Genomic DNA, 46,697 nt, shown 5'->3' with positions numbered 1-46,697 from the left:
CCCGAGAGCTGACCCCTCCCCGCGCCCCCTCGTCATCCGCCACTCATCACCACACGAAGGAACAGACAATGTCGTCCACCACCGCAACGCCCACCGCTGCCGCAGCCGAGATCGGCCGCGCCGAGAAGAGCGGGATGTCGACCCCTCAGCTGGCTCGACTCCGCTCGACGATCGAGCAGGACATCGAGGCCGGGGAGTACCACGGCGCGACCGTGATCGTCGCACGCCACGGAGACGTGGTCCTCGAGGCTGCGATCGGGTCGACGGATGCGTCCACGCAACGAAGCGCCGCCCTGGACGACGTCTTCCGCGTGCTGTCGGTCACCAAAGCCCTCACGAACACCGCCGTCTACCGCGCGATCGATGCCGGGCTCCTCACTCTGAACACCCGGGTGGTGGATGTCATCCCCGAGTACATCGGATCAGATCGATTCCTCGCACGGGGCAAGGAGACCGTCACGGTGGCGCACCTCCTGAGCCACCGGTCGGGGATGAACGGCACTCCCGAGCCCCTCCCCTACGCGCAGCTGGGCGACCTCTCGGCCGTGATCGAGAAGATCTGCGAGATGCCCCTCGCGGGCGAGCCCGGTACGACCGTGGACTACTCCCCGACCCTGAACCATGCCCTGCTCGGCGAAATGGTGCGCCGCGTGCACGGGGACACCTCCTTCTCGCAGATGATGGCGCGCGAAGTGCTGGATCCGATCGGCATGGTCGACACGGCTTTCGGTCTCCCCGAGCGTCTCGCAGAACGTGTCGTTCCGATCAGGGCGATGTTCGGCAATGAGGGGTGGCTCACGGCTCACGATCTCGAGGTTCTGAACGACGTGATCTCCGGGGACGCGGAGATGCCGTGGGTCGGGTCCGTCACGACGGCGCGGGACATCTTCCGACTGGCGGAGGTCTACCGCCGGCGCGGCAAGACGGAGAGCGGCGAACAACTGGTGTCCCCCGCCATCATCGACGTGGCGACCCGCGTGCAGACCGGCGACGACCCCAACAACCTCTATCTGGGGATGGCGAAGAAGCGCGGATGGCCGTGGGCTCCGGCGAACCTCGGATACGGGTTCCAGCTGTCGGGCCTCGGCGCAGCACCCTCCATGCTCGGCACGCTGACATCGGCGCGGACGTTCGGCAACCACGGTGCCGGATCCACGGTGTTCTGGGTCGATCCTGAGCGCGATGTGACCTTCGTGCTGCTCACCGCAGGGTCGATGGAGGAGAGCGACAACTACCTGCGCTGCCAGCGGCTGTCGGACCTCGCGATCTGCGCGGCGCTCTGATGGCGCACACCGACATCGAGGCCCGCGCGGACCACTCGACGGCCATCGTGACGGGCGGCGCATCGGGCATTGGAGCCGCGGTCGCCCATCGCCTGGCGGAGTCGGGCGTCCGCGTGTGCCTGGTCGACGTGTCCGCGGATGCTCTCGCGACCGTAGCGAGAGAGATCGGGCCCCTCGCCGTCACGTGCGTCGCGGACGTGACCGACGAAGACAGTTGCGCGCAGGCCGTGCAGACGGCGGAGGAGTTCGGTGGCGGTGCCGCTGACATCCTGATCAACACCGCGGGAGTCAGCCTCGTTCGCGCCACCACCGAGATGACCCTCGGAGAGTGGAACCGCGTCTTCGCCGTCAACGTGACGGGCCCCTTCCTCATGGCCCGTCACGCGCTTCGCGGCATGGTCCGACGGGGTCGCGGTTCCATCGTGAATGTGGCGTCGCTGGCCGCACACCGGTCACTCCCCGAGACCGCCGCCTACAGCGCCTCGAAAGCCGCGCTGGTCGCGTTCACCCGGCAGCTCGCGGCAGACTATGGCCGCCACGGCATCCGCGCCAACAGCGTCAGCCCCGGCCCCACCGCGACGCCGATGCTCCTGGGTGAGGCCCGCGAGGGCGCCGCGCGCGCGGGAATGGACCTCGATCAGTTCCTCGACCTCGTCTCCGCGGAGCTACCTCTGCGTCGCATCGGGCGAGGTCGCGACGTCGCCGAGGTCTGCGCGTTCCTCGCGAGCGACGCGGCCGCCTCGGTGACCGGGGTCGACATCCTCGTCGACTCCGGAACCGCCGGCCTGGACGCCTTCGCTCTCGCCATGACGCGCGCCGCGGGGGCGTGAGGCCCGATATGAGAAGAGGACACCCCGCCGGCATCCCGCCGCGTGGGTGTCCTCTTTCGGCCGACTCTCGCGTCAGGCTTCGGCCGAGCCCGGCGCCGTCATCGACGGCCAAGGGTCACCGGCCCGTAACGGCCTGTCCGCAAAGCGCCCCTCGTGCGCGAGGACGGGCCGACGATCCGGCGCGAGTTCAGGATGACGCTCTTCGAGCCTCTCGCGCCGCACCGCGGCGTCTCGCCACCCGCGCACCACATCCCTGTCGCCACCGCGAGTGGCCTGCCAACTGCGCGGCATCTGGCTGCGAGCGGGACCTGCGGCAGCAGCGCCACCGATTCGCACGCCGCTGACGAGCTTGACCAGGGTGTCGCTCCCGCAGGAGGGGCACAGCGGGGTCGCGGAGTTCATCGAGGGGACGCGCAACTCGAAACGTTCCCCGCAGGGAGGGCAGCGATAGTCGTAGAGCATTAGCTGTAATAGCCGTTCGGCGCCGTGCGAAGAGAGGGAAGCTGGTGGTCGTCATGACCGAAGATCAACTCGGCGCCGGTCCGATCCGCGATCGATCTGATCTTCTCCACCGACTCGAGCCACTTGACGTTGTCCCATACGATTGCCGCCCCCACGGCCGGCGGGCCGTAGCTTTCGGAGAGGTACAGCGCGTCAGAGGTGAAGATCTTCGTACCGTCGTTGGGCAGGTCGATCTGCAAGGACATCGTTCCCCACGTGTGCCCGGGGGTGTTGATGAGATGGACGCCCGGCACCAGTTCTTCGTCGCCCGGTGTGCCGTGGATGGGGAGGCCCTCGAACTCGCTCATCAGATGAGCGCCGTTCACGATCCCGCTCAGTGTCTTCACGCCGGCGATCTCATCGTTGTTCGCGATGATGCGCGTCTTGCCGTTGTCGAACATCCTGGCGTTGCCGACGTGGTCGTAGTGAAGGTGCGACAGGACCAGTACATCGATGTCCTCGGGCGTGAGCTCCAGCGACGCCAGGCCGGAGTCCAACCAGCCCTCGGGGGCGTCGACATCCTCGGCGACCGGGAAGTAGTCCTGGAAACCGGCGGGCTCCCACTGCGTCTCCCAGTTGCGGGGCACACCCGTGTCCCACAGGATCCGCCCCTCGGGATGCTCGATGAGGACGGCATGAGTAGGCATGTTCGCCCACACACGGGGCTCGTGGCGATGGTTCTTGTCCATCAAGGTGGTGCCCGACTTCAGCAGCAGCCAGGCCAACTCGCCCTGCAGGGTTCCGGTGCGGAGAATGTGGACTTTCATCTCATCGGTCACGTCACTGTGCCTTTCTCAAGTCGTATACGACAAACATATTGTAGGACAAAGATGAGGGCAAGCACTGGCCTCTCCCGAACGCGACGAAAGGGCGCCCGCGGACCGCGCAGCGCGCCCCGCTGGTCGATGCGGGGTCTCGAGACGTCAGCTCGCGGCGTCGCCGAGGTCGTAGTTCGCCAGCGCGAGCGCCGCCGCTCGATCGACGTGGTCCGAGAGGAGTTTCGCGATCAGGTCGCCGTCGCGGCGACGCGCCGCGTCGACGATCTCTTCGAGTTCCTGCGTCGTCTGCACCAGCCTCCCCGGCTGGGACAACGACACCCGGCGGAGCATCGTGACGCGATTGTTCAACTGCTTGAGCAGCTGAGCGATGGTCGCGTTCCCCCCGCCGGCGAGCAGTGCTGCGTAGAACTCGTTCTTCACGACCAGTTGGCGATGGGGGTCGTCCTGGACACCCGGATCCCGCAGCGCATCGACCGCCGCGGCGAGCGCATCGACATCATCGTCCGTGGCGTTCTCGACGAAGTCGCGTCCGGCACGGCTCTCCAACAACGCGCGAACAGCGTAAATCTCCCGCGCCTCGTGCTCAGTGATGACAGCGACCGACGGGCCACGGTGCAGCACGTTGACGATGAGGCCTTCGGCCTGCAATTGCTGCAAAGCCTCTCGCAAGAGAGAACGACTCACGCCGAACGCCTCGGTCAGGTCGCGCTCGACCAGCTTCTGCCCGGGCGTGAGATCGCCGTCCAGAATGAGGTCGCGCAAGCGGTTGACCAGGAGAGAACGTAACGACGTCTCCTCGCGGGCAAGTCTCAGATCAGTGGGCCTGGACACCGGAGCTCAGTCCTCTCATAGAGCGATCTTATGTGCGGCACCGTCCGAAAGGAAGGCGCCGACGGATTGACGGACAATCCGTCATTCGCTAACGTAGCGCTGTCACCATCACTATCAAGGGAGATAGCCCGTGGAAGCGCGAGCAGACACACCCGTCACCGGCCGCTTGGCCTATATGAGCGAACCCCGCGTACTCGCTTATGCCGAATACCCCCTCCCCGAGCTCGAGCCCGACGGCATCCTCGTGGAGGTCCTGCGCGCGAACGTGTGCGGCTCTGAGTTGCACATCTGGAACGGAAAGCACCCCGTGAAGAAGCGGGGCGGACTGGGCCACGAGATGGTTCTGCGCGTCCTGGCATTCGGTGATCGCCGAACCACCGACAACCGAGGCGTCCCGCTGGCCGTCGGCGACCGCATCGTCTGCACCTATTTCCAGACCTGCCAGCGGTGCCCCCAGTGCGTGGGCGGTCAATACAACCTCTGCGACAACGCGTACGAGTTCTTCGGACGCCAGCCTGAGGAAGCTCCCCACTTCCACGCCGCATTCGCGACGCACTACTACATCCACCCCCTGCAGAACGTGTACAAGGTTCCGGACGAGATCCCCGACGCCGTCGCGGCGGGGGCCAACTGCGCACTGAGTCAGGTCTTCTACGGGATCGACCAGATCGCGCTGCAGCAGGACGAGACCGTTCTCATCCAGGGCGCGGGGGGTCTGGGTCTCTATGCGATCGCCGTCGCGAAGGAACGAGGAGCGCGCGTGCTGGTCGTCGACGGGGTGGCTGCCCGTCTCGCACAGGCCCGCGCATTCGGCGCCGACCACGTCATCGACATCAACGAACTGCCCGAACTCGAAGATCGGGAGAGAGCCGTCTTGGAGCTCACCAACGGTCGCGGAGCCGACGTGGGTGTGGAGGTGGCCGGGGTTCCCGCAGCGTTCGCCGAAGGACTTCGACTCGTGCGACGAGGCGGCCGCTACCTCGTCATGGGGAACCTCTCCCCCGGGGCCACGGTGCCGTTCGACCCCGGCTACGTCACACGGAAGGCTCTCACCATCCGGCACGTCGACCGCTACGAGGCCCGCTATCTCTGGAAGGCGCTGACGTTCCTGGCCGAACACGGGACAAGTACCCCCTGGAAGAACTCGTCGACGCCGAGTTCTCGTTCGCCGACATCCAGGTGGCGCTGGAGAAGTCCCTCAACCGCGAGGTCACTCGCGCCGTCATCACCATCACCGACTGAGGGGAATCGATATGAACACGGCTACACCCGAACCTCTCGACCACTGGATCGACGGGGCGCCCCACCGGCCGCAGTCCGATGAATACACCGTGGGCACGAATCCTGCGACCGGTGGCTCCACCGTACGGATCGCCGCCGGCACCGCCGCAGACGTCGACTCCGCCGCGAAAGCGGCTACCCGCGCCTACCCCGGCTGGCGGTACTTTTCGGCGCCCGAACGGGGCCGAATCCTTCGCCGCATCGCAGATGCGATCCGCGCCCACGCCGACGAATTCGCCGATCTCGAGATCCAAGACACCGGCAAGCCGCGCGCAACAGCCCTCGCCGAAGTCGAGAACTCCGCGGCCTATTTCGAGTTCTACTCCGGGCTGGTGAACATCCCCGTCGGCGACGTCCTCGACGTCGAACCGGGACAGCACATCTATACCCGACGGGAGCCCTACGGCGTCGTCGGCATCATCACCCCGTGGAACGTGCCGCTGAATCAGGCGGCTCGCGCCGTCGCCCCGGCTCTCGTGACCGGCAACGTCGTGATCCTGAAGCCCGCCGAGACGTCATCGCAGACGACGATTCTGCTATGCCGCCTCGCCACCGAGATCGGGCTCCCCGATGGCGTGCTGAACGTGGTGCTGGGTTCCGGGTCGGTCGTCGGAACCGCGATCGTCAGCCACCCCGCCGTTCGCAAGGTCGCTTTCACCGGTTCTGTGCAGACCGGACGCACAATCGGTCGTATCGCGGCCGAACGCGTCATCCCCCTCACTCTGGAGCTGGGCGGCAAGTCCGCCAACATCGTCTTCGCCGACGCCGATCTGCCGAAAGCGGCCCGGGAGGCTGTCCGCGCCTTCGCCGCCAACGCGGGCCAGGTGTGCTCCGCGGGAACGCGGCTGCTCGTCGAGCGATCCATCCACGACGAGTTCGTCGCACAGGTGGCCGCGATCGCCGGCGAACTGCGCGAGGGCGACGACATCGGCCCCCTCATCACGCGCGGGCAGTTCGCACAGGTCCAGGAGTACTTCCACATCGCTCAGGACGAGGGCATCGCCGCGGTCATCGGCGGATCCGTGAGCGGCGATCCGGCTCTGGGCGGAGGGTTCTACGTGAAGCCCACCATCTACGCCGACGTCGACACCGACTCGCGGATCGCCCGAGAAGAGATCTTCGGGCCGGTGCTGGTGACGATCCCCTTCGACGACGAAGCGGATGCCATCCGCATCGCCAACGATTCGGAGTTCGGCCTGATCGCTGGGGTGTTCACGCGTGACATCGGGCGCGCACTCCGCGTGGCCGACAGCATCGAAGCCGGTCAGGTCTTCATCAACACGTGGTCCACGGGCGCGGTGCAGACGCCGTTCGGCGGGCACAAGAACAGCGGGTACGGGCGAGAGAAGGGGATCGAAGCGATGCTCCACTATTCGCACCTGAAGACGGTCGTGGCGGTGTACTGATGACGGACGTCACCTTCATCGGCCTGGGAACGATGGGCGCACCGATGGTCGCCCGCCTCGTTTCGGCCGGCCACCGCGTGAGCGTCTCCGATGCCTCACGGGAGGTCGCCGACCGGGTCGCCGCCGACACGGGCGCACGGGTGGCCGACGACGCGGAGATCGCCGCGAGCCGGATCACCATCCTCATGCTGCCGAACAGCACCGTCGTCGCATCCGTGCTCGGCACACGACGCGAGGCGGGATCCCTCGCCTCGCGTCTGAGTCCGGGCGCCCTGGTCATCGACATGGGTTCGTCCCAACCGGATGCGACGCGCGCTCATGCCGATGATCTGGCGGCCGGCGGCATCCGATTCATCGATGCCCCCGTGTCGGGAGGACCGAGGCGCGCAGCGACCGGGGAACTCGCGATCATGGTCGGCGCCCCCGACGACGAGGTGTGGAATCAGGCGCAACCGCTCCTCGCCGCCCTGGGGGCGAGCGTCACGAGGACGGGGCCCGTAGGCTCCGCTCACGCGCTGAAGGCACTCAACAACCTCCTGTCGGTCATCGGGATCATCGGGGCCGTCGAGGTCCTCAGCGTCGGCGCGAAGTTCGGCCTGGATCCGCGAGTCATGCTGGACGTCATCAATCACTCGACGGGTCGCAACCACGCGACCGAGGTCAAGATCGGGCCGCACGTCCTCGATCGCCAGTGGAACGTCGGCTTCTCGCTCGAGTTCACGGTGAAAGACATCATCACCGCCCAGCAATTGGCCGAAAGCGTCGGGATCTCGACACCCCTCTCCGACAGCGCGGTGCGCGTGGCCCGCGCGGCGCTCGCATCTTTCGACGGTGCACCCGCCGACCAATCGCACATTGCGCACTATCTCGAAGCCGTCAACGGCGTCGCCCTCGGCTCGACCGACAAGAAGGACCCCTCATGAACCACCAGCTCTTCGAAGAGGGCCTCGCCATCCGCCGGGCAGTCCTGGGCGACGACTACGTCGATGCGGCACTGGCGAAAGCCGATGACTTCTCGCAGGACATGCAGGAACTCGTCACTCAGTACTGCTGGGGAGACGTCTGGAGCCGGCCCGGACTCGCGCGCCCGCACCGTAGCCTGATCAACCTCGCGATGCTCACCGCTCTGAACCGCTCGCATGAGCTCGCCACCCACGTGCGGGGCGCGATCAACAACGGCGTGACTCGGGAAGAGATCAAGGAAGTGTTCCTGCAAGCCGCGATCTATTGCGGAGTGCCAGCCGCGTTGGAGAGCTTCCGAGTCGCAAGGGAAGTCTTCGCCCAGATGGATCTCGAACGGTCCGTTGAGGCGTAGGCGGCTGGACGGCCGGACGGGCTACCACAGGACTTTCTCCGTCATATGGGAACACCGGCGGCTGCATCGGCGTTCGATGGGACGGGTCAACGACGCCCCGGCTTCGTTCTCATCCTGAGGAGTACCCATGTCCCACGTTCTCGACCGCACCGCTCAGACCGACGTCCCGATCCTCGACGTTCTGGCCGAGCGTTGGAGCACCCGCGTCTTCGACGCCGAGACCCCCATCGACGAGGAAGCGCTGCGCGCTGCGTTCGAAGCCGCCCGCTGGTCGCCGTCGGCGAACAACACGCAGCCGTGGCGTTTCCTGCTCGCTCGCCGCGGCACCGACGCGCACGCCCGCGTCGTCGAGTCCCTCGTCGGCTTCAACCAGGGCTGGGCCCCGGCGGCCGGCGCGCTCGTCGTCGTGCTGGCGGAGACGGCCGACGCCGATGGGAACCCCCGGCCGTGGGCGACCTACGACGCCGGTCAGGCCGCCGCGTTCTTCACCGTCGAGGCCCACGCCCGCGGTCTCGCCACCCACACGATGGGTGGCTTCTCGGGTGACGGCCTGCGCGCGTCGTTCGACCTCGACGCCCGCTTCACGCCCGTGACCGTGATCGCCGTGGGCGCCTTCGGCGACCCGGATGCCGCAGACGAGGCCGTCCGCGCCCGCGAGAACGCCCCGCGCACGCGCCGTCCGCTCGCCGAGACGCTGCTGCTCGACGCCTGAGTCGCGCCGGCTCCCGGCATCCGTCCGCCCCTGCATCCGCGATCGCGGTGCGGGGGCGGGCACGTTTCCGCCCCGGCATCACCGTCCGATGCCGGTTCTGCGCGGCCCGGACCGCGCGGCATCCCGCTGCTTCTTCCGCCAGATCACGCGAAGTGGCCGAGATCACCCGTTCTGGCGCGCACTGTCGGGTGATCTCGGCGAGATCACGTGATCTGGCGCCCGGGCAGCACCCCACCGCTCCAGCGCGACGATCGTCTCGCGCAAGGCCTCGCCGCGCGGGGTCAGGGCGTAGGCGCGGGTGTTGTGTTTCAGCGGGAGCCGGACGAGCACGCCGGCTTCTTCGAGCTCGCGCAGACGCACGGCCAGGATCGCCGTGCCGACGCCGAGGTCGCGCTGCAGATCGCCGTATCGCTGCGGGCCGTCGAGCAAGCGCTCGACGATGAGCAGCGCCCAGCGCGCACCGACGACATCGAGGGCGGCTTCGAGGCCGCTCACTCGGGCGCTTCGGCGTCCGGCTTCATCCAGAACGGCGAGTAGTGGTATCCGTCCGGGTCGTCGAACTGACGCTGGTACATGAACGGATAGTCGTCGGTGTCGCCGATGCGCCCGCCGGCTGCGCCCGCACGCTCGACCAGCCCGTCGACCGCCTCGCGGCTGCCGAGGTCGAAGGACACCGTGATCTTGGAGGGCGTGTCGGGTCCGCCGATGAGATCGTCGGTACCGCCGACGGCGGCGTACATCTCCCGGCTGCCGAGCATGACGTACTGCTCCGGAGCGATGGCGAAGCACGAGACGTTGTGGTCCGACATCTCGGCGTTGAGGGTCCAGCCGAGGGCGGTGTAGAAGGCGGTCGAGCGCGCGACGGACTCGACCGGACAGGTGAGGAAGAGGCTCATGGCCGTGATACTTCCAAAAGTGAAGTGCTCCGTCAAGACCCGATCAGCGCTCGACCAGCACCCCGTCGGCATCGGCCCACACGTGCCGGCCCGGGGCGAAGACGACACCGCCGATCGTGACCGGCACGTCGACCTCGCCCACACCGTCCTTCGCGCTCTTGCGCGGGTTCGACCCCAGCGCCTTGACCCCGAGCGGGAGGGATGCCAGAGCCTCGCGGTCGCGGATCACCCCGTGCACGATGATCCCGGCCCATCCGTTCTGCACCGCAGATCCCGCGATGAGGTCGCCGACGAGCGCGGACTCGAGGGATCCACCTCCGTCGACGACCAGGACCGCACCGTCGCCCGGAGTGGCGAGCACGCGCTTCACCAGCGCGTTGTCGCGGTGACAGCGCACGGTGCGCACGAGCCCGTCGAACGCGACCCGACCGCCGAGGTCGAGCAGCTGCAGCGAGAGTGAGTCGAGGTCGTCGCCGCGCTCGTCGTAGAGGTCGGCCGTTGCGATCGTCATGGCGCCAGGGTAGCGAGGCGCTCCGCGAGGACACCGACGAGGGGATGCCACGCACCCGGCGCGGCATCCCTCGGCATGCGACTACTCGACGATCTCGGCCTCGATCACGTCGTCGTCGCCGGGATCTTCGGCCTCGGCGGACGGCCCCGCGCTCGTGAGCACGAGGGACTCGCCGTCGCTCGCGACGTCGACCTTCACGACGTCGCCGTCGTGCACTCCCCCCGCGAGGATCGCCATCGCGAGGCGGTTCTGCACCTCGGACTGGATCAGGCGGCGGAGGGGCCGCGCGCCGTACACCGGGTCGTAGCCGCGCTCGGCGAGCCAGGACCGCGCATCGGGCGTGACCGCCAGCGTGAGCCGGCGCTCCCGCAGTCGCTTGTGCAGCGCGTCCACCGCGAGTTCGACGATCTGGGCGAGGTCGTCCTCGCTGAGCGCCTGGAAGATCACGATGTCGTCGAGACGGTTCACGAACTCCGGCTTGAACGCCTGCCGGACGAGCGCCTGCACCTGCTCGCGCTTGACCTCGATCGGCAGCGTCGGGTCGATGAGGATCGACGAACCGAGGTTGGACGTCAGGATCAGGACGACGTTGGTGAAGTCGACCGTGCGACCCTGACCATCGGTCAGCCGACCGTCGTCCATGACCTGCAGCAGGATGTCGAACACCTCGGGGTGGGCCTTCTCGACCTCGTCGAGGAGCACCACACTGTACGGTCGGCGACGCACGGCCTCGGTGAGCTGACCGCCCTGCTCGTAGCCGATGTATCCCGGAGGTGCACCGACGAGGCGGGCGACGGAGTGCTTCTCGCCGTACTCCGACATGTCGATGCGCACCATGGCGTGCTCGTCGTCGAAGAGGAAGTCGGCGAGCGCCTTGGCGAGCTCGGTCTTGCCGACGCCCGTGGGGCCGAGGAAGAGGAACGAGCCGACCGGGCGGTTCGGGTCGCTGATTCCCGCGCGCGAGCGGCGCACCGCGTCGGACACCGCCTTCACGGCATCCTTCTGGCCGATCAGGCGCTTGCCGAGCTCGCGCTCGAGGTGCAGGAGTTTCTCGGTCTCGCCCTGCAGCAGGCGACCCACCGGGATGCCGGTCCACGCGGCGATCACGGCGGCGATGTCCTCGTCGGTGACCTGGTCGTTGACCATGCGGTCGCCCGCGGGCTCCTCGCGCTCGGCCGTCATGAGCTCCCGCTCGAGGGCCGGGATGTCGGCGTACAGCAGGCGCGATGCGCGCTCGAGGTTGCCCTCGCGCTGGGCGCGCTCGGCGTCCCCCCGGGCCGCGTCGAGTCGGGTCTTCAGGTCTCCGACGCGGTTGAGCGAGGCGCGCTCCTGCTCCCACCGCGCTTGCAGCTCGTCGAGCTTGGACTGCTCGGCGGCGAGGGTCTCGCGCAGCGTCGCCAGGCGCTCCTTCGAGGCGGCATCCTTCTCTTTCTTCAGCGCGAGCTCTTCGAGCTTGAGCCGGTCGACGTGCCGGCGCAGCTCGTCGATCTCGAGCGGAGCCGAGTCGATCTCCATGCGCAGGCGCGACGCGGCTTCGTCGATGAGGTCGATCGCCTTGTCGGGCAGCTGGCGCGACGGGATGTAGCGGTTGGACAGGGATGCCGCCGCCACGAGCGCCGCGTCGGCGATCGCGACCTTGTGGTGCGCCTCGTACCGCTCCTTGAGACCGCGGAGGATCGCGATCGTGTCTTCGACCGTCGGTTCGCCGACGTAGACCTGCTGGAAACGGCGTTCGAGCGCGGCATCCTTCTCGATGAACTCGCGGTACTCGTCGAGCGTCGTCGCGCCGATGAGGCGCAGCTCGCCGCGGGCGAGCATGGGCTTGAGCATGTTCGATGCCGCGACCGAACCCTCGCCGCCGCCCGCGCCCATCAGCACGTGCAGTTCGTCGATGAACGTGATGATGCGTCCGTCGGACTCGGTGATCTCTTTCAGGACGATCTTGAGGCGTTCCTCGAACTGGCCGCGGTACATCGCCCCGGCCACGAGTGCGGAGATGTCGAGGGCGACGAGCTCTTTGTTCTTGAGGCTTTCGGCGACATCGCCCGCGACGATGCGCTGAGCGAGGCCCTCGACGACGGCGGTCTTGCCGACGCCGGGCTCGCCGATGAGGACCGGGTTGTTCTTGGTGCGGCGTGTGAGGACCTGACTGACCCGCCGGATCTCGCTGTCGCGACCGATGACGGGATCGAGCTTGCCCTGGCGGGCGCGGTCGGTGAGGTTGATGCCGAACTGCTCGAGGGCGCTGCGCGCGTCCTCCTGCCCCGGCTGCTGAGTGGCGTTCATGGTGTCTCCTGGAAATCTGTCACGCTTCAAAGTTGAGTTGCGTTGACTCAAGTTTAGCAGTCGGGTGCATTCGAGGCAATGGAGGGTGCGCGACCGGCAGGACCCTTCCCGACGACGCGAGCACCCCCGGGTCTAGGGTGAGCGCGTGAGCACGCCGCCTGCCGCCGCACCCCGCCCGGACATCCCGTGGAACCCGCCGCCCTCGGCCTCCGAACGCCGCGCGCGCGGACGAGAGGCGCGGCAGCGCGTGCCGCGACGCGACCTCGGGCGCCTCACCGTCGAAGGACGTGACCCGCTCGGCATCCTCGAAGCCCAGAACGCCACCCGCATCCCCGAACTGGTTCCGCTGCGGATCGAGCGGATGTCGGCAACCCCGTTCGCCTTCTACCGCGGCGCGGCGGCCGTCATGGCGGCCGACCTCGCCCGCGATCCCTCGACGCCCATCCACGTCGCATCGTGCGGAGACGCCCACGTCGCGAACTTCGGTTTCTACGCCTCACCGCAGCGCACGCTCGTCTTCGACCTCAACGACTTCGACGAAGCAGCGTGGGCGCCGTGGGAATGGGACCTGAAGCGACTGCTCACGAGCGTCGTCCTCGCCGGAGGCGAGACCGATCGCGACCCCGCGATCGTCCGCGACGCCGTCGCCTCGACGGTGCGGGCCTATGTCCGGGCGATCGCGGGACTCGTCGAACGGGACCCCATCGACCGCCACTTCGAGCACTTCAACGCGCACGAGGCGATCGGCTCCTACGACCGCGCGTCGCGCGAAGTCCTGACGCGCGCGATCGCCGACGCCGAGCGCCGGACCGGGGCACGGGCAGTGCGTCGACTGACCGCCGACGCGGGCTCCGGCCGCCTCACCTTCACGCATCAGCCGCCGACGATGACCCCCGTCGACGCGGAGGTCGCCGCCCGGGTCCTCGCCGTCGACGGGGCATACCGCACCTCGGCGAACGTCGATGTGCGGATGACGCTCGAACAGTACGACCTCAGCGACGTCGCCCGCCGCGTCGTCGGGGTCGGCAGCGTCGGGACGCGGTGCTACCTCTTGCTGCTGCAGGACGGCGACGGGCACGCCTTCGTCCTCCAGGGAAAGCAGGCCGGAGCGAGCGTGCTGCAGCAGTTCGGCGGCATCCGCCAGCCCGAGGCGCTGACCTCGCTCGTCGCCGCCGACGGCGAGGGCGCGCGCGTGGTGGCGCTGCAGCGTGTCCTGCAGGGCGTCTCCGACCCGTTCCTCGGCCACGTGCGCGGCGTCGACGCCGACTTCTACGTGCGGCAGTTCCACGACATGAAGGGTGGGATCGAGATGGTCGAGCTCGCGGACAAGCCCTTCCGCCGCTACGCCCAGGCGTGCGCGATCACGCTCGCCCGCGCCCACGCGCAGTCCCCGCAGGCCCCCGACATCGCCGGCTACGCCGGCGCCGGGCACGCGTTGACCGAGGCTCTCGTGCCGTGGGCGTTCGCGTACGCCGACGTCGCCCGCGAGGATCACGCCGCGTTCGTCGCCGCACACGTCTGACGCGCGCGACCGCGGCGTCACGGGCGGGCGGTGGCCATCCAGTCGGACATCTCCGCCACGCGGGACCGGATGCCGCGGTGCCACGCGCGCAGAGCCTGGTAGGTCTCGGCCGTGTCGGAGGGGAGCACGGGCTCCCCGGTGCCCGCCATCGCGGCGACCGCGCTGTCCCAGTCGCGATGCATGCCCGAACCGACCGCGGCGCAGATCGCGGCACCGATGCCGGCCGCGTCGTCGACCAGGGCACGGCGAACCGGGCGCCCCACGACGTCGGCGACGATCTGGACGAGAAGCGGCGACTGCGCGCCGCCGCCGGTGACGATCACGCCGTCGGCGACGGCCCCGCGCTCGCGCTCCATCGCGTCGATGTGGTCGGCCATGGTGAACGCGATGGCCTCCAGCACCGCTCGATAGAGGTGCCCCCGGCCCTGCGCTCCGGAGAACCCCACGAAAGCCCCTCGCCGGTTCGGTTCGTCGCCCGGGGCGAGCCAGTCCAGCACGGTCGCGACACCGTCGCATCCGGGACTCACCGCCTCGGCCTCGGCGCCCAGAACGCGATCGAACGCGTACAGATCATCGTCGGGTGACGTCGGGTGCAGCAGATCGCGCAGCCAGCTCACCGTCCACATCCCCCGACGGATGCCGGTCGACTCCGCCAGGTACTGTCCGGGGCGGCATCCGAAGTTGACCCAGTGGTGGGCACCGCCCCCGGGCCGGTCGGCGACCGTCATCGCGGCGATGTAGGTTCCCAACGACAGCAGCACGTCCGCATCCGAGGCCAGGCCGGCCCCGAGTGCTTCGACGGCCTTGTCGTTCGAGGTGGCGTAGACGGGGACCCCCTCGGGCAACCCGGTCAGGGCGGCAGCCGCCGATGTCACCCGACCGAGTTCTGCACCCGGATCCACGAGGTCGCTCAGCAGGGCCCGGTCCATCCCGGTGGAGACCGCGGCATCCGGGTCGTCCGACCACCGCCAGGTCTGCTGATCGATGGGCCAGACGCCCTGGTAGTTCCCCGCCGCGTCGCGGAACTCCCCCGTGAGCCGGTGCGCGATGTATCCGGAAGAGGTCGACACGTGCGCCACCTCGGGAGAGGCGACGTGCCGGCGCGAGACCCTCTCGTCCATCCAGCTGAGCAGCGGCTCGGCCAGCGTGCCGTCGGCGCGCAGAAGCGCGCGGCAGAACCGGATCGTGCACAGCCCGATCCCCACGATCTCGCCGGGGTCGCCGTCGAAACGCTCCATCGCCGTGCGGCACGCGCGGGCGATCGAGTCCCAGACGTCGTCGTCCGGGTGGACGCTGTGCCCCGACTCCGGCGTCGCGTAGGGCCGCAGCCCCACGCGCGCCTGCGCACGCACTCGCCCCTCCTCGTCGACGACGAGGACCTTCGTCGACTGCGATCCGTTGTCGATCGCGACGACGACCGGCATCAGGCCTCCAGCGCGAAGATGGTGCCGGGGTTCATGATGCCGTTCGGATCGAGTGCGGCCTTCATGCGCTCGAGCAGAACGAGGGCACTGCCGTGCTCCTGCGCCGTCCACGGCGTGCGGTACTTGCCGATTCCGTGGTGGTGCACCATGGACCCGCCCAGGCGCAGCGCCTCCTCGACGACGATCGCGTTCAGCGGCTCGTGGTATTCGGTGATCTCCTCGCGCGGTTCGCAGCGGATGTCGTAGTCGTACACGAAGTACAGGTTCGTGCCCGTCTGGTAGCTGTGCGAGGAGTGCGCGCCCAGCATCGTCAGATCGGCCGCTCGGGGGAATTCCCGGCGCACGCGCGCCATGACGGATTCGTACAGCTCGACCACGCGCGACCAGTCGACCGAGACCTCGGTGGTATAGCCGAGGTGCGCGCTCTCGAGCATCTCCCGCTTCTCGCGGTCGATCTTGTCCTGCCCCCAGTTCAGATTGTCGAACCAGGTCTCGATCAGGGAGTCGTCGACGCGCTCGAGCGACGTGCCCTCGGCGGCCTCCTCGATGGCCTCGGCCGTCGCCTCCGCCAGACGGCGAGGCCCCTCCGCCACCAGCACGACGACGCTCTTTCCCTCGTGGAAGTGCGAGAAGTGCTGGCGAGCGTCCTCCGGCGAGTACACGCGCGCCACGGAGGGACGGTACCCCTGTGTCACGAGTTCACGGAGCAGGTCGACACCGGCGCCGAAATCGTCGGTGAGGAACCCGAAGTACCGGTTGTTCTCGGGCGTATACGGCCAGATCTTCACGGTGACCTCGGTCACGAACGCGAACGCACCCTCGTTCCCGATGATCAGGTGACGGATGTCGGGGCCGGCCGCGCGCCGCGGCACGTTCTTGATGCGCGTCACGGTGCCGTCGGCGAGGACCGCCTCGAGCCCCACCACCATGTCTTCGATGCCTCCGTACAGCGTGGAGAACTGCCCGATCGACCGGGTCGCGACGAGGCCGCCGTACTGGGCCAGCGGCTTCGACTGGGGCGAGTGCCCGGTCGTGTAGCCCCGCGCGCGCAGTTCGTCCTCGACGCGCTGCAACGGAGCCCCGCACTGCACGGTGACCATCATGTCCACGGTGTCGATCGCGAGGGTCGCGTCCATGCGCGAACCGTCGAGCACGATCGTGTCGGCGACGACGGTCTCGAGACCGCCCTCGGTGGCGGTGCGGCCCGTGCGGGGCACGATCGCGATGCGGTTCTCGTCGGCGAAGCGCAGCACCGCGGCGACCTCGTCGGTCGAGCGGGGGTACACGATCGCCGCCGGGAAGGGCCCGTCGAAGATGCCGTGCACGGCGGAGTACTTCTTGAAGCGGTCGACGCTGGCGTCGCGCAGCTCGGCTTCACGGGTGTCGACGGCGTCGGCGCCGAGCAGGTCGGTCAGACGCGTGGCGATGTCGGAACGGGTCAGCGGGGAACGGGAATCGGCCATGTCGGTCTTCCTGGATCGGTGGGAAATCGGGTCAGCGCAGCAGGTAGCCGCCGTCGACGACGAGCGTGTGCCCGGTGACGTAGTCGCTGGCGCGGCTGGCGAGGAAGACGACCGCGCCCATGAGGTCGGCGGGGTCGCCCCACCGACCGGCGGGGACGTGGTCGACGATGCGGCGGTTCGCCTCGGCATCCGACCGGGTCTTCTCGGTGAGCGCCGTCGCGAAGTACCCGGGCGCGACGGCGTTGACCTGGATGCCGAATGCACCCAGCTCGTCGGCGTAGGCCTTCGTGAAGCCGACGATACCGGCCTTGGATGCCGCGTACGCGGGCGACTGGCGCCCGCCGAGGAACGAGAAGAGCGAGGCGATGTTGATGATCTTGCCGCGGCGGTGCGGGATCATGACCTCGGCCGCCGCGCGCGCGAAGTCGAAGGCGGCGGTGAGGTTGACCGCGATCATCGGGTCCCACTTGGCGCGATCGAAGGCGACCACGTCCTCGCTCAGCAGGTTGATACCCGCGGAGTTGACGAGCACGTCGACGCCGCCGAAACGGTCGACGCACGCGCGCACGACACGATCGGGTTCGCCCGCCGCGGTGATGTCGGACTGCGCGAACGCGTAGGCCCGTCCGTGCGCCTCGACCAGCCGGGCGGTCTCACCGTCGTCGTCCATGAGCGACGGGACGAACACGTTCGCTCCGGCCGCGGCGAGCGCGACGGAGAACGCCCGACCGAGGCCGCCGTTCCCCCCGGTCACGATGGCGGTCTTGCCGGCCAACGAGAAGAAGTCGGGCGTGAATTCGCTGATGTCCATGGTCAGGCGCTCCGGGAGGCGAACGGGTCGGCGATGCCGACGTAGACGGTCTCGAGGTATTCGTGGATGCCTTCGGCCCCGCCCTCGCGGCCGAGGCCCGATTGCTTGACGCCGCCGAAGGGCGCGGCGGGGTTGGAGACGACGCCGGCGTTGAGCCCCAGCATGCCGGTCTCCAGGCGCTCGGCCAGGCGGAGTCCCCGGTCGAGATCTCGCGTGTAGGCGAAGCAGACGAGGCCGAACTCGGTGTCGTTGGCCAGGCGGATCGCCTCCTCCTCGTCGCCGAACGTCAGGATCGGCGCAACGGGACCGAAGATCTCCTCGCGGAGGATGTCGGCGTCGGCGGGCACGTCGACGAGGACAGTCGGCTGGTAGAAGTATCCGGGGCCGGGGATCGCGGCACCGCCCACGGCGACGCGGGCACCCTGGGCGACGGCCCCGTCGACGAGGGACGCGACCTTGTCGCGAGTGGCCGCGTCGACGAGGGGTCCGACCGTGGACGACGGGTCGGTCCCGCGCGCGGGGACGAAGGCGCCGATGCGGGCGGAGAAACGCTCGGCGAACTCGGCTGCGACGGACTCGTGCACGAGGAAGCGGTTCGCCGCCACGCACGCCTCACCCCCGTTGCGCATCTTCGCCAGCACGGCACCGTCAACGGCGGCATCCAGGTCGGCGTCCTCGAAGACGAGGAAGGGTGCGTTTCCCCCGAGCTCCATCGACACCCGCAGTACCTGGGCGGCCGAGTCGGCGATGAGTCGCTGGCCGACGCCCGTGGAGCCGGTGAAGGAGAGCTTGCGGAGCCGGGGGTCGCGCACGAGCGGGCCGGTGACGGCGCCGGCGTGCGTCGTCGGGATGACGTTGAGCACGCCGTCCGGAAGGCCGGCCTCGCGCAGTACCTCGGTGAGGAGGAGCGCCGTGAGCGGGGTGAGGGCGGCGGGCTTGAGCACCATGGTGCAGCCCGCGGCGATCGCCGGAGCGATCTTGCGGGTGGCCATGGCGAGGGGGAAGTTCCACGGCGTGATGAACAGGCACGGACCGACCGGCTTCTGAACGACCAGCAGACGGTTGCGACCGTCGGGCGCGGTCGAGTACCGCCCGGCGATGCGGGGAGCCTCCTCGCTGAACCAGCGGAGGAACTCCGCGCCGTAGGCGACCTCGCCGCGTGCCTCGGCGAGAGGCTTCCCCATCTCGAGCGTCATCGCGAGGGCGAAGTCCTCGGCGCGCGCGGTGACGAGGTCGAACGCGCGGCGCAGGATCTCGGCGCGCTCCCGTGGGGCGGTGCGCCCCCACGACTCCTGCGCACGGTGGGCCGCGGCGAGCGCGGCGTCCCCGTCGGCGACGCTCGCATCGGCGACGGTGGCGAGCACGTCGCCGGTGGAGGGGTCGATGACGTCGAACCGGTCGCCGGTCGAGGCGGGGAGCCAGGCGCCGTCGATGAAGAGGTCGGTGGGGAGAAAGGCCAGGAAGGCGCGTTCGTCGGTCATCGCGTGGCTCCCGCGGGAGCGGCAGCGCGGCGGAGCGGGTCGCCGAGCAGGTCCTCGTACAGGCGGAACGGCACCATCTCGCCGGCACGGTCGCCGTACATCGCCTTGGCGCGACGGAACTGCTGGTCCACGAGGCCGGACAGCTCGTACGGCATCCCGACCGAGCGCGCCAGGTCCACCGAGAGGCCGAGGTCCTTGCAGGCCAGCGCGAGCGCGAAACCCTCGTCGTAGTCGCCGTGATCGAGGATCGACAGAACGTCGTGCTCGACGAAATTGCTGTTCGCGGGGCTCGCGACCAGGGCGCGACGCAGCACCTCGAGGTCGACCCCGGCCTTCACACCGACCGAGAGCACCTCCGCGGTGGCGATGAGGTGGGAGAACCACAGCTGGTTGATCATGAGCTTCACCGCGTATCCCGCACCGTGGCCGCCCACGTGCAGGATCCGCTCGGGCTCGCCCATGGCCTCGAACACCTCGCGGAGGCGCTCGACGTCGTCGGCGTCGCCGCCGATGAAGATCTGCAGCGTCCCGTTGGCGGCACCGACGGACATCCCGCTCACCGGCGCGTCGAGGATGTGCAGGTCGGGACGATCGGTGCGAGCGCGGTCGGCGACCTCCGGCACGGACGTGGACATGTCGACCCACGTCCCCCCATCCGGCAGTGCCTCCAGCAAGCCGTCCGGCCCGCGGAGCACCTGCTCGACGTGGCGCGGGGTGGGCAGCATCGTGATCACCAGATCGGACCGGGATGCCACCTCGGCCGCCGTCTCCACCCAGACGGCGCCACGGGACACCGCCTCCGCGGCGACTTCCGGCCGCACGTCGGTGACGACCAGGGGGAAGCCGGAGGCCTGCAGGTTGCGGGTCATTCCGCTTCCCATGCTGCCGAGGCCGATGAATCCGACGGTGAGTGTGCGCTTCGTCACGGGACCAGTCCTTGAGATCGTGGATCGGGGGGCGGGCGCTCCTGCGGCTCTCGTCATCGAGCCCGCCATCGGCGACCGCAGGGACACCATAGATCGAGGATGCCGTGGGAGCATCCCTTGATGTGAATATGGCAACGGACTAGGGTTCCCGCCATGACAGATCACTCCCCCGCCCCGCGTCGCAACTCCTCGGGCCTCGCCCGCGACGTGGAGATCCTCGAGATCCTCGGGTCGGCGGAAGCCGTCGCCGGCGGGGGGCTCGGGGTCTCGAGGGTCGCGCAGATCACCGCCCGAGACAAGGCCGTCGTCTCCCGCAGCCTGGCCACCCTGGCCGACGCCGGGCTGGTCGACCGTGACGAGAACACCCTGGCCTACCGCCTCGGCGCCCGTCTCTACGCCCTCGCCGCCCTCACCGTCGAAAGCACCCTCACGCGGGAATCGCAGCCGATCCTGCGACGAGTCGCGCAACGGGCCCGCGAGACCACCCACCTCTGCGTCCTCCGCGGTGGGAACGTGCTGACCATCGCGAGCGAGCTCAGCCCGCACGAGTTCCGCACCACGGGATGGGAGGGGGTCACGACCGCGGCATGGCGGACACCGTCGGGCCGCGTGCTGCTGAGCGATTGGGACGAGGACTCCCTCGAGCGGTGGTACGCCGAGCACGGCCAGGATCAGGCGATCGTAGGCCCGGTCCCCCCGCACGCCGCGGGGTTCTCCGTGCTGCCCAGTCCTCCCGCCGATCGTCAGGTCGTCTCCGACCTGGGAAGCCTGCGTGCCGAGCTGTCCCGCATCCGAGCGACGGGATACGCCCTCCTCGACGAGGAGCTCGAGTTGGGCGTCGTGGGGGCGAGCGCCCCGGTGCGCGACTTCACTGGGCGCATCGTCGCGGCGTTGAACGTGAGTGCGCCCAAGACCCGCATCGGCGATCGGCTCGAGGGCCTCGCGCGCTTCGTGGCCTCCAGCGCGAAGGACCTCTCCCGGTCGATCGGTTTCGCGGGGAACACCCCGGGCGCCTGAGATTGCCATATGCGCAACACCGGTTGAAGATAATCATCCCCCCGCTTTACAGTCAGCCGCAGCCGTGATCCACGGCCCATCTCGATGAGGAGAGGAGTGCGACGCATGTCCGACTTCGACCTCGGCGGACTCCTCACTTTCTGGAGCCGCCGCAGCGACGACATCCTGGAGCTCGTGCTGCAGCACGTCGCCGTCGTGGCGCTGAGTATCGTCATCGCGGCGGTGATCGGCATCGCGATCGGCATCGGCGTCTGGAACCGCCCGGTCTCCCGCGCCGTCACGATCGCCGCCGCCGGCGTCGCCCTGACGATTCCGTCCCTCGCCCTCCTCGCGCTGCTGACCCCCGTGCTGGGGCTCGGCTGGACGCCGACGGTGTTCTCGCTGGTCTTCTACTCGCTGCTCCCGATCGTGCGGAACACCGTCGTGGGGCTCCGCGAAGTGCCGGCGGCCATCATGGAGTCCGCGAAGGGCATGGGGATGTCGCCCGCGCGCATCCTTCTATCCGTACAGCTCCCGATCGCGTGGCCGATCATCCTCACCGGCGTCCGCGTGGCCGCCCAGCTCACCATCGGTATCGCCGCGATCGCCGCCTACGTCGCGGGACCGGGCCTGGGCCAGTTCATCTTCAAGGGGCTCTCGTCGCTCGGCTCGAAGAACGCGCTGAACTTCGCGCTGACGGGAACCCTCGGCGTCATCGTCCTGGCTCTCCTCATCGATGCCGCCTTCGTCCTCATCACCCGCGTCACCACCTCAAGGGGGCTCCGTGTCTGACACCACCACCACTTCCCGCACGGCCGGCGCGGACGCGTCCTCGGGAGTCGGCATCCGCCTCGACGGCGTGACGAAGGTCTACCCCGGTCAGTCGACCCCCGCCGTGGACGCGTTCTCGATGGACGTCGATCCGGGCGAGCTGATCATGTTCGTCGGCCCGTCCGGGTGCGGCAAGACCACGACCATGAAGATGATCAACCGGATCATCGAACCCACGTCGGGCACGATCTCGATCGACGGCCGCGACGTGCTGTCGCTGAACCCGAACGAGCTGCGCCGTCACATCGGCTACGTCATCCAGCAGATCGGGCTCTTCCCCCACATGACCATCGGCGAGAACATCGCCGTCGTCCCGAAGCTGCTGGGGTGGTCGAAGAAACGCACCGCCGACCGCGTCGAAGAACTCCTCGACACGGTTCAGCTCAGCGGCGATTTCTCCTCGCGCTATCCGCGACAGCTCTCGGGTGGCCAGCAGCAGCGCGTCGGCGTCGCCCGCGCCCTGGCGGCCGACCCGCCCGTGATGCTCATGGACGAGCCCTTCGGCGCGACCGACCCCATCACCCGCGAACGCCTGCAGGCGGAATTCCTCCGGCTCCAGGAATCCATCGGCAAGACGATCATCTTCGTCACCCACGACTTCGACGAGGCCATCCGCCTGGGCGACCGGATCGCGGTGCTGTCCGAGCGCAGCCGCATCGAGCAGTTCGACACGCCGGCGGCGATCCTCGCCGCCCCGGCCAACGACTACGTGCGCTCCTTCATCGGGCGCGGGGCCGCCCTCAAGCGCCTCGCCCTCATCCCGGTCGCCGACGCCCCCCTCGGACCGGTGACGGATGCCGGACCGGTCAGGGTCGCGCTCACCGACAACCTCCGTGATGCGCTGGATCTGCTCATCCTCCACGGCTCGCCCTCGGTCCCGGTCGTCGACGGCGACGACCGGGTGCGCGGAACCCTCACGATCGAGCGGATCTCCGCGGCCCTCGGTGTCGAGGTCACCGACCTCTCCGCCCGTTCGGACGGCGCACGATGACCACCGTCACCACCGAGACGCAGAGCATCGGCGCCGCGCGCCTGGCCGCGACGCGCCGGACGCGTTCCACGAAGGTGTGGCGCCGGCTGCTCACCCCCGCGATCGTCGTGGTCGTCCTCGCCGCCCTCTTCCTCTGGGTATCGTCGCTGACCCTCGACTCGATCGAGCAGCGGACGATCAACGCCGACTACCTCTTCCTCCGCATCGGCGAGCACCTGAGCCTCACGGTCGCCGCCTCCGCGCTCGTGGCCGTCCTGGCCATCCCCCTCGGCATCGCGCTCGCGAAGACCCCCTCGCGCACCGTCCGGGCCGTCGTCCTGGCGCTGGCCAACATCGGCCAGGCCACGCCGGCGGTCGGTGTCGTGATCCTTCTCGCCATCGTCTGGCAGACGGGATACACGACCGCGCTGGTGGCGCTCGTGATCTACGCGTTCCTCCCGGTGCTGCGCAACACGATGATCGGCATCGAGCAGGTCGACGGCGCGATCCGGGAATCGGCCCGCGGCATGGGGATGACACCCGTCCAGGTCCTCGCCCGCATCGAACTCCCGCTCGCCGTCCCCGTCATCCTCGCGGGGCTGCGCACGGCGCTCGTCTTCTGCGTCGGCGTCGCGACCATCGCGACCTTCATCAACGCCGGCGGCCTCGGCGACATGATCGTCAACGGCCTCAAGCTGCAGCGCTACCCGGTCCTCGTCGTCGGCGCCGTCCTGGTCGCCTGCATCGCTCTGCTCATCGACTGGATCGCCGGCGTCGCCGAAGACCTGCTCACCCCCAAGGGGATCTGATCCCCGCCGCTCCACCCGCACCATCCACCGCACCACACCCCAAGGAGACACAATGAAGCGTCGTCCGCTTCTCTCGCTGACCGCCGTCGCGGCGCTCGGCGCCCTCGCCCTCACCGCCTGTTCCGGAGGTTCCGGCTCCACCGGATCCGCCGCCGGTGGCAGCGACGAACTCGCCGGCCTCACGGGCCAGATCGGCTCCAAGGACTTCTCGGAGCAGTACATCCTGGCCCACATCACGACCGAGCTGCTCAACGCCCGCGGCGCGGACGTCGAGGCCAACACGAAGCTCGTCGGTTCCGCGAACGTGCGCCAGGCGCTCGAGAACGACGAGTTCCTCGGGTACTGGGAGTACACCGGCACCTCGTGGATCACCTACAACGGCAACACCGCACCCGTCCCCGGCGCCGAAGCGCAGTTCGAGGCGACGAAGAAAGCGGATGCGGCCAACGGCATCGCCTGGCTCGACCCGGCCCCGTTGAACAACACCTACGCGTTCGCGATCCGCGCCGACAAGGCCGAGGAGCTCGGGGTCAAGACCCTCTCGGACGTCGCCAAGCTGCCGGTGAACGAGCAGACCTTCTGCATCGAGAGCGAGTTCTCGACCCGTGACGACGGCTGGCCGGGGCTGAAGGCCGCGTACGGCCTGAACGTGCCCGACTCCAACGTCGCCCTGCTGGACACGGGCGTCATCTACACGGCCACCCAGAAGGGCGACGACTGCAACTTCGGCGAGGTGTTCCAGACAGACGGCCGCATCCCCGCGCTCGATCTCGTCGTGCTGGAGGACGACAAGGAGTTCTTCCCCGTGTACCAGGGTGCCTTCACCCTCAAGCAGTCGACCCTCGACGAGTACCCCGCCATCGCGGACGTCATCGCCGAGATCTCGTCGTTGCTCACGACGGAGGAGATGCAGAAGCTCAACGCCAAGGTCGACGTCGACGGAGAAGACCCCGAGGACGTCGCGACGGACTGGCTGAAGGAGCAGGGACTCATCTGATGTCGGTCGACGTGCAGATCGGGGAGAGCTTCGTCGGCGACGGGGCGCACGCGGCCCACATCAACACGGTGCTCGGACATCGCGACGGTCCCGTGGGAACGGCGTGGGCGACGGCTCTGGCGTCGCCCACCGCGGGCCACGTGCCCTTCGTGTCCGTCCTGCGCCCCTCCCTCCCGGTGAAACCGCTCACGCTGTTCGTCACCAAATCCGCTCCCGAGAACGATGCCCACGGGCTGCTGATCTGGGGCCCCGCGCAGGCAGGTGTGGCATCCGGTGTCGCCGATGCCCTTGCGGAGGGAGACATCCCGGCCGAGTGGGCGGACTCTCACGCGGTCATCGCCGCTGTGTGGGTCAATCCCGCCGCGACGGACGCCGAGCAGATCTACCGCAACAACCGCCAGGCCGCCCGCGAGGCGATCCGCAACGGGGCGCGGTCGCTTCCGGCGACGGAAGACGTGCTCGCGGCGCGCACCGCGCCCTCGAACCCGTTCTTCACTCCCGCGTCCTGATCCGACGCCGAATGCGGCCCCACCCCTTCGGGGGGCGGGGCCGCATTCGTCCGTCAGGCCGGGATCGCCTCGCGGGACGCCGCGACCACGTCATCCGCGCACGAGAACCGCGCCCGATAGGCGGTCGGGGTCAGCCCCATCGTGCGGGCGAAGTTCTGGCGCAGCACCGCGGCGGACCCGAAGCCGCATTCGGCCGCGATGCGGTCGAGGCCGAGATCGGTCTCTTCCAGGAGCCGCTGCGCGTGCAGCAGCCGCTGACGTGCGAGCCACGCCGCCGGGGTCGCCCCGAAGTCGGCCTTGAACCGCCGAGCGAACGTGCGCGGCGACATGTGGGCGCGCGCCGCGAGACGCTCCACCGGCAGATCGGCGTCGAGGTTCTGCAGCATCCACTCGGTGACCGGGGCGAGGGAGAGCGAGGTGTCGACCGGGAGCGGTGACGCGATGAACTGCGCCTGGCCGCCATCCCGCTGCGGTGCGACGACCATGCGCCGGGCGATGCGGTTCGTGAGCTCGGCGCCGAGCTCCTGCCGCAGCAGGTGCAGGCACGCGTCGAGACCGGCCGCCGTGCCGGCGCTCGTGATGATGTTTTCCGACTGCACGTAGAGCACGTCGGGATCGACCTCGATCCGGGGGTACATGCGGGCCATCAGCGGCGCATACCGCCAGTGCGTGGTGGCCCGGCGTCCGTCGAGCACTCCGGAGTCGGCGAGGACGAACGACCCGCTGCACACGCTCAGCAGCCACGCGCCGCGCGCGTGCACGCGGCGCACGAGGTCGAGAACGCGGACGTCGACGGCACCCCACCGCTCCCGGGGGATGGGGGCGAGTACGAGGATGTCGGCATCCTCCGCGGCGTCGAGGCCCCGCTCGACGTTGATCGAGAACCCGATGTTCGACGGCACCACGCCCGGGTCTGGACTGACGATGCGAAAGTCGAAGCTCGGGACACCATCGTCGGTGCGGTCGAGGCCGAACGCCTCGCACGCGAGACCGAACTCGAACGGGGCGAAGCCCGGCTGGACGACGACGGCGACGGAACGCATGAATCCTCCGGTTGGCAGAAAAGCGGCGATTGACGTCCATCATGCCACTCGTGGGCACTATTCGTACAGACGTAGCTTATCTGCCATGGCTTACCTCATCGCTCTCGCCGCCCTCGCCCTCGTCGCGATCGTCGCCACGGTGTGGCTGATCGGCACCGACGGCTACGGTCGCGTTCCCACCGACCCGCGGCGTCTGCCCGCCGGGACGGATCCCGCACCGTCCCGCAGCGAGGACGCGGCTCCACCGACCGCCGCGGCCCCGGCCCACCCTGTGGACGTCCCGGCGCTCCGCGCTCAGCGCGACGCGGCACGGGTAACCACCCGGTCCCGGCGCGCTCAGCGCGACGCGGCGCGGGCGACCACCCGGTCCCAGCGCGCTCAGCGCGACGCGGCGCGGGCGTAGACCGCGACCATCGCGGCCGTGCGCGACGACTGGCGGAACCGTTCGCCGATCGTCGCGTCGACCGCGACCGGAGTCCCGGCGGCGATGCCGGCGGCCGCGCGGCGGAGGGCATCGGCGAGCGCCGGGACCGTGGCATCCGCGACACTCCACACCCCGCCGCCGAGTTCCGCGGCGATGTCGGGGTCGCTGACGACGGCGGGAGTCCCCAGGGACGCGGCCTCGAACACCGTCATCCCCTGCGTCTCGAAGCCGATCGAGGTCTGGACCACGGCGTCGGCGTCGGCGAGCCGGGCGAGCGTCTGGGCGTACGTCATCCGGCCCGAGAACCGGACGGATGCCACCGGACGCGTGCGCTCCACGAGGCGGCGTGCCGCGCGCGACTGCGCCCCTCCGCCGATCACCTCGACCTCGGCGTCGACGCCGGAGGCCGCGACCGCCTCGAGGAACGGCAGCAGCCGCTTCTCGGGGCTCATGCGACCGATCCACACGAAGCGCGGACGGCCGGGGCGGCGCTCGCCCACGCCGGAGGAGACGGCCGCGTCGAGGACGTCGTCGTCGATGCCGTTCCAGATCACGTCGACTCCCCCGCCGGGCGGCACCGCGGCGTGCGCCTCGAGGCGCCGCGCGAAGTGCGCCGAGGGCGCGGTGACCACCGCCGACAGGGCGGCGAGTCGGCGAAGGTAGGTCCACCCGTCGCTCCCGCGAGCGGCATCGCGAGTTCCTCGCGCGCGCGACGCCGGGCGCAGCGCCCGTCGCGCCCACCCGTTCAGCAGCCGCAGCACCGCGCCCGGGAACGGCGCGGTGGCCTCGATGCCCACGTCGACGCGGTTGTGCATCGTGTGCACGACCGGCAGCCCGTGGCGCGCGGCGAACCGGTGCCCGATGAACGCGCCCCAGAAATCGGCCTGCACATGGACGACGTCCACGGGCGGACGCGCCGCCATCGCGGCATCCACGAACCGGTCGGTCCGGCGCCCTGGCCAGCTGAGGGCGTACTCACGGTCGAGGGTGACCGGGATCGAGGGCATGTCGACGTACGCGGCGTCGGTTGCGGCGGGGCGGTGCAGCCGCGGCGCCACGACGGTCACCGTGTGCCCGGCGCGCTCGAGGAAGCGCCGCTGCAGCCGCATCGACACTTGTGCACCGCCCAGCGACTCGACGTGCTGGTCGGCGAACATCACCACGTGCACGAGGTCACTCCGGCAGGGGGCGTCCGCGGTACAGCGCCTCGAAGGTGTCGAGCGTGCGACCGATGTCATGCACTTTCACGCCGTCGAGCGAGGCCTGCTGCATGCGTCGACGCTCTTCGGGGCCGGCCGTGAGGACGTCGGTCAGGCGAGCGGTCAGCTGGTCGACGTTTCCCGGCTCGAAGAGGTAGCCGTTCTCGCCGTCGTGCACGAGGTGCGGCAGCGCCACGGCGTCGGCGGCCACGATGGGGAGACCGGATGCCATCGCCTCCATCGTCGCGATCGACTGCAGCTCGGCGATCGAGGCGATCGCGAAGACGCTCGCCCGCGTGTACAGCGCGCGCAGGTCCTCTTCGGAGGCGTGACCGTGGAAGGTGACACGGTCCGAGACACCGAGCTGCTCGGCCAGCTGCTCGAGGTTGCGGCGCTGATCGCCGCCCCCGACGATGTCGAACGTCGTGTCGAGCGCGGGGTCGAGCCGGGCGAGCGCGCGCAGGATGACGTCGATCCCCTTCTCGGTGGTCAAGCGGCCGACGAACAGGATGCGGTTCGCCTCGCGCGGTTCGAAGTCGGGGGTGTAGTTCGACCGGTCGATGCCGCACGAGATCGGGATGACGCCGTGGACGTCGATCGTCGACTCGAGGAAGTCCGCGGCGCGGCGCGTGGGAGTGGTCACCGCCCGTGTGAGGGCGAACGTGCGCTTCGCGTCGGCCCACGCGAGCTTCACGAAGATGCGGTCGAGGAAGTCGGGCAGGGTCGTGAAATCGAGGATGTTCTCGGCCATCACGTGGTTGGTCGCAATGACCGGGATGCCGCGCTTGCGGGCCTCGCGCGCAAGGCCGCGGCCGATGATGATGTGCGACTGGATGTGCACCACGTCGGGCTTCACCTCGTCGAGCACCCGCCGGGCGTAGTGCTTGGACCGCCACGGGAGCACGAACGTGAGCCAGTCGTGCGGCAGGAAGCGCCACGACGGGAGTCGGTGCATCGTCAGGGGCTCGCCCTCGATCACCTCGGTGAACGTCCCGGCGTTGCCGCGACCCGCGCTCGGCGCCATGACGTGCACGTCGTGTCCGCGAGCGACGAGCCCCGCGGCGAGGCGCTCCGCGAAGCGGGCAGCACCGTTCACGTGCGGGAGGAAGGTGTCGGCTCCGATGAGGATCGCGAGGGGTCGGTCGGCCGTGGGGTGGTCGGCGGGCGTCGCAGGAGTGGTCACGTGTGGTGAGGCCTATCTGTGCGGCGGAACAGGTCGCACGGTGCGGTGCATGCGAACGACCACTGTACCCGAGCGGTTTCGCAGCCCCCCGGAGGCGGGGCGCGGGGCGGCACCGCTGCTCTGGGCAACGTGAGGAAGGCTGCTCAGCGCGCGTCGTCGAAGCGGACGGGGGCGACGGATTCCTCGTCGCCGGCGGCGCTCTCGAACTGCGACTGGTACAGACGCCAGTACGCGCCGTGGCCCGCGATCAGCTCCTCGTGCGTGCCCTGCTCGACGATGTCGCCGTGCTCCATCACGAGGATGAGGTCGGCGTCGCGGATCGTCGAGAGCCGGTGGGCGATGACGAACGACGTCCGGCCTGCGCGGAGCGCCGCCATGGCCTGCTGCAGCAGCAGCTCGGTACGCGTGTCGACCGACGAGGTGGCCTCGTCGAGGATCAGCACCGACGGCCGCGCCACGAACGCGCGGGCGATCGTGATGAGCTGCTTCTCTCCGGCCGAGACGTTCGCGGCGTCCTCGTCGAGCACCGTGTCGTAGCCCTCGGGCAACGAGTGCACGAACTGATCGACGCGGGTGGCGACGGCGGCCTCGACGATCTCATCGTCGGTGGCCGACTCGCGGCCGTAGCGGATGTTGTCGCGGATCGTGCCGGCGAACAGCCACGGATCCTGCAGCACCATGCCGGTGCGCGCGCGGACATCGTCGCGGCGGAGGTCGGCGATGTCTTGCCCGTCGAGCAGGATCCGCCCGCCGTCGAGCTCATAGAACCGCATGATGAGGTTCACCAGCGTCGTCTTGCCCGCTCCGGTCGGGCCGACGATCGCGACCGTCTGCCCCGGCTCCACGCGGAACGACAGGTCGCGGATGAGCGGCCGGTCGGGGGTGTACGAGAACCGGACCGACTCGAACTCGATGACGCCCCGCCCCTCGACGTGCGCGGGGGCATCGGCGGCATCCGGGTCCTGCTCGTCGGCGTCGAGCAGCGCGAACACGCGCTCGGCCGAGGCCGTTCCCGACTGCACGACCGCAGCCATGCCACCGAGCTGCGACAGCGGCTGCGTGAACTGCTGCGAGTACTGGATGAAGGCCTGCACGTCGCCGAGGCGGATCTGCCCACCCGCGACCATGACACCACCGAGTACCGCGATACCCACGTATGTGAGGTTTCCGACGAACATCATGCCCGGCATGATCATGCCGGAGAGGAACTGGGCCTTGAAGCTCGCTTCGAAGAGCTCGTCGTTCTCGACCTCGAACTTCTCGCGCGCGTCCTTCTCTCGGCCGTAGACCTTGACCAGCGCGTGACCCGAGAACGACTCCTCGACGCGGGCGTTCAGGCGGCCCACCTTCTTCCACTGCTCGCCGAACGCCTTCTGAGACTTCGGGCCGATGACGCCGAAGATCACGGCCATGAGCGGGAGCGAGACGAGGGCGACGAGGGCGAGCTGCCACGAGATCGTGAACATCATGATGAGGACGCCCACCACCGTCAGCACCGATGTCAGGGCGCTCGAGAGCGACTGCTGCATCGTCTGCGTGATGTTGTCGATGTCGTTGGTCACGCGCGAGATCAGCTCACCGCGCTGGACCTTGTCGAAGTACGACAGCGGCAGCCGGTTGATCTTGGCCTCGACGTCTTCGCGCAGACGCCACATGGTGCGCACCATGATCACGTTGATGACGTAGCCCTGGATCCACGACAGCAGCGACGAGCCGACGTAGATCGCGAGGACCGTCACGATGACCATGCGCAACGCATCGAAGTCGACGCCCGCGCCCACCTGGAAGTTCTGCATCGCGGACACGATGTTGGCGACGTCGCCCTGACCGGCCGAGCGCAGGCTCTCGACGACGACGTCCTTCGACGTGCCCGCGGGGAAGTTCTCGGCGAGTCCGCGCGAGACGACGCCCTCGAAGATGATGTTCGTGGCGTCGCCGAGGACGCGGGGCGCGAGCACCGCGAGCACGACGCCGGCGGCGCCGAGCACGGACACGAAGGTGAACGACCACGCGTGCGGACGCAGCAGACCGATGAGTCGCCGGAAGCTCGGGCCGAACGCGGCCGCCTTGCCCGGCGCGACGCTGTTCCAGTCGCCGGAACTCTGGCGAGCCTGTTCGGCGAGTTCGAGCTCGGCGCGGTCTTCTTCGGTGAGGGCGTCGGGAGTGCTCATGCTTCCACCCCCAGCTGCGACTCGACGATCTCACGGTACGTGGGGCTCGTGCGGAGGAGTTCGTCGTGCGTGCCGAGGCCCACCATGCGCCCGTCCTCGAGCACCACGATGCGGTCGGCCCCGGTGATCGTGGAGACGCGCTGCGCGACGACGACCTTGGTCACGTCGGGCAGTTCTTCCCATAGGGCTTTTCGCAATCGCGCATCGGTACTGAGGTCGAGCGCCGAGAACGAGTCGTCAAAGACGAGGACGCGCGGCCGGTGCACGATGGCCCGCGCGATCGCGAGGCGCTGTCGCTGGCCGCCCGAGACGTTGGTGCCGCCCTGGGCGATGCGGGCCTCGAGGCCACCCTCCATCTCGTGGACGAAGTCGCGCCCCTGCGCGATCTCGAGCGCACGCCAGAGCTCGTCGTCGGTCGCGTCCTCTCGACCGAAACGGAGGTTGGACGCGACCGTGCCGCTGAAGAGGAAGGGCCGCTGCGGCACGAGGCCGATCCCCCGCCACAGCTCGTCGAGGTCGGCCTCGCGCACGTCGACACCGCCGATGCGCACGGCACCGCCGGTGACGTCGAACAGGCGCGGGATCAGCGAGACGAGCGTGGTCTTTCCCGACCCCGTCGACCCGACGATCGCGACCGTCTCACCGGGAGCCGCGGCGAAGGTGATGCCGGACACGACCGGCGCCTCGGCACCCGGGTAGGCGAAGGCGACGTCGTCGAAGACCACTTCGCCCGGGGTGGGGAAGGTCGAGACGGGGTTCTCGGGGCGGACGAGAGTGGACTCGCTCTCGAGCACCTCGCCGATGCGCTCCGCCGAGACGGCGGCGCGCGGGATCATCACCGTCATGAAGCTCGCCATCAGGACGCCGCCGAGGATCTGCGCGACGTACTGGATGAACGCGAACAGTGTCCCGATCTCGACACCGCCGGCGTCGACCTGGATGCCGCCGAACCAGATGACACCGACCACGGTGACGTTCAGCACCAGCATCGCAAGCGGGAAGAGCAGCACGAAGAGCGAGCCCACCTTGCGGCCGACGACCATGATGTCGGTGTTGGCTCCGCGGAAGCGCTCTTCTTCGATGCGCTCGCGCACGAACGCCCGCACGACACGGACGCCGGTCAGCTGCTCGCGCAGGATGCGATTGACGGCGTCGAGCTTGACCTGGAAGCTCCGGAACAGCGGGACCATGCGCGCGATGATCAGGGCGACGGCGACGAGCAGCACGGGCACCGCGACGCCGATCAGCCAGCTCAGCCCCACGTCCTGCTGCAGCGCCATGATGATGCCGCCGATGGCGAGGAGCGGCGCGCTCACGAGCATCGTCGCGCCCATCATCGCCAGCATCTGCACCTGCTGGACGTCATTGGTGTTGCGAGTGATGAGGGAGCCGGCGCCGAACTGCGAGAGCTCGCGCTCCGAGAAGCCGCTCACGCGTTCGAAGATGTCGCGGCGGATGTCGCGGCCGGCCGCCATCGCCGCGCGGGCCGCGAAGTACGTCGCGATCACGGCCGCGAGGATCTGCCCCAGGGAGATGACGAGCATGATCGCGCCCCGCGACCAGATGTAGCCCGTGTCTCCGCGGGCGACGCCGAGATTGATGATGTCGGCGTTCAAGCGCGGCAGGTACAGCGTCGCGATGGCTGACGCGGCCTGGAAGGCGAGGATGCCGACGAGGAGCCAGCGGTACCGCGAGAGGTAGCGGGTCAGGAGCTTTCCGAGCACGGCGTTCTCCGGGTGTCAGGTCGGTGCGGCGCGACCGCCGCGGAACAAGAGTGGCACGAACCTCCGACACGGAGGGAGCGCTTCCGCCGACGGCGTACGCCTCCCTCGGCATCCCGGCATCCCGCCTCGTAGGCTGGGGCCATGCCTCGACTCCAGGCCGACGCCCCCGCCGCACGTTGGGTGCCCGTCACGGGCTCCCTGGGCTTCGGCGGGCGACGCCACCGCAAGGCCGCCATCCGGATGCTGCTGACCCAGGCGAACCGCGCGGCGGGGGCGACCGAACGCCCCGGCAGCGGGCTTTTCGCCTGGGTGGCGAGCCAGGCCGCCCCGCTCCTCATGCGACGGGCGGCCGGCCGCGTTCTCGTGTGGGTGTGGCGGGACGCGCCCGACATGCTGGTCGTCATGGCGCAGCTGCAAGAGGCCACCCCGCAGCTGCGCGCGGCCCGGGCCATGATGCCGATGGAGTACGACGACACCGAGTCGTTCCGCAATCCACACCTGGGCGTCGGCGAGAAGCTCGCGATGCCCCTGCCGTCCGATCCGCGCACCCCGCCGTTCGCGACCTACACGTGGGACACCGGCGCCCATTTCGTCACCGTCACGGCCGTGTGCGCCGAGAGGGAGCGGTTCGGCACGGTGATCGGCGCGGTCGACGACCTCGCCCGCACCCTGCGCGTCGTGGACGAGCTGCGCGTGGGCGAGTCCGCGACGGTGCTCCGGCTCGACCCGGCCTGAGCAGACGCGTCGATCGGCGCGGACGCTCGATCGGCGCGGCCCGCTGCCGCGGCATGACATCGCGCGCGCCCCCGGTCACCCGCGGTTCTGCGGATCGCTCCCGTCCGAGACCGGAGCGGGCAGGGCGGCCAACACGCGCTCGATGTCGGCGCGGGTGGCGGGAAGCTGGTCCTCGTGCCCGCGGGTCACCCGCTCGAGCACCCACGACGCGAACGTCGCGGTGATGAGGCCCACGAGCACGACGCCGCTGAGCATCAGCAACACCGCCACGACGCGCCCCTGCACGGTGATCGGGGTGAAATCGCCGTAGCCCACGGTCGTGATCGTGCAGAACGCCCACCAGACGGCGTTGCCGAAGCTCGTGATGCTCGCCCCGGGCGCATGCCGCTCGGCGGAGAGGACGGCCAGAGACGCCTGCCAGATGAGGAGCAGGGCGACACCCGCGCCGTAGATGAGCATCTGGGCGCGAAGGGAGCTGCCCACGCTCTTGCTGAAGGATGCCAACCGCGTGAACGCGCCGAGGAGCCGCACCGGGCGCAGGGTCGGGAGGATCACGACGAGGACGTCGAAGAGGTGCGCGCGCACCCACCGCCGCTTCGGGCTGCTCAGCGACAGACGCACGAGGTAGTCGGTGATGAACATGACCCACGTCAGCGCGACGACCGCCGAGCAGGCGATCGACCACACCCCGACGAGGTCGCCGATCACCTGGAAGGTGTAGGCGAAGAGGAAGGCCAGGGCGGCGATGGTGAGCGGCCAGTACGTCGCACGCCCCCACGCGACGCTCGCACGCGTCTCGCCCCTCCTGCCCGCGACCGCGCGACGGAACGGCCCCGCGGTCACCGCCGCGTCCTCACCCGGAGCGCTTGTCGTGGTCGAGCCCATGCATGAACTTTACGGCTCGGGATGCCGCCGGCCGCTCGACCCTCTGCGGGGTGATCCCGGGCGAACAGCGCCTCGCCGAACGCCCGCGGTCATCCCCCGCTCAGTCGTCGTGCGGGGTGTGCGGACGCCAGAGGACCACGTCGGTCGCCCGGCGCACGCGCGCCCCGTGGCGCAGCGTCACGACCGCCCCGGTGGCCCCGGCGGCGAACACGCGCGCCCCCGGACGCGACTGTCGCTCGGCCATGAGCTGGCGCTCGAGGTCGTTCACGCGTCGCGCGAGCTCGTGCACGCGCTCTTCGAGGGCCAGCAACCGCGCGATCGCGGGAAGGCTCATGCCCTCGCTCGAGAGACGCGCCACTTCCCGCAGCTGCTGCACGTGGCGGCTGGAGTAGCGCCGCGACCCGCCCTGCGTGCGGGCGGGAACGACCAGACCGAGCCGGTCGTACTGCCGCAGCGTCTGCGGGTGCATGTTGGACAGCTCCGCCGCAACGGCGATCGCGAAGATCGGAGCGTCTTCGTCGAGTTCCCTGTCGGACACGGCCTCTCCTCTCTCGTCGATCGCCTGCTCCTGGCATCCGATCATCGCGGATGCCAGGAGCCCGGCATTACTGGCGCGCCTTGGACATCAGGTCGGCGCGGGGGTTTTCTTTGGGTTCGAGCGCGTGGAAGCGCTCGAGGGCTTCGCGGGCAGCATCGCCGAGGTGGTCGGGCACGGCCACCTGGACCTCGGCGAGGAGGTCGCCGGTGCCCTTGGACGAGTGGATGCCACGACCCTTGACTCGCAGCACCCGGCCCGACGGGGTGCCCGGGGCGACGCGAAGACGCACCGGGTCACCACCGAGCGTCGGCACTTCGATCGTCGCGCCCAGCGCCGCCTCGGTGAAGGTGACCGGGACGGTGAGCCGCAGGTTGAGGCCGTCGCGCGAGAAGACCGGGTGCGTGCGGACCGCGACCGTCACGACGATGTCGCCGCTCTCGCCGCCGTCCGGCGACGGGCGGCCCCGTCCGCGCAAACGGATCTTCTGGCCGTCCGACACCCCGGCGGGGATCTTCACCTTGAACGGGACGTTGTCCTCGCCCTGGAGCGTGATCGTCTCGCCCTTGGCGGCGGTGACGAAGTCGAGGGTCGTCCGGGCCGTCACGTCGGAACCGCGCTGCGGACCGCCGAAGCCGCGGTAACCGCCGGTCGTCTGACCGAACCGGCCCGACCCGAAACCACCGGGCTGCTGGCCGAACATCGAGAAGAAGTCGTCGAACCCACCGGGCGGGGGACCCGACGCACCGCCGCGTTGCTGACCGAAGCGGCTGAAGACGTCGTCGAAGCCGCCTCCGGCGCCCGATCCCGGGGCGGAGAAGCGCGCCCCCGAGCCCATGGCCCGGATCTGGTCGTACTCCTCGCGCTGCTCGGGGTCGTTCAGCACGGCGTACGCCTCGCTGATCTCTTTGAACTTGGCCTCGGCCTTCGCGTCACCCGGATTCGAGTCGGGGTGGTACTGGCGCGCGAGCTTGCGGTACGTCTTCTTGAGATCGGCTGCACTCACGCCCTTGTCGACGCCGAGGACCTTGTAGAAGTCCTTGTCGAACCAGTCCTGACTCGCCATGCGTCCTCCTACTCGGCCGGCACGGCCACGACGACCTTGGCCGGTCGCAGCTCGATCGAGCCGAGGCGGTAACCGACCTCGACGACCTCGAGGATCGTCGCTTCGGTCACGCCGGGGGTGGGCGCCTGGAAGATGGCCTCGTGCTGCTGCGGGTCGAAGGGCTCGCCAGCGGCGCCGTACGACACCACGCCGAGACGCTCGGCCACGGCGCGCACCTTGTCGCCGATGGCCGCGAAAGCGGTGCCCTCGACGAGGTCGCCGTGCTTGACCGCGCGGTCGAGGTCGTCCATGACGGGCAGCAGGCCCTTCACGGCCTCGCCCTTGGCGCGCTCGATCTCGCGTTCGCGCTGCTCCTCGGTACGCCGACGATAGTTGGCGTACTCCGCCTGCAGGCGCTTGAGATCGACCAGCAGCGAGGCCTCCTTGTCGGAGGACGCCCCCTCTGCGGCTGCCTCGTCGGTCTGCTCGGCACCGAGGATGTCCTCGATGGTCAGGCCCTCGGCATCCGGGGTCTGGTCCGACGGCGCGGGGCCGGAGGTGTTCTCCTCCGGCCCCGTCGTCTCGTCAGGACCGGCGCCCGAGCCCTGGGGCTGTTCGTCGTCCTTGTGTGCCATGGTTCTGTCGCTTACTTCTTGTCGTCGGTCGGCTCGTCGTCGACGACCTCGGCGTCGATCACGTCTTCCTCGGGGTTCGGCGTCTCACCGTTGCCGGGCTGACCGACGTTGGGGTCGGCCTGCTCGCCCTGGGCCTGCGACGAGGCGTAGATGGCCTCGCCGAGCTTGCCCTGGCTGGCGTTGAGCTTGTCGAACGCGGTCTTGACCGCGTCGTCGTCGTCGCCGGCGAGAGCCGTCTTGAGCGCGTCGACGTCGCCCTGGACCTCGGTCTTGACCTCTTCGGGCAGCTTGTCCTCGTTCTCTTTGATCAACTTCTCGATCGAGTACGACAGGGTCTCGGCCTGGTTGCGGGTCTCGGCGGACTCGCGGCGCTTCTTGTCCTCCGCCGCGTTCTCCTCGGCCTCGCGGACCATGCGCTCGATGTCCTCCTTGGGCAGCGACGAGCCGCCCGTGATGGTCATCGACTGCTCCTTGCCGGTGCCCTTGTCCTTCGCGGACACGTGCACGATGCCGTTGGCGTCGATGTCGAAGGTGACCTCGACCTGCGGGATGCCACGGGGAGCCGGGGCGATACCCGTGAGCTCGAAGGTGCCCAGCGGCTTGTTGTCACGGGTGAACTCGCGCTCGCCCTGGAAGACCTGGATCGCGACCGACGGCTGGTTGTCGTCGGCGGTCGTGAAGGTCTCGCTGCGCTTGGTCGGGATGGCGGTGTTGCGCTCGATGAGCTTGGTCATGATGCCGCCCTTGGTCTCGATACCGAGGCTCAGGGGGGTGACGTCGATGAGGAGGACGTCCTTGCGCTCGCCCTTGAGGACACCGGCCTGGAGCGCTGCGCCCACGGCCACGACCTCGTCGGGGTTGACGCCCTTGTTGGCGTCGCGACCGGTCTCCTTCTTCACCAGCTCGGCGACCGCGGGCATGCGGGTCGAGCCGCCGACGAGCACGACGTGCGCGATGTCGTCGACCTTGACGCCGGCTTCGCGGATGACATCCGAGAAGGGCTTGCGGGTGCGGTCGAGGAGGTCCTTGGTGAGGTCCTCGAACTTGGCGCGCGTGAGGGTCTCGGACAGCGACACGGGACCCGAGTCGGTGAGCGAGAGGTAGGGCAGGTTGATGCTCGTCGACGTGGACGACGAGAGCTCCTTCTTGGCCTGCTCCGCGGCCTCCTTCAGACGCTGCAGGGCGATCTTGTCGCCCGAGACGTCGACACCGGTGGTGTCCTTGAACTGCTTGATGAGGTAGTCGACGACGCGCTGGTCCCAGTCGTCGCCGCCGAGGCGGTTGTCACCGGCCGTGGCACGCACCTGGATGGTCGAGAAGTCGTCGTCCTTGCCCACCTCGAGGAGCGAGACGTCGAACGTTCCGCCACCGAGGTCGAAGACGAGGATGAGCTCGTCCTCTTTGCCCTTGTCGAGGCCGTACGCGAGGGCCGCAGCGGTGGGCTCGTTGATGATGCGCAGGACGTTGAGGCCCGCGATCTCTCCGGCCTCCTTCGTGGCCTGACGCTCGGCGTCGTTGAAGTACGCGGGCACCGTGATGACGGCATCCGTCACCGAGTCGCCCAGGTACTCCTCGGCGTCGCGCTTGAGCTTCTGGAGGATGCGCGCCGAGATCTCTTGCGGCGTCCACTTCTTGCCGTCGACGTCGAAGCTCCACGTGGTGCCCATGTGGCGCTTCACGCTGGAGATAGTGCGGTCGACGTTGGTGACGGCCTGGCGCTTGGCGGTCTCGCCGACGAGCACCTCGCCGTCCTTGGTGAAGGCGACGACCGAAGGGGTCGTCCGGAAGCCTTCGGCGTTGGCGATGACCTTCGGCTCGCCACCCTCGAGCACGCTCACGACGGAGTTGGTCGTACCGAGGTCGATTCCCACTGCACGGGGCATATGTGTCTCCTTGATCATGAGCCGGACGGATGCCACGACTCGGTGTTGATGAAGTCTGCTCGCGGGTTGAGCCGCGATGACTCAAGGTTATCGCGGGACCTCCGGCGCGTCAAGCAGACTTGATATGAATCGGCTCAACTTCCGCGCCGCGCCTCGGGCTCTTGCCCGTGGCCCCGGGGCCACGCACGACGCCCCGGGGCCACACAGAACGCCCCGACCGCGCCCGCCCCACGCCGACCTGCGCCGAAGCTGCACCGCGAGTGCCCGCCGTGGCCCCGGGGCCACGCACGACGCCCCGGGGCCACGCAGAACGCCCCGACCGCGTGGCCACGCATCGACGCCCCCGCAACCACACAGGTCGCGAGGGCGTCAGAGGGATGCCGCGGGGTCAGTCGCGATCGAACGAGCGGCGCTGCGGCCGGTCGCTGCGCTTGGCGGAGCGGCCGCCCTGGTCGAGGCGCAGGTCGATGAGCTGGCCCGAGATGCGCGTGTCGCCGAGGCGGGCGATCGTGTCGCGCGAGAGGTCGGCCGGGAGCTCGACGAGCGAGAAGTCCTGGCGGATCTGGATCGCGCCGAAGTCGTTGCGGCGCAGGCCGCCCTCGTTCGCGAGCGCGCCCACGATCTGACGCGGCTCGACGCGCTGCCGGCGCCCCACCGCGATGCGGTACGTCGCGAAGCGCCCGTCGCGCTCGCGGCGCGGGCCGCCCTCGCGGTCCCCACCCCCGCGGGGCGCACGGTCGCGGTCGCGGTCGAAGCGCGGCTGCGAGATGGTCTCCTCTTCCATGAAGAGAGGAGTGTCGCCCTGCGCCACCACGGCGAGCGCCGCCGCCACGTCGGCCTCGGGAACGTCGTGGTGCGCGACATAGTGCGCCACGACGTCGCGGAACGTTGCGATCGCGGCGGTGTCTTCGAGGGCGGTGGTGATCGCGTCGTCGAAGCGCGTCAGGCGCGTGGCGTTGACGTCGTCGACGCTCGGCAGCGTCATCTCGGTGAGCGGCTGGCGCGTGGCCTTCTCGATCGCGGTGAGCATGCGGCGCTCGCGCGGGGTGACGAAGCTGATCGCGTCGCCGGTGCGGCCGGCACGGCCCGTGCGACCGATGCGGTGCACGTACGACTCGGTGTCGATCGGCAGGTCGTAGTTGACGACGTGGCTGATGCGCTCGACGTCGAGACCGCGCGCGGCGACGTCGGTGGCGACGAGGATGTCGAGCTTGCCCGACTTCAGCTGGTTCACGGTGCGCTCGCGCTGCACCTGGGCGACGTCGCCGTTGATCGCGGCCGCGGTGTATCCGCGGGCGCGCAGCTTCTCGGCGACCGTCTCGGTCTCGTTCTTCGTGCGGGTGAAGACGATCATGCCCTCGAAGTTCTCGACCTCGAGGATGCGCGTGAGGGCGTCGATCTTCTGCTGGTACGACACCACGAGGTAGCGCTGCGTGATGCTCGCCGAGGTCGTGGTCTTGGTCTTGACCGTGATCTCTTCGGGGTTGTTGAGGTACTGCGCCGAGATGCGGCGGATCTGCGCGGGCATGGTGGCCGAGAACAGCGCCACCTGCTTGTCGGACGGGGTGTCGGCGAGGATCGTCTCGACGTCCTCCGCGAAGCCCATCTTGAGCATCTCGTCGGCCTCGTCGAGCACGAGGTACTTCAGCTCGCTGAGGTCGAGCGTGCCCTTGTCGAGGTGGTCCATGATGCGGCCGGGGGTACCGACCACGATGTCGACGCCGCGGCGCAGGGCCGAGAGCTGCTGGCCGTAGCCCTGGCCACCGTAGACGGGGAGCACGGAGACGCCCTTGATGTGCGCGGCGTATTTCTCGAACGCCTCGCACACCTGCAGCGCGAGCTCGCGCGTGGGGGCGAGCACGAGGGCCTGGGGGTTCTTGTGGCCGGTCTCCATCTGCGAGAGCACCGGCAGGGCGAAAGCCGCGGTCTTGCCGGTACCGGTCTGGGCGAGGCCGACGACGTCGCGGCCCTGCAGGAGGACGGGGATGGTGGCGGCCTGGATGGCCGACGGGGTCTCGTAGCCGACGTCTTTGAGGGCCTTGAGCACAGCGGCATCCAGTCCCAGATCGGCGAACGTGAGCTGCTCGGGGGCGGTGTCCGCCTCGACGGAGGGGGCGGGGTTTTCGGATGCCATGACTCCACGGTAGTGCGCCACCCCGGGAAACCGCCGCTTGAGGGCACGGAAGGGTCTACCCTGAGCGGACGTGCCGACGTCGGCACGTCCGCGGCCGACGTATCCGCGCGTTCACCGAAGGGTCCTAGCGTGAGCGACATGTCCTCGCCCGACACCGCCTCCGCGGCATCCGCCCCTTCCACCGACGTTCGACGGCCCGTCCTCGCCTGGGCGCTGTGGGACTGGGGCTCGGCGGCGTTCAACGCGGTCGTGACGACGTTCGTGTTCAGCACGTACCTCTCGAGCACGCTGTTCGTCGACCCGGCCATCGTGGCTGCGGCCGGCGACAACGCGAACGACCCCGCGCTGGTGAGGGCTCTCGCCTCGAACGCCAGCCTCATCGGCACCGCGCTGATGATCGCCGGAGTCCTCGTGGCGCTGCTGGCCCCGGTGATCGGCCAGCGCAGCGACGGCACAGGGCGCCGCAAGCTGTGGTTGGGCGTGAACACCGGCGTGATCGTGCTCGCGATGGCCGCGATGGTGTTCGTCGAGGGCACGCCGGCCTACCTGATACTCGGGGCGACGCTCCTGGCAGTCGGCAACGTCTTCTTCGAGTTCGCGAGCGTCAACTACTACGCGATGCTGTCGCAGGTCTCCACGCGCGAGAACATCGGCCGCGTCTCGGGCTTCGGCTGGGGCATGGGATACGTCGGCGGCATCGTGCTCCTCCTCCTCCTGCTCGTGCTGTTCATCCAGGGGTTCGGGAACCCGGATGCCGCGGGCCTTCTCGCCGTGTCGAAGGACGGCGGTCTGAACGTGCGGCTGGCCGTGCTGGCATCCGCGGTCTGGTTCGCGGTGTTCGCGATCCCCGTGCTCGTGCGGGTGCCCGAGATCCCGGCGCAGCGCCGCCAGGTGCGGGTCGGGTTCTTCCAGTCGTACGTCGTGCTGTGGGGGACGCTGCGCTCGCTCTGGCGCGACAGCCGCCCGGTGCTGATGTTCCTCATCGCCAGCGCGGTGTTCCGCGACGGGCTCACCGGGGTGTTCACGTTCGGCGCGATCATCGCCGCGCAGGTGTTCGGATTCTCCTCGACCGAGGTGCTGTACTTCGCCGTCGCCGCCAACGTCGTCGCCGGCATCAGCACGATGTCCGCCGGACGCCTCGACGACCGCTTCGGCCCGAAGCGCGTGATCGTGGTGTCGCTGATCGGACTGATCGTGCTCGGCTCCGCGGTGCTGTTCATCGGCACGTCGCAGCCCGCGTTCTGGGTCGCGGGGCTCGGCCTCGGGCTGTTCGTCGGCCCCGTGCAGTCGGCGAGCCGCACCTATCTCTCCCGCGCGACGCCCGAGGGCCGCGAGGGCGAGATCTTCGGCCTCTACGCCACGACCGGCCGCGCGGTGTCGTTCCTCGCCCCGGGCTCGTTCGCGCTGTTCGTCGGGATCACGGGCGACACGCGCCTCGGCATCCTGGGGATCGTGCTGATCCTCGCCGTGGGCCTGACGCTGATGATCCGCGTGCCCAACCGCGGGGCCGTGATTCGCTGAGGCGGGGGGCCGGGGTGCGGGCGGCCCGCGCCGCCGTGCGAAACTCCTGAGTTTCTGCCATCGACCACGCGTGGACCGGCGGAATCCCGCCGGTGCCGGCCGCGGTGCCGACGATTTCTCAGGAGTTTCGCACGCGAACCGATCCCGAACCGGATGCCGCGGGCTCAGTCCCGCGGCCGACAGCCCGGGGCCAAAACAGGCCATGCACCCAGAACAGGCCGAAACCCCGCGAACCCCCCTGTTCTCGCGGCATCCCCTGTTCTCAGCGCACCGAACCGGATGCCGCGGGCTCAGTCCCGCGGCCAGGCGTCGGCGAATTTCGCCAGGAGACGGGCGAAGTCGGCGCGCTCGGCGTCGGTGAAGGACTCGAGCGCGGAGCGCACGGCATCCCGTCGCCGCCCGCGGACGCTCGAGACGAGGCGCTCGCCCTCGGCGGTGAGGCGGACGCGGGTGCGGCGGGCGTCGTCGGGGTCGGGCTCGCGCTCAACGAGGCGCATCTGCACGCCCTGCTGAACCAGGCGTGAGGCGCGAGGCTGATCCACGCCGACGGCCTCGGCGATCTCGCTCACGGACAGCGGGCCGGATGCCGCGACGAGCGCGTCCAGCATGCGCAGGCGTGCGACTCCGGCGAACCGACCCTGGCCGGGGTCGGCCCAGGGCGGTCCGCCGTGGAACGGATGCCGTCCGTGCCCGTGGTGCTCGTGCTCGTGGCCGCGCGGACCGCCGGGACCGAACGGCGGACGCGGGCGACGCCCCCGCAACTGGGCGAGCGCGGCGGCGATGTCGTCGGCGGGATCGGTGGTCACATCCGGATTTTACATGTCGCTTGACAAGCATTCGGAATACATGTCACAGTACATCCGTTGTCACATGACATGTATCGGCGGATCTCCCGCCACGAAAGGACCTCCCATGAACACCTCCACACCTCTGGATCCCCGCAGCCTCGCCCACCGCCTCACGACGGTCGGCTCCGCGCTGCACCACCGCCTGTTCGCGCAGCTGCGCGACGGCGACCTCCACCCGAAGACCGCGCTGATCCTGGGCGTGATCGACGGGCGCGTCGACTCCCCGTGGATCCGCGATCGGATCGCCCGCGGAGGCAAACGCGTCACCGCCCTCGCCGAGCGCGGGTGGATCGAGCGCACCGACGACGGCTGGGCGCTCACCGCGACCGGCCGCGGCATCCTCGATCGAATGGATGCCGATCGCGCGGCGCTCCTGTCCGACGTCCCGGCCGAAGAGCTGGAGCGACTCGTCGCCTCGCTCGATGCGGTCGCCGAGGCGATGGGCATCGACGACGCCCAGGAGCGTCGGTTCGGCCCACGCGGACGCGGCGGCTTCGGCCCCGGCTTCGGTCCCGGCATGCGCGGCGGCTTCGGCCCCGGCTTCGGCCCGGCATTCGGCCCCGGCATGCGCGGCGGCTTCGGCCCCGGCTTCGGGTCGGGCAAGCGCAGAGGCTTCGGGCCCGACGCCTTCAGCGAGCACGACGCGGAACACCGCGGACACGGCGAGCACGGCCACGGGCACGGCGAGCACGGCCACCACGGCCACGGCGAGCGCGGTCACCGTGCGGCGCAGCGCGCCTACGAACGCGGCTTCGACGCCGGGTTCAGTCGCGGCCGCGAGTCCTCGACATCCGAGTGATCACCGATAAACGCTCAACCGAGTGAGACGCGCCGCGAGATGGCGTGTCTCGCTCGGGGCAGCGTTTATCGGCGGGGCCGCGCGACGGGCGCGGCAGCGCGGGGCCGCGCAGGCGCGGGTCAGCGGCCGGGGGCGCCGGCGTCGCTCGTGCCGACGTCGGTGCGGTGGAAGTTGAGCGCCGAGCGCGACGCGGTCGGACCGCGCTGGCCCTGGTAGCGGTTGCCGTAGGGGCCGGAGCCGTACGGGTTCTCGGCGGGCGAAGTCAGGCGGAAGTAGCAGACCTGACCGATCTTCATGCCCGGCCACAGCTTGATCGGGAGCGTCGCGACGTTCGAGAGCTCGAGCGTGACGTGGCCCGAGAATCCCGGGTCGATGAACCCGGCGGTCGAGTGGGTGAGGAGGCCCAGCCGGCCGAGCGAGGACTTCCCCTCGAGCCGCGCGGCGACATCGTCGGGGAGGGTGACGCGCTCGAACGTCGAGCCGAGCGCGAATTCGCCCGGGTGAAGGATGAACGGCTCATTCGGCTCGACCTCGATCAGGCGCGTGAGCTCGGGCTGGTCCTCGGCCGGATCGATGAAGGGGTACTTGTGGTTGTCGAACAGCCGGAAGTAGCGATCGAGCCGCACATCGACGCTCGACGGCTGCACCATGGCCGGGTCGAAGGGGTCGAGACCCAGGCGTCCGGCGGCGAGTTCGGCTCGGATGTCGCGATCGGAGAGCAGCACGCGCCCAGCCTAGGGCGTGGGACTGCACCCGCACGGGCCACGTCGTCCAGATCACGCGATCCGGACGAACGCACCCGCGACATCGAGGCATAGGGGGTGATGTCGGCCAGATCACGTGATCTGGCGGAAGAGGGGCTCCCCGCCGACCCGGATGCCGCGGGAGACGCTGTTATGCTGGCGGAAGTGCCGTCAGGCGCTCGGGGCTGTAGTTCAATGGCAGAACATCTGCTTCCCAAGCAGATAGCGCGGGTTCGATTCCCGTCAGCCCCTCCACGGCCCTCACGGGCGGCCACCGGCCGCGCGGGAGGGCTTTCGCGTTGCCGCTCGCGTCTGCCCTCGCGCCGTGCCGCACGCCCCCGACCACCACGGGCCGCTTGCACACAGCCACCGGCCCCCAGACACACCACACGGCCGCACGCCCCCGGACACACGACAGGGCCGGATGCCATGGCATCCGGCCCTGTGAGAGTTCGCGTCAGTTCTTGGCGCGACGTCCGACGATGAGGCCGTAGATCAGCAGCACGATGATCGAACCGCCGATGGCGAGGAGCCACGTCTGGATCGAGAAGAAGTCCTGGAGCGGTGCGTTGAACAGCAGCCCGCCGAGGAATCCGCCGAGGAGGGCGCCGACGACGCCGAGCAGCAGCGTGATGAGCCAGCCGCCGCCCTGCTTTCCGGGGAGGATCAGCTTGGCGATGGCTCCCGCGAGGAGTCCGAGGAGCAGGAATCCGAAGAAGCCCATGATGTTCCTTTCGAAGTGAATCAACGCCCGGAAACCCGGACGCTCTTTCCAGCATGGGGCGTGACGTGCACGAAACAGGGGGCCTTGCAATCCGGCGGAAATTCAGGCTGTGTTCTCAGCAACGCTGCGATCCGGGCCGCGACGCGCGACGCGACTGTGCGCCCATACGCCCGTCGGGACGATGACGAGGGCCATCAGGACCGGCGCGCGACCGACCCCGGCGAAGCGTCGCGGACCTGGCGCAGCTCGATGACCGCGGGCTCGGCGACCGAGTCGGCGTGGGCGTGGGAGACGGCGGTCATCGCGGCGACGAGGTTCGGGAAACGCCCTAGGGGACGGGAGCGGCGGCTGTAGGCGAAGTAGGTTCCGTCGGCTTCCCGGTCGACGTAGCCGAGGAAGACGCCGTGCGCGGTCGCGACATGGAAACCCTCTTCGACGCGCGCCCAGACGACCCCCGAACCGGGGCGACCGTCAGCGACCATGCGCGTACGTCCTTCCACTCCCGCGGCGGGAGTCGTGTGAGAGCGTCCGCGTGGAATCGCCTGGCCGACCGTCGAAGAGAATCCCCGGCCTCACGACAGGGCCGTCCGGATGGCTCCGGCGTCGTCAGTCCCGGATGCCTCGACGATGCGCCCGCGCGCGAGTCGGTACATGGCGAACGAGGCGATACTGACCCGCCGTCGCGTCGGAGCGAGACCGTCGAAGACTCCCGTGTGCGCGCCGCTTCCGCGCAGATGGACGGCCGCCCGGTCGTCTTCGACGAGCAGTTGGATGCGCCGCCACTGCCAGTCGGGGAATCCGCGCAACAGATCCGCGTACTCAGACACCCAGGCATCCGCACCGGCGGGAAGGTGCGCGCGCCGCACATCCGGCGAGAGGAGGTCCCGCAACGCGACGAGATCGTGGCGGTTGAGCACATCGAGGAACTCCTGGAACCAGTCGCGCGTCTCCCAGGGTTCCACGTGTTCATTATCGGGTGCGCGGCGGGGCGCGGCCGCCACGGCGTCGCCCGGCCCCCGATTCCCCCGGACGGACCTCCACCGAACCGGCGACAGGGTGCACCCGCACCCTGCGCGGCCGCGGTCCGCCCCCGTCC

The 46,697-nt window shown here is 69.5% G+C and carries 46 protein-coding genes and 1 tRNA gene; 19 read left to right on the top strand and 28 right to left on the bottom strand.

Annotation, left to right across the window (positions count from 1 at the left end; all coding sequences use genetic code 11):
* Positions 1-68: 68 nt before the first annotated feature.
* A complete protein-coding gene (locus tag FE256_RS06615; RefSeq protein WP_212743489.1) occupies positions 69-1,283 on the top strand; it encodes a serine hydrolase domain-containing protein in 1,215 nt (404 codons plus the stop codon).
* Entirely contained in the window at positions 1,283-2,113 is an 831-nt protein-coding gene (locus tag FE256_RS06610; RefSeq protein WP_138173986.1) for an SDR family NAD(P)-dependent oxidoreductase, read from the top strand. Before FE256_RS06615 ends, FE256_RS06610 begins: the two co-directional genes overlap by 1 nt.
* A gap of 72 nt (positions 2,114-2,185) precedes the next feature.
* Here FE256_RS06610 and FE256_RS18630 read toward each other — a convergent pair whose 3' ends face one another.
* The 3 genes from FE256_RS18630 to FE256_RS06595 form a co-directional block, all read right to left on the bottom strand.
* Entirely contained in the window at positions 2,186-2,575 is a 390-nt protein-coding gene (locus FE256_RS18630; protein WP_138173984.1) for an FmdB family zinc ribbon protein, read from the bottom strand.
* On the bottom strand, positions 2,575-3,393 hold the full coding sequence (locus tag FE256_RS06600) for an N-acyl homoserine lactonase family protein (RefSeq protein WP_138173982.1): 819 nt from the start codon (positions 3,391-3,393) through the stop codon (positions 2,575-2,577). The genes FE256_RS18630 and FE256_RS06600 overlap by 1 nt, the downstream gene beginning before the upstream one ends.
* Positions 3,394-3,537: 144 nt before the next feature.
* The gene (locus FE256_RS06595; RefSeq protein ID WP_212743488.1) at positions 3,538-4,155 is read right to left on the bottom strand and encodes a GntR family transcriptional regulator; all 618 of its coding nucleotides are present in this window, start codon (positions 4,153-4,155) and stop codon (positions 3,538-3,540) included.
* 199 nt (positions 4,156-4,354) lie between these two features.
* Here FE256_RS06595 and FE256_RS06590 point away from each other — a divergent pair, with 199 nt between their 5' ends.
* The 5 genes from FE256_RS06590 to FE256_RS06570 all read left to right on the top strand — a co-directional run bounded on the left by FE256_RS06590 (position 4,355) and on the right by FE256_RS06570 (position 8,938).
* Positions 4,355-5,548 carry a zinc-binding dehydrogenase gene (locus tag FE256_RS06590; RefSeq protein ID WP_212743487.1) on the top strand — a complete coding sequence of 398 codons (1,194 nt, stop codon included), beginning with the start codon at positions 4,355-4,357 and terminating at the stop codon, positions 5,546-5,548.
* Between the two features lie 7 nt (positions 5,549-5,555).
* Positions 5,556-6,911 carry an aldehyde dehydrogenase family protein gene (locus FE256_RS06585; RefSeq protein ID WP_212743486.1) on the top strand — a complete coding sequence of 452 codons (1,356 nt, stop codon included), beginning with the start codon at positions 5,556-5,558 and terminating at the stop codon, positions 6,909-6,911.
* Positions 6,911-7,834: an NAD(P)-dependent oxidoreductase gene (locus tag FE256_RS06580; protein WP_138173978.1), complete on the top strand. Its 924-nt coding sequence runs from the start codon at positions 6,911-6,913 to the stop codon at positions 7,832-7,834. Before FE256_RS06585 ends, FE256_RS06580 begins: the two co-directional genes overlap by 1 nt.
* Positions 7,831-8,226: a 4-carboxymuconolactone decarboxylase gene (gene pcaC / locus FE256_RS06575; protein ID WP_138173976.1), complete on the top strand. Its 396-nt coding sequence runs from the start codon at positions 7,831-7,833 to the stop codon at positions 8,224-8,226. The genes FE256_RS06580 and pcaC overlap by 4 nt, the downstream gene beginning before the upstream one ends.
* A 127-nt stretch (positions 8,227-8,353) precedes the next feature.
* The gene (locus tag FE256_RS06570; protein WP_138173974.1) at positions 8,354-8,938 is read left to right on the top strand and encodes a nitroreductase family protein; all 585 of its coding nucleotides are present in this window, start codon (positions 8,354-8,356) and stop codon (positions 8,936-8,938) included.
* A 162-nt stretch (positions 8,939-9,100) separates the two neighbouring features.
* Here FE256_RS06570 and FE256_RS06565 read toward each other — a convergent pair whose 3' ends face one another.
* The 4 genes from FE256_RS06565 to FE256_RS06550 form a co-directional block, all read right to left on the bottom strand.
* Positions 9,101-9,433: a winged helix-turn-helix transcriptional regulator gene (locus FE256_RS06565; RefSeq protein WP_138173972.1), complete on the bottom strand. Its 333-nt coding sequence runs from the start codon at positions 9,431-9,433 to the stop codon at positions 9,101-9,103.
* Positions 9,430-9,834, bottom strand: a complete 405-nt coding sequence (locus FE256_RS06560) for a VOC family protein (RefSeq protein ID WP_138173970.1) — start codon at positions 9,832-9,834, stop codon at positions 9,430-9,432. The genes FE256_RS06565 and FE256_RS06560 overlap by 4 nt, the downstream gene beginning before the upstream one ends.
* A gap of 43 nt (positions 9,835-9,877) precedes the next feature.
* A complete protein-coding gene (gene rraA, locus FE256_RS06555) occupies positions 9,878-10,345 on the bottom strand; it encodes a ribonuclease E activity regulator RraA (protein ID WP_138173968.1) in 468 nt (155 codons plus the stop codon).
* A gap of 81 nt (positions 10,346-10,426) precedes the next feature.
* On the bottom strand, positions 10,427-12,631 hold the full coding sequence (locus tag FE256_RS06550) for an ATP-dependent Clp protease ATP-binding subunit (RefSeq protein WP_138173966.1): 2,205 nt from the start codon (positions 12,629-12,631) through the stop codon (positions 10,427-10,429).
* Positions 12,632-12,776: 145 nt separating this feature from the next.
* Here FE256_RS06550 and FE256_RS06545 point away from each other — a divergent pair, with 145 nt between their 5' ends.
* A complete protein-coding gene (locus tag FE256_RS06545) occupies positions 12,777-14,153 on the top strand; it encodes a DUF2252 domain-containing protein (protein WP_252370924.1) in 1,377 nt (458 codons plus the stop codon).
* Positions 14,154-14,170: 17 nt separating this feature from the next.
* On the opposite strand, the gene FE256_RS06540 is transcribed toward FE256_RS06545, so the two are convergent.
* The 5 genes from FE256_RS06540 to FE256_RS06520 are packed head-to-tail and all read right to left on the bottom strand — an operon-like array spanning position 14,171 to position 20,258.
* Positions 14,171-15,577, bottom strand: coding sequence for an FGGY-family carbohydrate kinase (locus tag FE256_RS06540; protein ID WP_138173964.1), 1,407 nt, complete (start codon positions 15,575-15,577; stop codon positions 14,171-14,173).
* Positions 15,577-17,040 carry an FAD-binding oxidoreductase gene (locus FE256_RS06535; protein WP_138173963.1) on the bottom strand — a complete coding sequence of 488 codons (1,464 nt, stop codon included), beginning with the start codon at positions 17,038-17,040 and terminating at the stop codon, positions 15,577-15,579. Before FE256_RS06535 ends, FE256_RS06540 begins: the two co-directional genes overlap by 1 nt.
* 31 nt (positions 17,041-17,071) lie before the next feature.
* Positions 17,072-17,851, bottom strand: a complete 780-nt coding sequence (locus FE256_RS06530; RefSeq protein ID WP_138173960.1) for an SDR family oxidoreductase — start codon at positions 17,849-17,851, stop codon at positions 17,072-17,074.
* A 2-nt stretch (positions 17,852-17,853) separates the two neighbouring features.
* Positions 17,854-19,332, bottom strand: a complete 1,479-nt coding sequence (locus tag FE256_RS06525) for an NAD-dependent succinate-semialdehyde dehydrogenase (RefSeq protein ID WP_138173958.1) — start codon at positions 19,330-19,332, stop codon at positions 17,854-17,856.
* Complete coding sequence (locus FE256_RS06520) at positions 19,329-20,258, bottom strand: NAD(P)-dependent oxidoreductase (protein ID WP_252370923.1); 930 nt, start codon at positions 20,256-20,258, stop codon at positions 19,329-19,331. The genes FE256_RS06525 and FE256_RS06520 overlap by 4 nt, the downstream gene beginning before the upstream one ends.
* A 153-nt stretch (positions 20,259-20,411) precedes the next feature.
* Between FE256_RS06520 and FE256_RS06515 the strand changes: the two genes are divergently transcribed.
* From FE256_RS06515 to fae, 6 genes are all read left to right on the top strand, one after another.
* Positions 20,412-21,275 carry an IclR family transcriptional regulator gene (locus FE256_RS06515; protein WP_138173954.1) on the top strand — a complete coding sequence of 288 codons (864 nt, stop codon included), beginning with the start codon at positions 20,412-20,414 and terminating at the stop codon, positions 21,273-21,275.
* Positions 21,276-21,380: 105 nt separating this feature from the next.
* Positions 21,381-22,046: an ABC transporter permease gene (locus FE256_RS06510; RefSeq protein WP_138173952.1), complete on the top strand. Its 666-nt coding sequence runs from the start codon at positions 21,381-21,383 to the stop codon at positions 22,044-22,046.
* Entirely contained in the window at positions 22,039-23,076 is a 1,038-nt protein-coding gene (locus FE256_RS06505; protein ID WP_252370922.1) for an ABC transporter ATP-binding protein, read from the top strand. Before FE256_RS06510 ends, FE256_RS06505 begins: the two co-directional genes overlap by 8 nt.
* Positions 23,073-23,864: an ABC transporter permease gene (locus FE256_RS06500; protein ID WP_138173948.1), complete on the top strand. Its 792-nt coding sequence runs from the start codon at positions 23,073-23,075 to the stop codon at positions 23,862-23,864. The genes FE256_RS06505 and FE256_RS06500 overlap by 4 nt, the downstream gene beginning before the upstream one ends.
* 52 nt (positions 23,865-23,916) lie before the next feature.
* Complete coding sequence (locus FE256_RS06495) at positions 23,917-24,861, top strand: glycine betaine ABC transporter substrate-binding protein (RefSeq protein WP_138173946.1); 945 nt, start codon at positions 23,917-23,919, stop codon at positions 24,859-24,861.
* A complete protein-coding gene (gene fae / locus FE256_RS06490) occupies positions 24,861-25,370 on the top strand; it encodes a formaldehyde-activating enzyme (protein ID WP_138173944.1) in 510 nt (169 codons plus the stop codon). The genes FE256_RS06495 and fae overlap by 1 nt, the downstream gene beginning before the upstream one ends.
* 53 nt (positions 25,371-25,423) lie before the next feature.
* Here fae and FE256_RS06485 read toward each other — a convergent pair whose 3' ends face one another.
* Positions 25,424-26,413 (bottom strand): GlxA family transcriptional regulator, encoded by a 990-nt coding sequence (locus FE256_RS06485; RefSeq protein WP_138173942.1) that lies wholly within the window; start codon positions 26,411-26,413, stop codon positions 25,424-25,426.
* A gap of 85 nt (positions 26,414-26,498) precedes the next feature.
* Between FE256_RS06485 and FE256_RS06480 the strand changes: the two genes are divergently transcribed.
* Complete coding sequence (locus FE256_RS06480) at positions 26,499-26,816, top strand: hypothetical protein (RefSeq protein ID WP_138173940.1); 318 nt, start codon at positions 26,499-26,501, stop codon at positions 26,814-26,816.
* Here FE256_RS06480 and FE256_RS06475 read toward each other — a convergent pair.
* The 4 genes from FE256_RS06475 to FE256_RS06460 all read right to left on the bottom strand — a co-directional run bounded on the left by FE256_RS06475 (position 26,792) and on the right by FE256_RS06460 (position 33,114).
* Positions 26,792-27,994 carry a glycosyltransferase gene (locus FE256_RS06475; protein WP_354645984.1) on the bottom strand — a complete coding sequence of 401 codons (1,203 nt, stop codon included), beginning with the start codon at positions 27,992-27,994 and terminating at the stop codon, positions 26,792-26,794. The genes FE256_RS06480 and FE256_RS06475 overlap by 25 nt on opposite strands.
* A 16-nt stretch (positions 27,995-28,010) precedes the next feature.
* Entirely contained in the window at positions 28,011-29,219 is a 1,209-nt protein-coding gene (locus tag FE256_RS06470; RefSeq protein WP_138173936.1) for a glycosyltransferase, read from the bottom strand.
* Positions 29,220-29,362: 143 nt separating this feature from the next.
* Positions 29,363-31,390 (bottom strand): ABC transporter ATP-binding protein, encoded by a 2,028-nt coding sequence (locus tag FE256_RS06465; RefSeq protein ID WP_138173934.1) that lies wholly within the window; start codon positions 31,388-31,390, stop codon positions 29,363-29,365.
* Entirely contained in the window at positions 31,387-33,114 is a 1,728-nt protein-coding gene (locus tag FE256_RS06460) for an ABC transporter ATP-binding protein (protein WP_138173932.1), read from the bottom strand. Before FE256_RS06460 ends, FE256_RS06465 begins: the two co-directional genes overlap by 4 nt.
* Positions 33,115-33,255: 141 nt before the next feature.
* Here FE256_RS06460 and FE256_RS06455 point away from each other — a divergent pair, with 141 nt between their 5' ends.
* Complete coding sequence (locus FE256_RS06455) at positions 33,256-33,849, top strand: hypothetical protein (RefSeq protein ID WP_138173930.1); 594 nt, start codon at positions 33,256-33,258, stop codon at positions 33,847-33,849.
* Positions 33,850-33,924: 75 nt separating this feature from the next.
* On the opposite strand, the gene FE256_RS06450 is transcribed toward FE256_RS06455, so the two are convergent.
* The 6 genes from FE256_RS06450 to FE256_RS06425 all read right to left on the bottom strand — a co-directional run bounded on the left by FE256_RS06450 (position 33,925) and on the right by FE256_RS06425 (position 40,966).
* Entirely contained in the window at positions 33,925-34,734 is an 810-nt protein-coding gene (locus FE256_RS06450) for a potassium channel family protein (protein WP_138173928.1), read from the bottom strand.
* 100 nt (positions 34,735-34,834) lie between these two features.
* Positions 34,835-35,272: a heat shock protein transcriptional repressor HspR gene (locus tag FE256_RS06445; protein ID WP_138173926.1), complete on the bottom strand. Its 438-nt coding sequence runs from the start codon at positions 35,270-35,272 to the stop codon at positions 34,835-34,837.
* A 67-nt stretch (positions 35,273-35,339) separates the two neighbouring features.
* The gene (locus tag FE256_RS06440; protein WP_138173924.1) at positions 35,340-36,335 is read right to left on the bottom strand and encodes a DnaJ C-terminal domain-containing protein; all 996 of its coding nucleotides are present in this window, start codon (positions 36,333-36,335) and stop codon (positions 35,340-35,342) included.
* Positions 36,336-36,343: 8 nt separating this feature from the next.
* Positions 36,344-36,949: a nucleotide exchange factor GrpE gene (locus tag FE256_RS06435; RefSeq protein WP_138173922.1), complete on the bottom strand. Its 606-nt coding sequence runs from the start codon at positions 36,947-36,949 to the stop codon at positions 36,344-36,346.
* Between the two features lie 11 nt (positions 36,950-36,960).
* On the bottom strand, positions 36,961-38,832 hold the full coding sequence (dnaK, locus tag FE256_RS06430; protein ID WP_138173920.1) for a molecular chaperone DnaK: 1,872 nt from the start codon (positions 38,830-38,832) through the stop codon (positions 36,961-36,963).
* 388 nt (positions 38,833-39,220) lie between these two features.
* Entirely contained in the window at positions 39,221-40,966 is a 1,746-nt protein-coding gene (locus FE256_RS06425; protein WP_138173918.1) for a DEAD/DEAH box helicase, read from the bottom strand.
* Positions 40,967-41,104: 138 nt separating this feature from the next.
* On the opposite strand from FE256_RS06425, the gene FE256_RS06420 reads away from it, so the two are divergent.
* Positions 41,105-42,487, top strand: coding sequence for an MFS transporter (locus tag FE256_RS06420; RefSeq protein ID WP_138173988.1), 1,383 nt, complete (start codon positions 41,105-41,107; stop codon positions 42,485-42,487).
* Between the two features lie 290 nt (positions 42,488-42,777).
* Here the strand turns inward: FE256_RS06420 and FE256_RS06415 are convergent, their stop codons facing one another.
* Complete coding sequence (locus FE256_RS06415; protein ID WP_138173916.1) at positions 42,778-43,293, bottom strand: MarR family winged helix-turn-helix transcriptional regulator; 516 nt, start codon at positions 43,291-43,293, stop codon at positions 42,778-42,780.
* 106 nt (positions 43,294-43,399) lie between these two features.
* On the opposite strand from FE256_RS06415, the gene FE256_RS06410 reads away from it, so the two are divergent.
* Positions 43,400-44,134 carry a winged helix DNA-binding protein gene (locus tag FE256_RS06410; RefSeq protein ID WP_138173914.1) on the top strand — a complete coding sequence of 245 codons (735 nt, stop codon included), beginning with the start codon at positions 43,400-43,402 and terminating at the stop codon, positions 44,132-44,134.
* A 119-nt stretch (positions 44,135-44,253) separates the two neighbouring features.
* On the opposite strand, the gene dcd is transcribed toward FE256_RS06410, so the two are convergent.
* Positions 44,254-44,859 (bottom strand): dCTP deaminase, encoded by a 606-nt coding sequence (gene dcd / locus FE256_RS06405; RefSeq protein WP_138173912.1) that lies wholly within the window; start codon positions 44,857-44,859, stop codon positions 44,254-44,256.
* A gap of 199 nt (positions 44,860-45,058) precedes the next feature.
* On the opposite strand from dcd, the gene FE256_RS06400 reads away from it, so the two are divergent.
* A tRNA-Gly gene (locus tag FE256_RS06400) sits at positions 45,059-45,132 on the top strand.
* A gap of 202 nt (positions 45,133-45,334) precedes the next feature.
* Here FE256_RS06400 and FE256_RS06395 read toward each other — a convergent pair.
* The 3 genes from FE256_RS06395 to FE256_RS06385 all read right to left on the bottom strand — a co-directional run bounded on the left by FE256_RS06395 (position 45,335) and on the right by FE256_RS06385 (position 46,563).
* The gene (locus FE256_RS06395) at positions 45,335-45,601 is read right to left on the bottom strand and encodes a GlsB/YeaQ/YmgE family stress response membrane protein (RefSeq protein ID WP_138173909.1); all 267 of its coding nucleotides are present in this window, start codon (positions 45,599-45,601) and stop codon (positions 45,335-45,337) included.
* Positions 45,602-45,795: 194 nt separating this feature from the next.
* A complete protein-coding gene (locus FE256_RS06390) occupies positions 45,796-46,083 on the bottom strand; it encodes a hypothetical protein (RefSeq protein ID WP_138173907.1) in 288 nt (95 codons plus the stop codon).
* 90 nt (positions 46,084-46,173) lie between these two features.
* Positions 46,174-46,563, bottom strand: a complete 390-nt coding sequence (locus FE256_RS06385; RefSeq protein ID WP_138173905.1) for an ester cyclase — start codon at positions 46,561-46,563, stop codon at positions 46,174-46,176.
* Positions 46,564-46,697 lie beyond the last annotated feature (134 nt).

The organism is Microbacterium sp. 5K110, assembly GCF_005774735.1.
Taxonomy (GTDB): Bacteria; Actinomycetota; Actinomycetes; order Actinomycetales; family Microbacteriaceae; genus Microbacterium.
This window is presented reverse-complemented; position numbering and strand designations above follow the sequence as displayed.

Excerpts from the sequence above, each read along its gene's own strand:
- FE256_RS06525 (WP_138173958.1), bottom strand. The coding sequence starts at position 19,332 with ATGACCGACGAACGCGCCTTCCTGGCCTTTCTCCCCACCGACCTCTTC.
- FE256_RS06510 (WP_138173952.1), top strand. The coding sequence starts at position 21,381 with ATGTCCGACTTCGACCTCGGCGGACTCCTCACTTTCTGGAGCCGCCGC.
- fae (WP_138173944.1), top strand. The coding sequence starts at position 24,861 with ATGTCGGTCGACGTGCAGATCGGGGAGAGCTTCGTCGGCGACGGGGCG.
- FE256_RS06485 (WP_138173942.1), bottom strand. The coding sequence starts at position 26,413 with ATGCGTTCCGTCGCCGTCGTCGTCCAGCCGGGCTTCGCCCCGTTCGAG.
- FE256_RS06515 (WP_138173954.1), top strand. The coding sequence starts at position 20,412 with ATGACAGATCACTCCCCCGCCCCGCGTCGCAACTCCTCGGGCCTCGCC.
- FE256_RS06540 (WP_138173964.1), bottom strand. The coding sequence starts at position 15,577 with ATGCCGGTCGTCGTCGCGATCGACAACGGATCGCAGTCGACGAAGGTC.
- FE256_RS06465 (WP_138173934.1), bottom strand. The coding sequence starts at position 31,390 with ATGAGCACTCCCGACGCCCTCACCGAAGAAGACCGCGCCGAGCTCGAA.
- FE256_RS06475 (WP_354645984.1), bottom strand. The coding sequence starts at position 27,994 with ATGTTCGCCGACCAGCACGTCGAGTCGCTGGGCGGTGCACAAGTGTCG.
- FE256_RS06455 (WP_138173930.1), top strand. The coding sequence starts at position 33,256 with ATGCCTCGACTCCAGGCCGACGCCCCCGCCGCACGTTGGGTGCCCGTC.
- FE256_RS06390 (WP_138173907.1), bottom strand. The coding sequence starts at position 46,083 with ATGGTCGCTGACGGTCGCCCCGGTTCGGGGGTCGTCTGGGCGCGCGTC.
- FE256_RS06450 (WP_138173928.1), bottom strand. The coding sequence starts at position 34,734 with ATGGGCTCGACCACGACAAGCGCTCCGGGTGAGGACGCGGCGGTGACC.
- rraA (WP_138173968.1), bottom strand. The coding sequence starts at position 10,345 with ATGACGATCGCAACGGCCGACCTCTACGACGAGCGCGGCGACGACCTC.
- FE256_RS06395 (WP_138173909.1), bottom strand. The coding sequence starts at position 45,601 with ATGGGCTTCTTCGGATTCCTGCTCCTCGGACTCCTCGCGGGAGCCATC.
- FE256_RS06425 (WP_138173918.1), bottom strand. The coding sequence starts at position 40,966 with ATGGCATCCGAAAACCCCGCCCCCTCCGTCGAGGCGGACACCGCCCCC.
- FE256_RS06535 (WP_138173963.1), bottom strand. The coding sequence starts at position 17,040 with ATGGCCGATTCCCGTTCCCCGCTGACCCGTTCCGACATCGCCACGCGT.
- FE256_RS06410 (WP_138173914.1), top strand. The coding sequence starts at position 43,400 with ATGAACACCTCCACACCTCTGGATCCCCGCAGCCTCGCCCACCGCCTC.
- FE256_RS18630 (WP_138173984.1), bottom strand. The coding sequence starts at position 2,575 with ATGCTCTACGACTATCGCTGCCCTCCCTGCGGGGAACGTTTCGAGTTG.
- FE256_RS06550 (WP_138173966.1), bottom strand. The coding sequence starts at position 12,631 with ATGAACGCCACTCAGCAGCCGGGGCAGGAGGACGCGCGCAGCGCCCTC.
- pcaC (WP_138173976.1), top strand. The coding sequence starts at position 7,831 with ATGAACCACCAGCTCTTCGAAGAGGGCCTCGCCATCCGCCGGGCAGTC.
- FE256_RS06435 (WP_138173922.1), bottom strand. The coding sequence starts at position 36,949 with ATGGCACACAAGGACGACGAACAGCCCCAGGGCTCGGGCGCCGGTCCT.
- FE256_RS06480 (WP_138173940.1), top strand. The coding sequence starts at position 26,499 with ATGGCTTACCTCATCGCTCTCGCCGCCCTCGCCCTCGTCGCGATCGTC.
- FE256_RS06530 (WP_138173960.1), bottom strand. The coding sequence starts at position 17,851 with ATGGACATCAGCGAATTCACGCCCGACTTCTTCTCGTTGGCCGGCAAG.
- FE256_RS06500 (WP_138173948.1), top strand. The coding sequence starts at position 23,073 with ATGACCACCGTCACCACCGAGACGCAGAGCATCGGCGCCGCGCGCCTG.
- FE256_RS06570 (WP_138173974.1), top strand. The coding sequence starts at position 8,354 with ATGTCCCACGTTCTCGACCGCACCGCTCAGACCGACGTCCCGATCCTC.
- FE256_RS06580 (WP_138173978.1), top strand. The coding sequence starts at position 6,911 with ATGACGGACGTCACCTTCATCGGCCTGGGAACGATGGGCGCACCGATG.
- dnaK (WP_138173920.1), bottom strand. The coding sequence starts at position 38,832 with ATGCCCCGTGCAGTGGGAATCGACCTCGGTACGACCAACTCCGTCGTG.
- FE256_RS06615 (WP_212743489.1), top strand. The coding sequence starts at position 69 with ATGTCGTCCACCACCGCAACGCCCACCGCTGCCGCAGCCGAGATCGGC.
- FE256_RS06610 (WP_138173986.1), top strand. The coding sequence starts at position 1,283 with ATGGCGCACACCGACATCGAGGCCCGCGCGGACCACTCGACGGCCATC.
- FE256_RS06420 (WP_138173988.1), top strand. The coding sequence starts at position 41,105 with ATGTCCTCGCCCGACACCGCCTCCGCGGCATCCGCCCCTTCCACCGAC.
- FE256_RS06495 (WP_138173946.1), top strand. The coding sequence starts at position 23,917 with ATGAAGCGTCGTCCGCTTCTCTCGCTGACCGCCGTCGCGGCGCTCGGC.
- FE256_RS06560 (WP_138173970.1), bottom strand. The coding sequence starts at position 9,834 with ATGAGCCTCTTCCTCACCTGTCCGGTCGAGTCCGTCGCGCGCTCGACC.
- FE256_RS06440 (WP_138173924.1), bottom strand. The coding sequence starts at position 36,335 with ATGGCGAGTCAGGACTGGTTCGACAAGGACTTCTACAAGGTCCTCGGC.